Below are 55,817 nucleotides of genomic sequence, written 5' to 3'. Positions count from 1 at the left end.
CGCTCGAAGGGGTATCTGTACGTGCGTCAGTACGAGAACGGGCACACATGAAGATCGGGGACCTCGCAAAACGAACCGGCTTGTCGGCTCACACGTTGCGTTATTATGAGCGCGTCGGGCTGCTGCCGTACGCAGACCGGGATCGTTCCGGCCAGCGTGACTTTGACGCATCGATCCTCACATGGATCGCATTCCTCGGTCGGCTCAAGACCACGGGAATGCCGATCCGGGACATGTTGCGTTATGCGGCGCTTCGTGATGAAGGCGAAGCCACCGGGCCAGCCCGGCGGCAGATGCTGGAAATCCACCGGGAACAGGTTCGCACGCAGATTGCCGAACTCCGGGAATGCCTGCTCGTCCTTGATACCAAGATCGCCGGCTATGCCGGCGACGAACAGAGGACGAAGGAAGATGACGCACGCCCAAACACAAGCCGAAAGCCGCTTCGATCGCGGCCAGCGGGCCCTGTCACGCATTGACGGCAGAGCCGGTGAAAAGGTCGTCGCCTCACTCGCCGACATCGCTCCGGATTTCGCACGATACGTGATCGAGTTTCCCTTCGGCGACATTTACAGCCGCCCGGACCTCGGCCTGCGCGATCGAGAGATCGCGACGATCGCCGCACTGACGGCGCTCGGAAATGCCGCGCCTCAGCTCAAGGTGCATATCGAGGCGGGTCTGAACGTCGGGCTGTCTCGCGACGAGATCGTGGAGATCATCATGCAGATGGCCGTCTATGCGGGCTTCCCGGCGGCGGTGAACGGGCTGTTCGCAGCCAAGGAGGTGTTCTCCGCGCATGATGGACGGCAGGCGTCGGGAGAAGCGACGAGCGCAGCAAAGGCGATAGCGGACCCGTCATCCTGAGGTGCGAGGCATGGGACGCAAGGCGTCCCATGGGGAGCCTCGAAGGATGAGCGGCCGGGATGCAGCCGGGCCGTCGTCCTTTGAGGTTCGCTCTACGGCGCGATGGCGCCGCAGAGCAAGCACCTCAGGATGACGGTGATCGAGCGTGACGCTCGCGATGACAGCGGGCTTTAAAACCCCGCGACGCTGCCGTGCAGATCGTACTGGTCCGCGCGTTCGATCTTCGCGGTGACGATCTCGCCGACGCGCAGAGGACGACGGCTGGAGAGATAGACGGCGCCGTCGATCTCCGGCGCATCGGCCTTGGAGCGGCCTTTTGCCACCGTCGGGCCGACCTCGTCGATGATGATCTGCTGGCGGGTGCCGACCTTGCGCTTGAGCCGGCGCGCCGAGATCTTCTGCTGGCGGGCCATCAGCGCGTTGTAGCGCTCCTGCTTGACCTCTTCCGGCACGGGATTCTCGATCGCATTCGACGTCGCACCCGCAACCGGCTCGTATTTGAAGCAGCCGAGGCGATCGATCTCGGCTTCATCGAGCCAGTCGAGCAGATAGGCGAAGTCGGAATCGGTCTCGCCGGGGAAGCCCACGATGAAGGTCGAGCGCAAGGCGAGGTCAGGGCATTCCTCGCGCCACCGCTTGATCCGCGCCAGCGTCTTGTCCTGCGCCGCCGGACGCTTCATCGCCTTCAGCACCTCGGGGCTCGCGTGCTGGAAGGGGATGTCGAGATAGGGCAGCACCTTGCCCTCGTTCATCAGCGCGATGACCTCGTCGACATGCGGGTAGGGGTAGACATACTGCAGCCGGACCCAGGCACCGAGTTCGCCGAGCTCGCGGGCGAGGTCGAGGAATTTGGCGCGGACCTGACGATCCTTCCACGGGCTCTCGGCATATTTGAGGTCGACACCATAGGCCGAGGTGTCCTGCGAGATCACCAGGAGCTCCTTGACGCCGGCACCGACAAGGCGCTCGGCCTCGCGCAGCACGTCATTGGCCGGACGCGAGACGAGGTCGCCGCGCAGCTTGGGGATGATGCAGAAGGTGCAGCGGTTGTTGCAGCCCTCGGAGATCTTCAAGTACGCGTAGTGGCGCGGCGTCAGCTTGATGCCTTGCGGCGGCACCAGATCGAGATGCGGATTGTGGGCCGGCGGCAGCGCACGGTGCACGGCGTCGAGCACGCTCTCATATTGCTGCGGGCCGGTGATGGAGAGCACGCCGGGATAGGCCTGCTCGATCTGCTCGGGTTCCGCGCCCATGCAGCCGGTCACGATCACCTTGCCGTTCTCGGCCATGGCGTCGCCGATCGCCGAGAGCGATTCCTGCTTGGCGCTGTCGAGGAAGCCGCAGGTGTTGACGATGACGATGTCGGCGCCGTCATGCTTGCGGGCGAGCTCGTAGCCCTCGGCGCGCAGGCGCGTGATGATGCGCTCGGAATCCACCAATGCCTTGGGGCACCCGAGTGACGTGAATGAAATACGCGGCGCTCTTTCCATGTACTCGCCTGGAACCTGCAGCTGGATTGTTTGAAATTGCGTTCCAAGTAATTGATCCGATAGAAAAATTCAACCGCTACGGCTGGTCCAGCGATGGTAAAATGAGGCATGGCCGGCAGCCGCCGCTTCAGGCTCTGCGCCAGGATAGCCGCGGCTGCTGTGGTCGCTGATAGGACGATCGGGGTTAGTTGGCGGCGCCCTCGACGGCAAATGTGTGGTACGTCGCGTATTTCTCGCCGATGGCTCGAACTTGGACATAGGCCGGATCGCTGCGCCAGGCTCGTAGCGCCTCCATGTTCGGATACATGTAGATCACCACGCGCCCGGGTGGATTTCCGTCAACCGCAACGACCTGCGCACCGGTCGCCGCGGCGCCTGCAGCCGCCACCAATTTCCCGCCATGCGCCTTGATGATCTCCCTCGCCTTGGGGAGATATTCCTTGGCATAGCCATCGGGATCGGAGACGTCGATTTGGCCGATCAGGTAGGCGGGCGGAGGAGTTTCGCCGTGGAGCGCTCGGCTGCCAAAGGCGCCTAAGGCGGTACACGTCAACATGACGAGACCGATCCTGCATCGAGAATTCATGTGGGCCTCCTCCCATGCTCTGCCACTGCTGCGAGCGGTAGCCGCGCGAGACTCTCCGCGGGAGTTCAAGATGTGTCCAATACATATATTCTCTCAGGACTTATGCTCCGGTGGTATAAGCGAGCATGAACCTTCGACAAGCCCTCACATTTCTGACTGTGGCCGAGCTCGGCGCCGTCTCGAAGGCTGCCCTGCGGCTGCGCGTCGCCCAGCCGGCCTTGTCCAGGCAAATCATGGGTCTTGAGCAGGAGCTGGGCCTGCGTCTGTTCGACCGGGTCGGGCGCCGTCTTGTGTTGACCGGCGAGGGCGAGCAGTTGATTGCGGGCTGCCGGCTGCTGCTCAACAGCGTCAGCTCGCTGAAAGAGCAGGCTCAACTGCTCCGTCAGGGAGACACAGGGGTTCTCAAGATCGCCGGCTCGTCTCAGCACATCGAGAGCGTGCTATCGCAATTTCTTCACCTGTACGCGAAGCGATATCCCAGGGTCGAGATAAGGATCAGGGAAGGTACGGGCAGCGAAATACTGACGATGCTCGAGCGCGGCGAAATTCATCTCGGCCAGAACCTGCTGCACGCAGTCAAGCTGAACGAACAGCATTTCGGCAGTCTTCCGCTTGGATCTGTGCAGTTGCTGGCTGCGTGCAATCCTTCGATGCACCTCGGTCCCGATCGTACCATCGAGATAGCCGATCTCGACCGGTTTCCGTTGCTGCTGCTGGACACCGGGTTCGGGTTTCGCCGCGCTTTCGATGCAGCAAGCCGTGTGGCTGGACTGAAACCGACGATCATGTTCGAAAGTCGCAATCCGCATACTTTGCTGGCACTCGCCGAGGCTGGCCACGGCGTCGCGATCATCCCTTCCCAACTTCAGTGCTGGCGTTACCAATTGAGGATCGTCGGTCTCACGCATCGGCGCCGCATCTTGCAGGAACCTCTGACCATCTCGTGGGATAAGCGGCGCCCCTTGCCGCGTTTCGCGACTGATTATTGTGCAATGCTCGCCGAGCATATGCGCAAGACGTTTCCGATCACGCGCCCGACTGAGCCGGCGACGGCAAAGAGGAGCGTTCGGTCCGGCGTAAGGCGCGACACACGCCAGCCTCTCAGGGGTGCCGGGGCGACACGAAGCTGATCTTGGGTGCAGCTATCTGATCCATATCTGATCTGCCTGACGGACGGGCCTCGGCTAGTCCCAATTGCCCATAATTACAACCCTTTGCATCGCCCCCTGGCATGCTATGGATGAATCACCGGTGGTGAGTGAGCTATGAGCGCCGAACAGTCGCCCAAAATCGTGATTGTCGACGAAAGCCCGATCCGGGCCGCGATCCTCGAGGAGGGGTTGCGGGAGGCCGGATTCACGCAGGTCGTCCATATCCGCGAGATGCAGAGCCTGCTCGCCCGCATTTATGCGGTGGATCCCGACATCATCCTGATCGATCTGGAAAACCCCAGCCGCGACGTGCTTGAGGCGATGTTCCAGGTCAGCCGCGCCGTGAAGCGGCCGATCGCGATGTTCGTGGACCAGAGCGATTCAGCCTCGATCCAGGCGTCCGTGGAGGCGGGAGTATCCGCCTACATCGTCGACGGGTTGAAGAAGGAGCGCATCAAGCCGATCCTCGACCTCTGCGTGTCCCGCTTCAACGCCTTCGCAAAACTCCAGGAGGAGCTGGAGCGCACCAAGTCGCAGCTCGAGGACCGCAAGATCATCGAGAAGGCCAAGGGAATTTTGATGAAGGTCAAGGGCCTCACCGAGGACGAGGCCTACGTGCTGCTGCGCTCCACGGCGATGCGCGAGAAGAAGAAAATCGGCGAGATCGCGCAGTCGATCATCACCGCGTCGGAGATGCTGAAATGACCGGTCCCCTCCGCATCGGGTTCATCCCGCTGGTCGACGCCGCCGCCCTGATCGTCGCGGTCGACAAGGGCTTTGCCACCGCCGAAGGGCTCGAGGTCGAGCTGGTGCGCGAGGTCTCCTGGTCCAACGTGCGCGATAAGCTCAATATCGGGCTGTTCGACGCCGCGCATCTGCTGGCGCCGGTGGCGATCGCGTCCTCGCTCGGGCTCGGCCACGTCAAGGTGCCGATCGCGGCGCCCTTCAACCTCGGCATCAACGGTAACGCGATCACGGTCTCGCCGGCGCTCCACGCCGCGCTGATGGAGGAGATCGACGGCGACCGTTTCGATCCGCTTGTCACGGCGAAAGCGCTGGCGAAAGTGGTCGCGAAGCGGCGCAAGGCGGGTGCGGAGCCGCTGACCTTCGGCATGACGTTTCCGTTCTCGACCCACAATTACCAGCTGCGGTTCTGGATGGCGGCCGCGGGCGTCGACCCCGACGAGGATGTAAGGCTTGTGGTGCTGCCGCCGCCCTACATGGTCGATAGCCTCGCCAATGGACATGTCGATGCGTTCTGCGTCGGCGCGCCCTGGAACTCGGTCGCGGTCGATCTCGGCATCGGCCACATTCTGCATTTCGTCTCCGACATTCTCGTGCGCGCGGCAGAGAAGGTGCTGGCGGTTCGCCAGGTCTGGGCCGACAAGCATCCGGATGTGGTGGCAGCGCTGGTGCGCGCGGCCGTGAAGGGCGCCGAGTTCATCGAGAACCCCGCGAACCTGTCTGAGGCGGCGCGGATCCTGGCGCAGCCGGAGCGGATCGGCGTCGATGCCGAAGTCATTCAGCGAACCCTCACCGGGCGCCTGAAGATTTCTCCCGACGGCACCCTCCGCGAGAGCGGCCGCTATCTCCTGGTCGGACGCGAAGGGGCAGGGCGCCCGGACCCTGTCCAGGCGGCCTGGCTCTATGCACAGATGGTGCGCTGGGGGCAGACCGCACTGACGCCGGACGGCGTCAAAACGGCGATGGCCGTGTTCAGGCCCGACCTCTACGACGCAGCCCTCGGTCAGCAATCGCCCGCTGAAGCCCCCGCGGCGTTCGGGGCATTTGCGGGCCCGGCCTTCGATCCCGGCAACATCCGCGGGCATCTGGAGGCCTTCGAGGTCGGACGCTGGAAGGCCTGATTCGGCCCTGCATCGTTTTTGGGCGGAAGAGATCATCGGCTAAATTTTGAGCCGCCTGCCCGAATTTCATGAGAGTTCCGGACCGCGGTTTCCCGGGCTTGTCTGTAACCATCTGAAATCAAAACAATTTTCATTTTATCCAAGCTGGCACGCAACTTGTATGTTGCAGTGCGGCCAGCTTGTCACAGACGCCTGCTGAGCCGAGTCCCGCAGCAACGAAGCTGACCGGACCGTTGGGTGCGCAGCCGGCTTCTTGAGCCAGCCGAGTTCCTCGCGGGTCGCGCAATTTTCCGTCGATGCCACCCGGTGGCCGCAGGAGCTTCGTTACCGACCATGAAAATCGATACGCTCTCAGTCGACTTTTCCGACGAGCAGAAACGCTACCTCGAAGGCTTCACGACCGGTTTGCAGATCAGCCGGGTCGGTCGCGGTCTCGGCGGCAGCGCCGGCAAGGCCAATGCCGAGCCCACGGGTCCGGACGCCGTCCACATCAAGGCGCAGGACAAGGTCATCGCAGCCGGCAAGAAGCTCGCCGACCAGGAGAAGGTCAAACGCGACGAGCATCCCTTCGATGCGTATCCGCGCCTGCGGCAGCAGGCGCTCGACAACGCGCCGCCGAGCCCGGCGGACAATTTCCGCTGGCGCTATTACGGCATCTTCTACGTCGCGCCGACGCAGGACTCCTACATGTGCCGGCTGCGTATCCCGAACGGCATCATGAAACACTGGCAGCTGTCCGGCCTTGCCGATCTCGCCGACGATCTCTCCGGCCCGTACAGCCACGTCACGACGCGCGCCAATCTCCAGCTCCGCGAGATCCCGCCGAAGAACGCGATCAGGTTGATCGAGGGCATCCAGGACCTCGGCCTGTGCTCGCGCGGCTCCGGCGCCGACAACATCCGCAACGTGACGGGGACGCCGACCGCCGGAATCGATCCGCAGGAGCTGATCGATACGCGGCCCTATGCGCGGGAGTGGCACTACCACATCCTCAACGACCGCTCGCTCTACGGCTTGCCGCGCAAGTTCAACGTCGCCTTCGACGGCGCCGGCAGGATCGCGGTGCTGGAGGAAACCAACGACATCGCCTTCACCGCGTTCGAGGTGAAGGACGGTTTTGGCGTCGAGCCCGGTGTCTGGTTCCGCCTCGGCCTCGGCGGCATCACCGGGCACAAGGACTTTGCAAAATACTCCAACATCATCGTCAAGCCGGAGCAGGCCACCGCCGTCGCCGACGCCATCGTGCGCGTGTTCATCGATCACGGTGACCGCACCAACCGCAACAAGGCGCGTTTGAAATACGTGCTCGATGCCATGGGCCACGACGGTTTCCTTAAACTCGTCGAGGAGCGGTTGAAGACGCCGTTTACGCGCGCGCCAGAAGAGGCGTTTGCGCCGCGGCCAGCCGCGGACCGCATGGCGCATATCGGCGTGCACAAGCAGAAGCAGGACGGCTTGAACTGGATCGGCGTCTCGCTGACGCTCGGCAAGATCAGCTGCGATCAGATGCGGGGTCTGGCCAAAGTGGCGCGGGACCTCGGCGACGGCGAGATCCGCCTGACCGTCTGGCAGAACCTGCTGATATCGGGCGTGCGCGACGAGAATGTCGAACTCGCCATCGCGGCGATCAAGCAGATCGGGCTCGCGGTCGAGGCTTCGCATATCCGCGCCGGCCTGATCGCCTGCACCGGCAATGCCGGCTGCCGTTTCGCGGCTTCCAATACCAAGCGCAATGCCGCCGAGATCGGCGACTGGTGCGAGCCGCGCGTCGCCATGGACAAGCCGGTCAACATCCATGTCACCGGCTGCCATCATTCCTGCGCGCAGCATTACATCAGCGACATCGGCCTGATCGGGGCCCGCGTGCCGGTGAACGACGAAGACACGGTGGAGGGCTATCACCTCTTCACCGGCGGCGGGTTCGGTCCCGATGCGGATGTCGGGCAGGAGGTCTATCACGACCTCAAGGCCGAGGACGCGCCGAAGACGGTCGAGGGACTGCTCAAGGCCTATATCGCCCACCGCTCGTCGCCCGACGAGACCTTCCTGTCCTTTGCGCGCCGCCATGATGGCGAAACGCTGCGCAAGCTTGCCGATGCACAGGTGTCCGCATGAACCAGATCACGCCTCCGCCGAAACTCGACATCATTCCCGCCAGCGCCCCGTTCTCCGATGCGCAGCGCTCCTGGCTCAACGGCTTCTTCGCCGGGCTGTTGTCGCCTGACGTGGCCACGCCGTTGTCGGCGGAGCAGGGCGCCGCCGTCATGCAAGCCGGTGACGGCGACGACGGTGAGGCGCCATGGCACGACCAGACCATGCCGATTTCCGACCGGATGAAGCTCGCCGAAGGCCGTCCCGTGCGCCGCAAGATGATGGCTGCGATGGCGCAGCAGGATTGCGGGCAGTGCGGCTACAATTGCCACGACTATTCGGAGGCGATCGCCACCCGTAGCGAAGCACGGCTCAATCTCTGCGTCCCCGGCGGCAAGGAAACCGCGCGGATGCTGAAGTCGCTGTACGAGGAACTGGACAAGGCGCCGGCGGCCAAGGCGGCCGACAAGGTGGATGCGGTGGCGGCGCCGGCCGTCACGGTGACGATCGCCGAGCCCGGCCGCTCGCGCGACAATCCGGTCGCGGCGACGTTCCTGTCGCGGCGCCTGCTCAACAAGGGGAAGTCGGAGAAAGAGACCTACCACGTCGAGTTCGATCTCGCTGAGAGCAAGCTCGACTATGTCGTCGGCGACAGCTTCGGCGTGTTCGCGCGAAACGAGGTCGGCCTCGTCGATCAGATCATCGCGCTGCTCGGCGCCTCCCACACCACCAAGGTCAACGGCAAGACGCTGCGCGAGGTGCTGATCGACGACGTCTCGCTGTCGCCCGCGCCCGACACGCTGTTCGAACTGATCTCCTTCATCACCGGCGGCGCGCAGCGCGAGAAAGCGCGGGCGCTGGCGCAGGGCGAGGATCCCGACGGCGACGCCGCCACGCTCGACGTCATGGCGGCGCTCCAGAAGTTTTCGGGCACGCGGCCTCATCCGGAGGCCTTCGTCGAGGCGCTGGAGCCGCTCCAGCCGCGGCTGTATTCGATCTCCTCCTCGCACAATGCGACGCCCGGAAAGCTGTCGCTGACGGTGGACTCCGTGCGTTACGTCATCGGCAAGCGCAAGCGGATCGGCGTCGCCTCGACCTTCCTCGGCGAACGCATCGCCGAGGGCGAGAAGCTCAAGGTCTATGTGCAGAAAGCGCACGGTTTCGGCCTGCCGCAAGATCCGAAGACGCCTGTCATCATGATCGGCCCGGGCACCGGCATCGCGCCGTTCCGCGCCTTCCTGCTCGATCGCAAGGCGACCGGCGCGCCCGGCAAGAACTGGCTGTTCTTCGGCCATCAGCGCAGCGATTGCGATTTCTTCTATCAGGAAGAGCTCAACGCGATGAAGACCTCGGGGCTGCTGACGCGCATGTCGCTGGCCTGGTCACGCGACGGCGAGAAGAAATTCTACGTGCAGGACCGCATGCGCGAGGTCGGCCGCGAGGTGTGGACCTGGCTCGCCGAAGGCGCGCATCTCTACATCTGCGGCGATGCCAAGCGCATGGCCAAGGACGTCGAGCGCGCACTGGTCGACATCGTCGCGCAGTTCGGGGCACGTTCGACGGATGAGGCCGTCAGTTTTGTCGCCGAGCTCAAGAAGACGGGCCGCTTCCAGGCTGACGTCTACTAAGGCGCGAGCCGATCAGCGCAAATCGTCCCGGCTGCGCAACCGCCGGGCGCGCCCCGCTGGGCCGCTTCTACTGTGCATGGGGTTGTTTTCGACAATTTGGTTTGGAGGGGGTCTGAATGCCTTCGCCCGACTGTCATCCCACCGTCATCCGGGCCGGTTCCAGCTGGCTCGGATCTTAACGAATAAGATTCTCGGAACCCTCAGGTGAAGAGAATTTGCGCCTGCGGCGGGGCGCCTTCAGAGAACCGCCATCGCTATTTTCGCCGCCATCTTGCCTCCCGCCAGGGTTGATCCTTCATACTCCCGCAAATGGGGCGTTGGAGATCGACCATGCGCGAACTATCGGCGGAAGCCAGGCTGCACTTCTACGCGCGCTCGCTCTCGCGTCGGACCGGGGCGAGCATGCATCACGTTGGGCTCTACAGCGCCTTCGCGGTCATCGCGGCCATCGTGTTCGGCACGCTCTCGGTGCACCCGTTCTGATCACGCCCCGCGCTTGAACGGCGCGACTTCGATCCCCGCATCCTTCAACGCCTGACGCAGCGTGCGCGCGATCTCGACGGCGCCGTGCGTGTCACCGTGAATGCACACCGTGTCCGTGCGCATCTTGATCACCTTGCCTGTCACCGAGACCACCGCGCCATCCTGCACCATGCGCACCACGCGATCGGCGATCGCCTTGGCATCGTGCAGCACCGCGCCGGGCTTCTTGCGCGAGACGAGATTGCCATCGTCCTCATAGGCGCGGTCGGCGAACACCTCGTGCACCATCGGCAGATTGGCGTCTTCGCCGGCCTTCACCAGCTTCGAATTGGCGAGCACGACGAAGATCAGGCTCGGGTCGACGGCCTTGATGCCGGCGGCGATCGCCTTGGCCGTCATGTCGTCCTCGCAGGCGACGTTGGAGAGCGCGCCATGCGCCTTCACATGCGTGACCTTGTGGCCGGCCGCGGTCGCGATCGCCTGCAAGGCGCCGATCTGGTAGGCGACGAGGTTCTCGATCTCGGAGGCCTTCAGGCCCGCGATCGGATGCCGGCCGAAACCGTGCAGGTCGCGGTAGCCCGGATGGGCGCCGACCGAGACGCCGCGCGCCTTCGCAAGCTCCACCGTCCGGCGCATGATGTCGGGGTCGCCGGCATGGAAGCCGCAGGCGACGTTGACCGAGCTGGCAAGGTCGATCATCGCGGCGTCGTTGCCCATCTCCCACGCGCCAAAACCTTCGCCGAGGTCGCAATTGAGATCGATCGTCTTCATGGGGTGCTCTCCGCCTCTGGTCGTCTTGTCGCTTACGGCTCCGCCGTGACCTGCCAGGTCCCGGCATCCATTGCGCTCACCGCATAGCCCGCGACATTAGCATCGCTGAGCGCCTCGATGTTCAGCTCGACGGTGTCGGACGAGCGCAGGCGATCGGGCAGGTTGCGGATGAGTTGCGCGAACTTGCGCGCCTCCTCCTGCGCCTCGGCCATGGTGACCTCGAGGAAGCGGAACGCGGTTCCCGCCGAGGTCTGCGCGAGGCGGCCGACATCGGCCGTGATCACGGTTGCGATCTTCGGATAGCCGCCGGACGTGCCGCGATCCATCATCAGCGCGATCGGCGAGCCGTTGCCGGGCACCTGGATGCTGCCGTTGACGGTACCGTCGGAGACGATGTTGTGGCCATGCAGATGCTTGATCGCGGGGCCCTCGAGCCGGTAGCCCATGCGGTCGGAGGTCGCCGAGATCTTCCACTCGCTATCGAGGAACAGCGCCTTGTTGGCATCGTCGAACTCATCGTCCTGCGGTCCGAGCAGCACGCGGATCGGGCCTGTTGCAGGCTTCGGTAGCTCGATGCGCAGCTCAGGCGCGCCGCTTGCGGCGTCGACTGTAAATTCATCGCCGGCCTGGAGCGGGCGCGGATAGGGGCTGCCGAGGCCCGCGCGGGCGTTCACCGCAAGGCTGCCGAACACCGGCTCGCCCTTGATCCCGCCTTCGATCGCCAGATAAGTGAACGCGCCGCCGCGGGCAAAGCCCAGCGTCAGCGTCTCGCCGTCCTTGAGCGTCACCGACGTGTCCATTGCCACCGGCTTACCGGCGACGTCTGCATTGCGCGGCGCGCCTGATATCGCGACGCGCACGGCGCCGTCTTTGGCGGTGAACGTGGCGCCGAAGGGGCCGATCTCGACCACGGCCGCGAACGGCTCGTTGCCGACCAGCGTGTTCGCCGCCGCCAGCGACAGACGGTCCATCGCCCCGCTGACCGTCAGGCCGTAGCGCTGCGCGCCGTGGCGGCCGCCGTCCTGGACGGAGCTTGCGGGTCCAATGCTGGCGATCACGAGCCGGCTCATGCGATCACCTGTTCGGCGATGATCTCGCCGGCCTCGGCGGCGCGATCCTGTTCCTCGAAAGTCTTGTGGTCGATGGCGAAAAACGTCACGCGATCACCGGGTTCGGTGAGAAAGGTGGGATTCCGGTGGAGTTGATAGGTTCTGACAGGCGTGCGGCCGAGCAGATGCCAGCCGCTCGGGGCCGCCAGGCACTGGATCCCGGCCTGGATGCCCCCGATCGAGATCGTGCCGGCGGGCGTGAACAGCCGCGGGCTCTGCCGCCGCGACATGTGCAGCGATTTGTCGAGGCCGCTGAGATAGGACCAGCCCGGGGTGAAACCGATCATGGCAACGCGGTAGTCGCCGGCGACGTGACGGGCGACGATGTCGTCGGGCGTGGTGTTCAGCGCCTTGGCGACATCCTCGAGGTCGATGCCGTGTTCGCCGCCATAGGCGACGGGAATGCGCCAGCGCCGCGCCTTCGTGGCCGGCGGCAGCGGCTGGCTGGCGAGCGCAAGCAGCTTCTCGCCGAGCGCGTCGAAGCCGATCTTGCCGGGATCGTAATGCACCAGCAGCGAGCGATAGGTCGGCACGGTCTCGGTGATGCCGTCGATGGGGCTTGCTGCGAGCGCCTTGTCGAGCGCGAGCACGCGCTCGTTGGCGGCGTCATCGATGGTGCGGCTGAACTCGACCGTGACGGCGCTGTCGCCACTGGGCAGAAGGCGGGGCGGGGGAAGCGTCGCGGCCATGAGCTGTCGAAGGGCTGTCGAAATCGGGCTTCTCAGGAAATGCGGGCTCAGCCTTGAGTTCCGCTTTTCCCTGCTTCGCGTAAATGCGCCCGCAAGTCCAATAAATTAATGCAAGGGGAAACGATAAAGCGTTGTTATCGCGTCGCATAACAGCCCTGCGGCCCTGCGTTCTTGCTGGCTCTTTGGCCCTTGACGCAAGGGCTGCGGCTCGCAAGATGCGCGCGTTCTTTCCCGCCCATCCGGAGCTCGTTCTCGTCCATGTCGCTGTCCCCCGAAGCCCGCAAGACCCTCGCCGGCATCACCACTGCCACCATCACCACGGTCCTGCTGAAGAAGGGCCTGCGCAACGTCTGGATGCGCGGCGCGCGTCCGCTGCGCCCGGGCCTGCCGCGGCTGGTCGGGCCTGCCTTCACGCTGCGCTTCGTGCCGGCGCGCGAGGATCTGGCGACGCCGGAATCCTGGTCGTCGCCGATCTCGACCCGCACCGCGATCGAGGCGATGCCGGACGGCTGCATTGCCGTGGTCGACGCCATGGGCATCACCGATGCCGGCATCTTCGGCGACATCCTCTGCGCCCGCATGATGAAGCGTGGCGTCACTGCGCTCGTCACCGACGGCGTGGTGCGTGACGTCGAGGGCGTGCTCGGGACCAACCTTCCGGTCTGGTGCGACGGCTATGCCGCGCCGCCGTCGGTTGCGGGCCTCACCTTCGTCGGCTGGGGCGAGCCGATCGGCTGCGGCGGCGTTGCGGTGTTCCCGAACGACGTCGTGGTCGCCGACCAGGACGGCTGCGTGCTGATCCCGCAGGCGATGCTCGATCACGTGCTCAATGAGGGCGTCGAGCAGGAGCGGATGGAAGCCTGGATCGTCAACGAGGTGAACAACGGCGCGGTGCTGCCGGGCCTCTATCCCATGAACGCCGAAACCAAGGCGCGCTACGCCGCCAGCAAGAAGTAACAGGAAACGAGGTATCCCATGGAAATCACCGTCGCAGGCACGCGGCCGACCCGCCGCGCGCCCAAGGAAAATTTTACGGGCACCGTGTTGCAGGACCCCGTCATCATGGCTCCGGCGCCGGCGCGGCTGAACTGCTCGCGCGTCACCTTTGAGCCGGGCGCGCGTACCAACTGGCACCACCATCCGCTTGGGCAGACGCTCTACGTGATTTCGGGCGTCGGCCGCGTCCAGACCAAGGGGGGCCCTGTCAAGGAGATCCGTCCCGGTGACACCGTCTGGATTCCGCCGGGTGAACTGCACTGGCACGGCGCATCGCCCAACAACAGCATGTGCCACATCGCCATGCAGGAAGCGCTCGACGGCGTCTATTCGACCTGGCTGGAGCCGGTGACCGACGCGGAGTACAGCGCGGCGCTCGGCTAATCTCCCGTGCCTCGGATGCAATGCAGCGCGTAAGCGCTGCGTTGCTGATCCGGGGCCCAGAAGTTTCCGCGAAGAGACCTTTGCGAAATCCGTTCATGACACGCCCCGTTGGTTGGCCATGGGGGATCGTGGCAGGAGCGCGGAACCCGTGATGTGAGGGCTGTCACGTGCGCAAGAGGCTCTGTGAGGTGGCGCACTCCGCAAGGAGATCGCGGACAAAAGCAAAGGGGCCCGGATCGCGGGCCCCTTGTCTCGGTTCGAACGTCGAAGCCGGACTCAGTTCACACGCGTCCAGGTCTGGCCGCCGCAGAACATGCCGCCGAAGGCGCAGCCCTGCACGCGCAGGCGGTCGGTGCCCTTCATCGCGATCGTGGAATCGTAGGTCGAGCCGGTGTTGGGATCGAGGATGCGGCCGGACCATTTCTGATCCTTGTTCTGGTCCTTGGCGGGTTTCATGTTGATGAGGACCTGTTCGCCGTTCTGGTTCGATTTGCTGTCGACCGAATAGCCGCAGAGATTGCTGCCGCATTGCTCGATGCGGACCTTGCCTTCCTTTTCCTCAGTGAGCCAGATGCCGAGCGGTGAATTGAGATCGCGCGCAGCCGCGGCTGCGGGAGCCGGCGGCGCGACGGCAGCCGCCTGAACGGGTGCGGGGGCCGGCACCGGGGCGGGGGCTGGAGGCGGCGCCGGGGGGGCAGCAGCCACAGTCGGGGCCGGCGGCGGTGCCACGGCAGGCGCTGCCTGCTGCTCGACCGGAGCGGTCGCCGGAGGCGGTGCGGGTGGCGGCAAGACAGCAGTTTCGGCCGGCGCGTTGCTGGCGGTTGCGGACGGCGGCGGAGCGGGCGGGGGCGGAACCGGCGGCGGCGCTGCAGCGGCCGGCGCCTGTTCGGTTGCGGGCGGCGGCGCGACAGGGGCGGGAGCTGGTGCCGGAGCGGCCTGCGGTTGCGGATCAACCTTGGCCTGTTGCGGCGCCTGCTGGCCCGGGTTCGTCTCGTTCTTCTTGGCTTTCTTCGCCTTGCCCTGGCCGGTGTTGTCGTAGACGCCGGGGATCTGCACCGTGCCGCGGTCCGGATCGATGCGGATGGTGCGCCCGCCATATTCGAAAGTGTACTGCGCTTGCGCAGCGGTGCTCGCCAAAAGGAATGCGGCCGTGGCCAACAGCTTCCTCATTTCCGTCTCCTGAACAGCTGGTCCCCGTACCAACGCTTACGCGCCGGTTCGATCGCAAAAAGTGATCTAGATCACTGTCACCGTATGAGTCGTGGTCCGGCGGTGCCGGGTTCAATAAGCCCGGAACCCGTCCTCAATTTGGCCGAGACAAGCGACAGGAGGATGCGGCCGGGAGCGCCGTTCCGATGGGACCGTAACGAGGCTCTAGATTCTCTAGATTCTCTAGATTCTTTCTTCCTTACGCGAACCGCTACCCACTACGCCCGAAAACGCTCTAGTCGAACCAGGCGGCGTAGATCTTCCTGTAGCTGCCGTCCTCCATCGAGATGTGCAGCCACTGGTCGACGAAAGCCTTCAGCGCCATGTCGCGCTGGAGCCAGTAGGCCTTCTCCGAGAAGTCGAACGGTTTTTCGGGATGCACCGCGCAGAGCACGCCGGAATGCTGCTTCTGCTGGTAGCGGGTCTCGGAAGCGTCCGTCATCATCAAATCGGCGTTGCCCTTGGCAATCTCGTCGAAGATCACGGTGTTGTCGGAGAAGACGCTGATCTCGGCATCCTTGATGTTGGCGCGCGCGAACCGCTCGTTGGTGCCGCCCGGATTGACGATGACGCGGGTGCCCTTCTTGTCGATATCGGAGATGGTCTGGTACTTGCCGACGTCGGCGCAGCGCGCGATCGGCGTCTTGCCTTCGCGCATGATCGGCATCGAGAAGAAGCCCTTCTTCTGCCGGTCGAGCGTAACGGAGACGCCGCCCATGGCGATGTCGAACTGGTCGGCCTCGAAGTCCTTCATGAGCTTCGGCCAGGCCGTCGGCACGAATTCGACCTTGACGCCGAGCGCCTTGCCGAGCGCCTCCGCCATGTCGACGTCGAAGCCGCTGAACTGCTGCGTCGCCTTGTCCAGGTAGGTGAAAGGCTTGTAGTCGCCGGTCATGCCGACGCGCAAAGTGCCGCGCTTGACGATCTCGTCGAGGCGCGATGGCGCCGGCTGCTGCGCATATGCCGAAAAGTTCGCCAGCAGGACCGCGGCCAAAGCCGCCACGATTCGAACGATCATCTCTTTTCCACCCAAGCCTGAGCTGTCATTGTGCAGCTCTTGAAACTTGGATTTAGACCAGATGCCCGTCACTGGCGAGGCGGAATTGAAGGGAATTCAGGGTGACGATCTCGATGTATGACGCCTCGGTCGGCGTCTTCGTGCCGTATCTGCGCAACCTGTCGGCATTGCTGGACAAGGGCGTCGCCTATGCCGAAAGCCGGAAGTTCAATCCGGCCGTCCTGCTCGGCATGCGCATGGCGCCGAACATGTACGATCTGGCGCAGCAGATAGGGGAGGCGTGCCGCCATGCCACGGTCGCGCCGGCCTTGCTGGCCGAGCAAGAGCCGGTGGCGCTGCCGGCGCTGGAGCACGACATCGCCGGGCTTCAGGCGCGCATTGCGACGTCAATCGAGTTCATCGAAAGCCTGTCGCGCGCCGAGATCGACAGCGCGGCGGAACGGAATGTCTTCTTCAGGCTGAAAAACGGGACCGAGCTGCCCTTCACCGGGCGGACGCTGCTGCTGACGTTCAGCGTCCCGCAATTCTTCTTTCACGTCACGACGTCCTACGACCTGCTCCGGCATGCCGGCGTCGAGCTCGTGAAGCGAGATTTTCTCGGCCCCCGCGAGCGCTAGGCTTCGCCCTTGCGCTCGTAATCGGCGAGCGAGCTGCGGCCGGCGATCTCGCTGCGCAGCTCCTCGAAGCGCCGATGTGCCTCATCCTCGTGCGCGTCGACGAAGTGCACCGCGGCTTCGCTCGTCATCGGGCCGCTGATCACGGGCGCGGACTGCTCGCCGATGGTCTCGTGGACGTAGAACTGGTCGCCATCGCCGCGATGGACCGTCCATTTCAGGCGGATCGCCACCATCGGCCCCGGACCGACCTTGCTGTAGCCGTCGGCATCGGTGTGCTCCGGCACCAGCGGCTGCTCCTCGACCACGGGATGCTCGTGCTCGTCGACCACCGCATGCTCGTCGGCGACAGGATGCTCGTCGGTGAGAGGGTGCTCGTCGGCGACGACCTGCTCACCGGCGACCACCATTTCGGTCTCGGTCTCGCGGACGGCGAGGACGGGCTCGGGGTGCTCCAAAATGCTGGCGATGGTGGCCAGCGCGTGGTCGGTCGGGTCGATCTCTGACAAGGGTCCATCCTCCAGCTCGACGCGGCCGGCAAGTCTGTCCCACTGCCGCCGCGGCCGGACTTATTACGCGGGTTTGATTAAGGCTGAGTTGGGGCTCGATCTGCACCAAAATGGGACGCATTCTGGCGTTCCGGAGGCGGGCGGATAACCGCCCGCCTGGAGGACGGCTCAGCCGAGCACGTCCTGGTTGATGATGTTCTGCCGGATGGGATCGCCATCCAGCACACTCAGGATGTTGCGAGCGGTCTGCTCGCTCATGCGGCTCACCGCCTCGACGGTGACGCCGGCGACGTGCGGGGCCATGATGACGTTGGGAAGCGCGAACAGCGCGTTGCTGACCGGCGGCGGCTCCAGCTCGAACACGTCGATCCCGGCACCGGCAATCCTGCCGGAGATCAGGGCGTCGTACAGCGCGGCCTCCTTCACGATGCCGCCGCGCGCGGTGTTGATGAGATAGGATTTCGGCTTCATCCGGCCGATCCGCGCCGCATCGAACAGGCCGACGGTCTCCGGCGTCTTCGGGCAGTGGATGGTGACGAAGTCGGCGTTGGGCAGCGCTGAGTCGAGATCGGCGACGGGCTCGCAGCCGGCGGCCTTGATCTCGGCGGCAGGCTTGTAGGGATCGTAGACTTGCACCTTCATTTCCATCGCCAGGCAGCGCTTGGCGGTGCGTGTGCCGATGCGGCCGAAGCCGATGACGAGCACGGTCTTGCCGTAGAGATCGAACGGCAGCATGCTGAGCCGGTCGGCCCATTTGCCGTCCTTGACGCAGGCATGCATCTCCTGCGCGCGCTTGGCCAGCGTCAGCATCATGAACAGCGCCTGCTCGGCGACCGAGGGCGAGTTGGCGCTGCCCGCGACCATCAGCGGCACCTTGCGGCGGGAGAGGGCGGGTACGTCGACGGCGTCATAGCCGACGCCGATCCGCGTCACCACCTTCATGTCGCGGGACGCCTCGAGCTCGGTCTCGCCGAAGGCGGTGGCGCCGAGCGCCACGCCGTGGACCGGGGCATGGCTCTTCAGCAGTGCCTCAAAATCCTTCGCCGAGATCAGGTTTGCAAATTCGACGAGCTCGATATCGTCTCGCTGGGTGAGGAGGGCGCGGGCCCCTTGCGACAAAGTTTGTGTAACGAAAATCTTCTTCTTGTTGGTCGCCATCGCTCCCTGCCTGCTCGCATTTCTTGGACCTGCGTCACAATACGACGCCGGTGTCTTCGTTTAGCAGGTGCATATTGTTGAGGTCCATCGCCAAACGCATGGGTGCCCCGTCCTTGGCGCCGGCGTTGGGATCGACGCGGCCGCAGACCGGCGTGCCGTCGAGGCCGAAATAGACCAGGGTTTCCATCCCCATCGGCTCGGTGACGTCGAGCACGGTGTCGAAGGTCTCGACGCCCGGCCCGAGATGCGCATGCGACTCGGTGAGGTGCTCGGGCCGGAGGCCGAGCAGCAGCTTGTCGGTGCGCGGCAACGCGTTGTAGCGCGCGGCGCGGGCCGGCGGCAGCGCAAAGGCGATGCGGTCGGTCAAACGGATCTGGAGCGCGCCGCCGACATCCTCCAGCCGGCACGGGATGAAATTCATCGCGGGCGAGCCGATGAAACCGGCGACGAAGCGCGTCGCAGGCTTGTGGTAGAGCTCGTTGGGCGTGCCGATCTGCTCGATGCGGCCCTTGTTCATCACGACGACGCGGTCAGCCAGCGTCATCGCCTCGACCTGGTCGTGAGTGACGTAGACCGTGGTGGTGCGCACCTTCTGGTGCACCTTCTTGATCTCGATCCGCATCTGCACGCGCAGCTTGGCGTCGAGATTGGACAGCGGCTCGTCGAACAGGAACACTTTCGGATTGCGCACGATGGCGCGGCCCATCGCGACGCGCTGGCGCTGACCGCCGGAGAGCTGCTTCGGCTTGCGGTCGATCAGGTCGGTGATGTCGAGGAGGCGGGCGGCTTCCGTCACCCGCGCCTTGATCTCAGCCTTGGGATAGTGCTTCAGGCGCAGCCCGAACGACATGTTCTCGGCGACCGTCATGTGCGGGTAGAGCGCGTAGTTCTGGAACACCATTGCGATGTCGCGGTCCTTGGGCGGCACGTCGTTGACGACGTCGCCGCCGATCATGATGTCGCCGTCGGTGATGTCCTCCAATCCCGCGATCATGCGCAACGTCGTCGACTTGCCGCAGCCGGAGGGGCCGACGAGCACGATGAACTCGTGGTCGGAGATATCGAGATCGATGCCGCGCACGGCTTCGACATCGTCGTAACGCTTGATCACCTTGCGCAGGGAAACGTCGGCCATTGAACTTCAACCCCTCGATATCAACCCTTCGTCGCACCGGCGGTCAGGCCGGCGATATAGTAGTCCATCAGGAAGGCGTAGATGATCAGCGGCGGAGCTGCGCCGAGCAGCGCCCCGGTCATGATCTGCCCCCAGTTGAAGACATCGCCCTTGATCAGCGTGGTGGTGATGCCGACCGGCAGCACGAACTGGTCCACCGACGTCGTGAACACGAGGGGATAAAGGAACTGGGCCCATGAGACGGTGAAGGCGAAGATGGTCGCGGCGATCAGTCCCGGAAGCGCGACGGGAATGAAGATCCGCGTCAGGGTCTGGAGCCAGGAAGCGCCGTCGATGATGGCGGCCTCGTCGAGCTCCTTCGGGATCGAGGCGAAGTAGCCGATCATGATCCACGTGCAGAACGGCACGGTCAGGGTCGGGTAGATGAACAGCAGCACGTACCATCGGTTGAGCAGGGGGATCCCCGTCCACTCCTGAACGGTCGCGAACACCTTGAAGAGCGGGATGAACAGCAGGCTGTCCGGGACCAGGTAGGTCAGGAAGACCCCGGTCGCCAGCGTCGCCGAGCCCCAGAACTTCATCCGCGCCAGCGCGAATGCCGCAGGGATGCTGATCAACATGGTCACGATCACCACCACGATCGACACCATGGCCGAATTCCAGAAGAATCGAAGGAATTGGTTGGAGGTCAGCAACTCGACGTAGTTTGAGAGCGTTGGATGGAAAATCCACCAGGGATTGGTGGCCGCAGAGATTTCTGCGCTCGTCTTCAGCGAAGTGATCAGCATGTAGAGCGGCGGCGTCAGCGAGAAGATCGCAAACAGCACCAGGAAGAAATAGGACCAACGCAGCGCCCAGGTGCGGTCGCGGCTCATGCTGCCGTATTTGACCTTGCGCCGGGGGCCGGCCTTATCGATCGCGACTGTGCTCATCAGGCTTCATTCCCGCGTTTGGAGACGTCGCGGAGGATGAAGATGGCCGCGACGGCGAGGATTGGGACCATGAACAGCGAGACGCTGGCGCCGAGCGGAATATCGCTGCTCTCGATGCCGACCCGGAATGCGTAGGTTGCAAAGATCTGGGTCTGGTCGAGCGGGCCACCCGAGGTCAGGATGCGCACGATGTCGAAATTGGCGAAGGTGACGATCAGCGAGAACAGCGTCGTGATCGCGATGATGTTGCGCATCATCGGCAGCGTCACGTACCAGATGCGCTGCCACCAATTGGCGCCGTCGATCGCTGCCGCCTCGTAGAGCTGATCGGGCACCGATTTCAGCGCCGCCAGATACATGATCATGAAGAACGGTGCGCCATACCAGACATTGACGAGAATGACGGAGAAGCGCGCCCAGGCGGCGTCGCCAAGCCAGGGAATGGGACCGATGCCGAAGAAGGAAAGCGTGTAGTTGAATGCGCTGTAGGAGGGGTCGAACAGCCAGAGCCAGGCCAGCGTGCTCATCGCCGGCGGAATGACCCAGGGCACAAGCAGCATGCCGCGCCACTTGCGCTGGCCCTTGGCCGGAATGTTGTGAACGAAATGCGCGACGATGAAGCCGATCAGCGCTTTGAAGACGACGGCCGTAATCGCGAAGATGCAGGATTGCTTCACCACCATCCAGAACGTTTCGCGCTTGAACAGGAAGGTGAAATTGCCGAAGCCGACGAACTTCTGCATCGACTTGTTCAGCGTCGACAGGTGAGCCGAGTAAAGGGCAGGGTAGAGCACGAGCAACGCGATCAGCAGGATCAGCGGCAGCGTCAGGAAAAACGCCACGGTCGATTTTCGCCTCAACGCATTGTGCAGGCTCCCTCCCTTGCGTGCGCTCGTTGCTCGAGCGGCGCGACCGTGCTGAACGACGACATCGGCCATGACCAAACCTTCCCTGCAGAATGTCTGTTCGCGAAGCCGGCCGTTCGGTCGGCTTCATCGGATCATACATCGAACGGCGGATTGTGCTGGCGGCTCACGCCGGAGGCGTGAACCGCGGTTGCACATTCCGGTTCAGGTTCGCATGAAGCCTTCGCACTCGCCCTCGGCCCAGGCGAGCGTGGTGTCCATCTTCTCTCCCTGCGCAAAGCGGAGCGCCATCTTGGTCAGGATCGCCTGTGCGTAGATCTGCTGGGCGATCTTTGGCGGTGCAGGAGAGGCCGCAATCGACAACGTCTGATGATTGTGGGGGTTGGGATAGTGATAGAGCGTTCCTTTCGGCGGCTCTACCTCGGCCCACGTCTTCAACGTCGTCATGTTCGCATAGGCGGGCAGGTCGTAGCCGCCGCTGGCAGAGACGAACTTCTCGATCGACGACGCCTGCGACAAATGGGTGAGCAGGCTCTTGGCAGCTTCCTTGTTCTTGGAGAAGTTCCAGAGGCCCCAGTAGTACGGCAGATAGGGCGCAAAGCGGCCTTTCGGGCCGGCCGGGAAGCCGTGCGTCCAGCATTGCTCGGCGACCTGCGGTGCGTCGCGCTTGGCCACCGCCCAGGCGCTTGGCGGATTCATGATGAGGGCGCCCCGGCCAGAGATCAGCCATTTGTTGTTCGAGGCGTCATCCCAGGATGGTGCGTCAGGTGGCAGGAAAGCGATCAGCTTCTTGTAATATTCGAGCGCCTGACGGACCTGATCGGTCTTCACCGTGGGCTCGCCTTTGGCGTTGACGAGTTCGGCGCCGAACGACTGGAAGATCGCACCCGCCGTATCGACACTGTCGGTGGTTTCGCCGAGGCCGATGCCGAAGGCGAAGCCGCCTTTCTGACAAGCTTCGGCGGCCTTGAGGAATGTCTCCATGGTCCAGCTGTCCGCTTTCGGCGGTGCGCCTGCGGGGTACAGTTCCTGAACATCGATACCCGCGTACTTCTTCATCAGATCAATGCGGGTGCAGGGCCCCTTGATCTGGCTCCCGGGGGTGGCGGGGACGGCAAGCCATTTGCCGGCCGCCTGTCCGAGATATTTCACGGTGCCGTTCACTTCACCGTTCTGCTTGATCGCCGGCTCCACGACGTCATTGACCGGCTCGAGCTGTTCGGCGTAGGCGTGCGGCCACCAAGTGTACATCTGAAGAATATCGTGACCGGACTTCGCCTGCGCTTCGGCTGCAACGGTCAACTCGATCTTCTTGTTGTTGCTGGTGATGTAGTCGATGGAAACCTCGACCTTCTCCTTCGCGGCCCACTCGTTGACAAGGGCCCTGGAGGCGTCGTTGGCGCCAGGGACCCAGTGGTCCCAGAAGCCGATCGAGAGTTTGCCGGCGGCGTAGGCGCCGCGGACGTAGGGCGCCGTGATCAGCGCCGCGGAGGACATTGCAGTGGCAGCTACAAATTGACGTCGCGTCAGTTTCTTGCGTGACATCTCGTTTCCTCGCTTGATGTTTTATTGTTCTGGCGTTTCCTCTGGCATTTCGAGTTTTGTTTTTGATTTTTTGTTCGCGTTTCTTGGTGCTACGCCTCGCCGTGAAATCGCGCGAAGCGCAGCAAATTGGTAGCGCGATCAGATCATGATTGATCCCGTCTGTCGAGGAAGCCGAACGGCTCTCCGTCTAGAACTAACGTTGCGTCCGGGGACGCGGCAGCGCCGTCTCGCGAGGCGCACCGGAGGTAAACCTCGGAGGCGCATTTTGCGATGCACACTTCGGGGCAAGGAGCGCGGGACATCTCGTGCGCAATTGCGCCGCAGTTTCGAATGAGCCTTCATAACCGCTTCGCGCCAAACAGTTTTCGGGCGTGGACCGCAATTGGCTGCGGCTGGACCGCGAAGCGGCGAAAACGATAGAGTTGCAACCGGCGGGTGGCCCCCGCCCGGACAGGACAATCGGATCGACGATGGAGACCAGAATGATCAACCCGGCGCCGCCTGCGCGGCTTCACCTGAGGCGATGGTTCGCGCTGGGCTCCGTGCTCGCGGTGCTGCTCGGCGCCGCCGCGGTGGCGCAGGCGCAAGGCCTGGTCAAGGGCGTTCAGGATGGGGCCGCGGCCGGCAACAAGGCGGCCGGACCGGTGGGTGGCGTGCTGGGCGGTGCGATCGGCGGCGTGGTCGGTGTCTTTACCGGCGTGCTCGGCGTCAGTAACAACAACCAGCCGGCTCCGGCTGCCAAGGACGCGAGCAAGGATTCCAAGCAGCCGGGAGCCGCCAAGGACAAGGATGCCAAGAGCGCCAAGGAGACCGCCAAGGCGGGCAAGGGCGCCAAGGCGAGCAAGGAAGCCAAGAACGCGCCGCAAGACAACAAGGACAACAAGGACAATAAGGACGTCACCGTCCTCACCCAGCCCGGCGCGCCGCAACAGACCGCCGAGCAGATCGTCGCCAACAGCGATTCCTATATCGAGCGGATCAAGACCGAGTTAAACCTGACGCCCGATCAGGAAAAGCACTGGTTCGGCTTCTCGAGCGCCATGCACTATCTGGGGCATAATGGCGCGGAGCGGCTCAACCTGCGGATCGCCCGCGCCAAGCGGGATCCGCCTGACGACATCATCGAGCAGATGCGCAACGAGTCGCAATTCCTGATCGACCGCGCAGCCGACCAGCGCAACGTCGCCGATGCCGCCGAGCCGCTTTATTCGAGCCTCGACGACAAGCAGAAGGAGGTCTTCATCCAGGAGATGGTGCGCCTCAGCCACGAGCGCGGGCTGGATTAATCAAGTTGAATCCGATTGCGGGCGTCTGAATTAACGGCGCCCGCCACGAATTCGTGAATCCTCTCCGCATTTCGGGTATGGTTAGCTTCGTAAGCTGACTGCGGGGTTGATATGGCGGACGGACTCTCCGTTTTCCTGGTCGAAGACGAGGCGTTGATCCGAATGATGATCGCCGACATGGTGGAGGAACTCGGCCACCATGTCGTCGCGGAAGCGGACAATGTCCGGGACGCGAGCGCCTTCGCGATGACCGCGCAATACGATTTCGCCATCCTCGACATCAATCTGAAGGGCCTCTACGTCGATCCCGTCGCCGACCTGATCGAGCGCCGCGGCAAGCCGTTTCTGTTCGCCACCGGCTACGGGCCGGAGTTGCTGCCGTCCTTGCTCCGGCGGCGGCCGATCCTGCGCAAGCCGATTTCCCTCGACCAGCTCAAGGTGATGATCGATTCGCTGTTTCCAGACGCGGTCGCCAAAACTCCTCACTGAGAAGGCGCCGTACCGAGATCGCCAACGAAAATGGCCGCCCGTGCGGAGCGGCCATTTGGCTAAAGAATGTGTCGTGGTCTCAGATCAGACCGGCGCTGAGGTCGATGCCGCGCGCCATCACGCCGAACGAGGCGACCAGGCCCATGCAGCAGAACAGCAAGATGATCTTGAACGAAGAATCGGCAAAACGGGTTTCGACGGCGACCGGGATCGCGGCAAGCGAAATCATGCTCATGTTCATTCCCCCCTTTGTTGACCCTGAATTGCATCAGGTAGGGGAAGCTCTTAGAGCAAAAAGTTTGACGCGAGCTTGCGAGGGATCGTTAACGGAATCGCCATCGCTCGCGTGGTTGCGCGAGCGGCAAGCGGTCCCGCAAGTCTCAGTTGCGGCCGTTCTTCAGCACGGTGGCGATGGTATGGGCCGTCATGGCGGCGCGATCTGAGGCGCGTTGCGCGGCCAGCCGGTCGCGCGCCTTTTCCTCGATCAGGAGCTCGATCAGGGCCAGCCGCTTGTCATCGTCGTCCGCCTCGGTCAGCAGACGGTGATAGCGGTCATAGTCGAAACTCAAGTCCTGCCTACGCATGTCACGCCCCCGCAACTACGCCACACACTCAGGGAATTGTTTCCCATCGGACATAGTCGGGCAAGCACGATCCTGCGTGGAACCGCGCCTTGGCTGCAATCAGCTGTGTATAGTTAACGGACTGGGCGGCGTCGAAGCCGATCGCGGCTCATCAATCCGGATTGTGGTCGGCGAACATCTTCAGCCCGACGAAGCTCGCGTCAGGTTTCGTCACCAGCCTGGTCGGGATATTGCGCAAATAGTCCTGGAAGCGTCCCTTGGCTTCGAAGCGCGCACGGAAAGCGGAGGCCGCGAGGAACTCGGGGAAGCGCGGCACGATCCCGCCGGCGATATAGACGCCGCCGCGGGCGCCGAAGGTCACCGCGAGGTTGCCCGCGACCGAGCCGAGGATGGCGCAAAACATCTCCAGCGTCGCGCGGCTGAGCTCGCAACTGCCCTCCAGGGCGGCCTTGGTGATGGCGGCGGCGTCGCGGTGCGGCACCTGGGCGCCGTCGACCTCCGCCAGCGCCTCGTAGAGGCTTTGCAGACCGGAGCCCGAAAGCGCGCCGCGCTCGATGGAGACATGGCCGAAACGTCGGCGCAAGCACGCGATCACGCGTTCCTCGCGCTCGTTTTCCGCCGGCAAAGTGGCGTGGCCTGCCTCGGTGACGACCGCTAGCCGGGCGCCGTGGCGTTCGACCAGACAGGAGACGCCAAAGCCGGTTCCAGGCCCAACCACCAGCAGCGGTTCTCCGGGGAGGCCGTCCTGGCCCCCGAGCGGGATCAAATCGGCAGGCTTCAGGGCGGGCAGGGACCAGGCCACGACCTCGAAATCATTGAGCACATGCACGCTCTCGAAGCCGAGGGCAGGCTGGAGCTCGTTGCCGTCGATGACCCACGGACTGTTGGTCATGACGCAGCGGTTATTGGTCACGGGACCCGCGACGGCCAGCACGGCTCGTTTGGGCTGCTTGCCGCCGGACCGGCGCGCAAGGACGTCGGCGATGGCTTCCCGGACGGTCGGGAAGTCAGCAACCTTCACATAGTCGATGGGCCCGGCCTGGTCGCCGCTGTCCGCTGCGCTTTCGCTCAGCGCAAAGCGCGCATTGGTGCCGCCGATATCGGCGAGAAGAATTTGTCCTGTCTTGCCGATACTCATGACTTTGTGGCTGCCGCGCCGTGCAGGCTCGCGGGAACCGTTCCCTCCGCTCCATCCGATCCGCAATTTGCGAACGTCTCTAGAATCCGTCCTCGGGTGAGCCTAGTCAACTCGGACAACGCCAAACCGTTGCATCCCAGGTGCGACGGGCGCGATATCGCCGCATGTGTCGGTGGTTGCGAAGCCGCGCGGGAAGATCGACATTGGACGGAGCGTTCGGCGCCCGTCGCGCCGGACGGCTGGAACGGGACCTTGCGATGCAGATTTCCGACCGCGATGTGCTGCTGGTGATCGACGTGCAGAACGACTTTTGCAGCGGCGGAGCGCTCGCCGTTCCCGGCGGCGAGAAGGTTGTCCCGGCGATCAACCAAATTGCCGCAAAATTCACCAATGTGGTGCTGACCCAGGACTGGCATCCAGGCGACCACGTCTCGTTCGCACCGAACCATGCCGGCAAGGAGCCGTTCCAGACCATTGAGCTCGACTACGGCACCCAGGTGCTGTGGCCGTCGCACTGCGTGCAAGGCACGGCGGGCGCCGAATTCCATGGGGAGCTCGAAATTACCAGGGCAAACCTCGTCGTGCGCAAAGGATTTCGTCGCGGGATCGATTCCTATTCGGCGCTGTTCGAGAACGACCACCGGACGCCGACGGGCCTGCTCGGCTATTTGCGCGAGCGCGAGCTGAAGACCGTCTTCGTTGCCGGTCTGGCGCTGGATTTCTGTGTTCGCTTCTCGGCGGAAGATGCTCGCAAGGCGGGGTTCGAGGTCGCCGTCATCGAGGACGCATGCCGCGGCATCGATCTCGACGGCTCTGTGGCCGCGACCCATCGGAGTTTTCGCGAGCGCGGTATTTCGATCGTCAGCCTGGAGGCCTTGCTGTGAGGACCCTGAGATAGTCATGGTGGAGAAGAGCGGCAAACCGCTGGGCGGATCGGATCGTCCTCCGGATGATCCAGTGCTATGGCCGTTTGCGGCGGCGCGGCTCGCGATGGACGCCTGCTTCTGGTGGCTGGAGCGCGGTCCGGCGGAACAGGACGAGACCAATCTGCCATGGACGACACCGAGCAAGGTCTCCTTGGAGCTTGCGACCATGCGCCTGCGCGATTGCACGCGGACGCAATCCGGCCAGCCGGCACTGGTCTGCGCGCCCTACGCGCTGCATCGGGCCCTGATCGCCGACTTCGCACCGGGCCACAGCGTGGTGCAGTCCCTGCAGAATGGCGGCATCGATCGGGTCTACCTCACAGACTGGCGCTCGGCCTCGCCGGACATGCGCTATCTCTCGATCGACAGCTATCTCGGCGATCTCAACGTCGCCGTCGACGAAATCGGCGCGCCGGTCGATCTCGTCGGCCTGTGCCAGGGCGGCTGGCTGTCGCTGCTTTATGCGGCGCGCTTTCCCGCCAAGGTGCGGCGGCTGGTGCTGGTGGGGGCGCCCGTCGATCTCTCGATCGATTCCGCGCTGTCCAGGCTCGCTCGCAATGCGCCTGAGGCGCTCTACGACCAGCTCGTGGCGCGCGGCGGCGGCAATGTCAGCGGCGACGAGATGCTGCGCTTCTGGACGAAGGCGCCGAGCCGCGACGACATTGCGGCGGCGTTGCAGAGGGATCTCTCGGACGAGGAGGGCGCGGCACTGCTCGCGCGTTTCGATCGCTGGAATACCGAGACGCTCAACCTGCCCGGCACCTATTATCTGGAGATCGTCAACCTGATCTTCCGGGAGAATCGGATTGCCGGTGGCAGCTTCACGGCGCTCGGCCGCGAGGTTGATCTGAGGGACCTCAAGGCGCCGGTCTTCCTGCTGGCCGGGCTCGATGACGACGTCGTGCCGGCCAGACAGGCGCTTGCGACCGCCGGTCTGGTCGGCACCCCGCCGGCCTTCATTGCCGCGGCCTCCGAGCCCAGCAATCATCTCGGCCTGTTCATGGGGGCGCGCACCCACGCCCATGCCTGGCCCCGGATCGCCGAGTGGCTGCGCGACGACCGCTCCGGAGTGCTGGCCCGCAGCGCCTGATCTTGTCAGGTGCTTTGGCCCGGCCGGGCCGGCGAACACGCAAATCCGTTATGCATGACGGCGGATGGCCTGCACGGGGCCCGGTCGATGGGCTACATATCATGGGGAACTGGCGGCTGCGGCCGCGACAAGATTAAGGGTACCGCGCTCGATGAGCTTCCACTCGATCTACGCCCACGGATTTGCGCGCGTGGCGGCCTGCGTCACCACCTCCCATGTGGCCGATCCTGCGGCCAATGCGAAGGCGATCCTGGCTGCGGCAGGCGCTTGCCATGAACAGTCGGTGGCGGTCGCCGTGTTTCCGGAGCTGTGCCTGTCCGGCTACGCGATCGAGGATCTCGTCAAGCAGGACCCGCTGCTCGATGCGGTCGAGCGCGGGCTCGCCTCAATCGTCGACGCGTCCTCGGCGCTGATGACCGGCCTGATCGTCGGCGCGCCGCTGCGCTTTGGTCATCGCATCTACAATTGCGCCGTCGTCATTCATCGCGGCAACGTCCTTGGTGTCGTGCCCAAGTCTTATCTGCCGACCTATCGCGAATTCTACGAGGGACGGCATTTCGCCTCCGGCGCCGGCATCGCCGGAGAGACGATCGCGTTTGGCGGGCTGCACGCACCGTTCGGCGTTGACCTCCTGTTCGCGGCCGAGGATGTTCCAGGCCTGATCATCGGCGTCGAGATCTGCGAGGACATGTGGATTCCGGTGACGCCGGCTTCCGAACTCGCGCTTGCCGGCGCCAGCGTGCTGATCAATCTATCCGGCAGCCCGATCACGATCGGGCGGGCGCGCTCGCGCGCGCTGCTGTGCCAATCGACGTCGGCGCGTTGTCTTGCGGCCTACGTCTATTCCGCCGCCGGGGCAGGGGAATCGACCACGGATCTGGCCTGGGACGGCCAAACCTCGATCTATGAGAACGGCGTGCTGCTGGCCGAGGGCGAGCGGTTCCGCCAGGACGGCCAGATCACGCTGGCCGACGTCGATCTCGATCTGCTCAGGCAGGAACGCGCACTTATGGGCACGTTCGACGATAATCGCCGGCAACACGAAGCCTTTTTCCGGAGGATCACATTCGCCCTGAAGCCGCCGGCCACCGACATCGGCTTCCTGCGCAAGATCGAGCGCTTCCCGTTCGTGCCGAGCGACGAAGCCCTGCTCGAGCAGGATTGCTACGAGGCCTACAACATCCAGGTCGCCGGCCTCGTGCAGCGCATGCGCGCGACCGGAACCAAGCGCGTGGTGATCGGCGTCTCGGGCGGGCTCGATTCCACCCACGCCCTGATCGTCGCCGCCAAGGCGGTCGACCTGCTCGGCCTGCCGCGCAGCAACATCCTGGCCTACACGATGCCGGGCTTTGCCACCGGCAGCGAGAGCAAGACCAACGCACTGGCGTTGATGAAGGCGTTGCAAACGGAGTGGCAGGAGCTCGACATCCGTCCCACGGCGACGCAAATGCTGAAGGACATCGGTCATCCCTTCGGCAAGGGCGAGAAGGTCTACGACATCACGTTCGAGAACGTGCAGGCGGGCCTGCGCACGGACTATTTGTTCCGGCTCGCCAACCATCATGGTGGCATCGTCATCGGAACCGGCGATCTCTCGGAGCTCGCGCTCGGCTGGTGCACCTACGGCGTCGGCGACCAGATGGCGCACTATAATGTCAACGCCGGGGTGCCGAAGACGCTGATCCAGCATCTGATCCGCTGGGTGATCGCCTCAAAGCAGTTCAGCGACGACGTCAACCGGACGCTGGCGTCGATCCTGTCGGCCGAAATCTCGCCCGAGCTGGTTCCGGTCAAGCCCGGCGAGAAGCCGCAGAGCACGGAAGCCTCCGTCGGGCCCTACGAGCTGCAGGATTTCAACCTGTTCTATACGCTGCGGTTCGGCATGCGGCCGTCCAAGATCGCGTTCATGGCGCAGCACGCCTGGAATGATGTCGCCAAGGGCGAATGGCCGCCGGCGTTCCCGACCGATAAGCGCAGGGCCTATGATCTGCCGGAGATCCGGCGCTGGCTGGAAGTGTTCCTGCGCCGCTTCTTCGCCTTCAGCCAGTTCAAGCGCTCGGCGATGCCGAACGGGCCGAAGGTTTCGGCCGGCGGCTCGTTGTCGCCGCGCGGCGACTGGCGCGCGCCGTCGGATTCAAGCGCGGCGGCATGGCTCGAGGATCTCGAGCGGAACGTTCCGAAGTAATTGAGCAAGACCGCTGATCGGGTAGGGTAGCTCCAGAACGATTTCGCGCCGCGCGGCTCATAAAGCCGGCGGCGCGAAATTGCGTTCAATCTAAAAAGTTCCGAGGTCCGGAGTGCCTAGGAGTCCGGACCTCGTCACCTTGCCCCAGCCTTTGATCCCCCCGCCCCATGCGGTCCCCCAACCCCATGTAGCGCGATCAGAGGGTGATGCCCCTGGAAGGCCGCCGATCGATGCGCGCGATGTACGCGAAGTACGGTTAGGATTCCATTCCGTGTCACTACGGACACGAACGCGCTTGATGCTGCACGCTGGTGCATTCGTCCGCATCTGCTGCGATCACTGCTGCCTGAATTCGATGCAGGCGGTCGGCGGGGATGTCCACATCAGCGCATCGCCGCGGCACCCGCATTTCACGGGCCTGTCACTTAACTGGTCTAGCGCTGCTCCCGTCATCGCTGACAGTCAAGGAGCAAGCCATGTCGAAGCCGGTGTTGGGCGCCGCACTATCCATCAAATCGATCCACGCCCACCGCGATTGGCTTCTGGAACGGCAGCGCGATCTCGAAATCCAGGATTTTTTCCGCGCGGATTTGCTCGACGGCGATTGGCGGAGTGCGGCCAGCGAGATCAAGCAGATGCTCTCGGGCCACACCGGCCGGCTCGGCATTCACGGCCCGTTCTGGGGCTTCAAGATCGACAGCCATGATCCCTTGATCCGCAAGGCGGTGACGAAGCGCCTGCTTCAGGGTCTCGATGCCGCTGAATTCCTCGGCGCGACGCAGATGGTGATCCATTCGCCGTTCACGACCTGGGACCACAACAATCTCGACCTCTATCCTGATAACCGCGGCAATCTCGTCGAACGCGTCAAGACGACGCTTGCCGAGGTGATCGCGCGCGCCGAGACGATCGGCTGCGAGGTCGTCATCGAGAACATCGAGGACAAGGATCCGCGCGACCGCGTGCGCCTCGCCAAGGCGCTCGAAAGCAGCAAGGTCCGCGTCTCCCTCGACACCGGCCACGCCAACTACGCCCACATCTCCACCGGCGCGCCCCCGGTCGATTACTACGTCGAAACCGCCGGCGACATGCTGACGCATGTGCACCTCCAGGACACCGACGGCTTTGCCGACCGGCACTGGGCGCCGGGCGAAGGCAACATCCCGTGGGTGGCCGTGTTCCGCGCGCTGGGCCGGCTGACGTCCAACCCCCGGCTGATCCTCGAACTCCGCAATCACGACGACGTTCGCGCCGGCGCAGCCCATCTTGCCGCGCTCGGTCTCGCTGAATAACCGGCATCACAAAGGTCAGGGCTTATCGTCATGAGCAAACTCACCCGTCGCACCATCCTGAAGTCCGGCGGCGCTGCCGCGGGCACGCTTCTCCTGCCGCGCTTTGCGATCGGGCAGGCCGACAACCGTCCGTCGGTGACGATTGCCGTGCAGAAGGTGACGAATTCGAACGTGCTCGACGTGCTGCGCGAGCAATCGAACGTCGGCGAGCGCGTGTTCTTCTCGTCGATCTGGGAGGGCCTGATCTCCAAGAACTGGCGCGGCAGCCTGGAGGCCGTGCCGGGCCTCGCCACCGAGTGGCGCCGGATCGACGACCAGACCGTCGAGGTGAAGCTGCGCCAGGGCGTGAAGTTCCACAACGGCGACGAGCTGACGGCCGAGGACGTCGTCTTTACCTTCAGCCGCGAGCGCATGTTCGGCGAGACCGAGGCCAAGAGCCGCTCCACCATCCAGGCCTTCGAGAAGATCCCGACGCCGCGCCCGGGCAAGGAGCTGCCACCTGATGTGCCGGCGGTTGCCCGCCGCATCTGGCCGGACCTCGTGCGCGTCGATGCCGTCGACAAGTACACGGTGCGCTTCTACAACGCGACGCCCGACGTCACGATCGAGGGCCGGCTGTCGCGCTACGGCTCCGATATCATGAACCGCCGCGCCTGGGAGCAGTCCGCGAGCTATCTCGACTGGGCGCGCAAGCCGATCACGACGGGCCCGTACAAGGTCGTCGAGCTCAAGCCCGACGTGTCGCTGACCCTCGAGGCGCATGACGAATATTGGGGCGGCCGGCCGCCGCTCAAGCGCATCCGTTTCCTCGAAGTGCCCGAGGTCGCGAGCCGCATCAACGGGCTGCTGTCGGGCGAATACCAGTTCGCTTGCGACATCCCGCCGGACCAGATAGCCGGCATCGAGAAGAACGCGGCGTTTGAAGTGCAGGGCGGCACCATCCTCAATCACCGCCTGACCGTGTTCGACAAGAACCACGCCGTACTCGCCAATCCCCTGGTGCGGCGCGCCTTCACCCACGCGATCGACCGCCAGGCGATCGTCGACAGCCTATGGGCGGGCCGTACCCGCGTGCCGAAAGGCCTGCAGTGGGAATTCTACGGCGACATGTTCAACGCCGACTGGAGCGTGCCGGCTTACGATCCGAAGCTCGCGCAGGATCTGTTGAAGCAAGCCAACTACAAAGGAGACCCGATTCCCTATCGCCTGCTCAACAACTATTACACCAACCAGGTCGCGACCGCGCAGGTGCTGGTCGAGATGTGGAAGTCGGTCGGCCTCAACGTCCAGATCGAGACCAAGGAGAACTGGTCGCAGATCATGGAACGCGCGCCGACCCGCGCGGTTCGCGACTGGTCGAACTCGGCGGCCTTCAACGATCCCGTCTCGTCGCTGGTCGCCCAGCACGGCCCGAACGGCCAGCAGCAGCAGATCGGCGAGTGGACCAACGCCGAACTGAACAAGCTCTCAGAATTCCTGGAGACCTCGACCGATCGCGCGGCGCGCAAGAAGGCGTTCCACCGCATGCTGGAGATCGCCGAGCGCGAGGATCCCGCCTACACGGTGCTGCACCAGAACGCGACCTTCACCGCGAAGCCGAAGTCGATCAAGTGGAAGGCGTCGCCGGCATTCGCGATGGATTTCCGCGCCGGCAATTTCGAGGCGTAAGTGGCGACGCCGCTGGTCAGCATCCAGGGCCTCAGCGTCGCCTTCAACGGCGTAGCGGTCTTGCGCGGCGTCGATCTCGCTTTGCAGAAGGGCGAGGCCGTCGGCCTCGTCGGCGAATCCGGCTCCGGCAAGTCAGTGACGTGGCTTGCTGCGCTCGGCCTCTTGCCGCGGCATGCGAAAGTCTCGGGCTCCGTGCGGCTCGACGGACGCGAAATCCTCGGCGCTGCCGCGGGTGAGCTTGACCGGGTGCGGGGCGGGCGGGTCGCCATGATTTTTCAGGATCCCGCAAGCGCGCTCAATCCGGTGCTCACCATTCGCAAGCAGCTCTGCGAGGCTTTGGCGCTGCATCGCGATCTCTCGGGCGAGGCGGTGAAGGCCGAAGCGCGGCGACTGCTCGATCTCGTCGGCATTCCCGATGCGGCGCGGCGGCTCGAAGCCTATCCGCACGAATTCTCGGGCGGCCAGGTCCAGCGCATCATGATCGCGATGGCGCTGGCCGGAAATCCCGATCTCCTTGTCGCGGACGAGCCGACCACGGCGCTCGACGCCACCATCCAGGCGCAGATCCTGGAGCTGCTCTCGACCATCCGCCGCGAGATGAGCATGGCGACGGTGCTGATCAGCCATGATCTCGGCGTCGTCGCGGAAAACTGCGACCGCGTCGCCGTGATGTATGCCGGCCGCATCGTCGAGCAGGCGCCCGCTAACCAGCTCTTTGCCGATCCGGTGCATCCCTACGCGCAGGGCCTGATCGGCGCACTGCCGCCGCTCGACGGACCGCGTCGGCGTCTCACGGCTATTCCGGGGACCGTTCCCGATCCCGCGCACATGCCAAGCGGCTGTGCTTTCGCGCCGCGCTGCGCGCTGGCGGCCGAGCCGTGCGGACTTGCCGTGCCGAGCCTGGCGCCGATCGCGAACGATCGCGTGGTTGCCTGCATCCGTGCCGAGGCCTCGCGCCGCGCGCTGCTTGGGATCGCCGCCGAATGAGCGGGCCGCTTGTCGAGATGTCCTCGATCTCGCGCAGCTACAGCATGCGCTCCGGGATGTTCGGCCGCAGCACGGCCGTCCACGCGGTCGATGGCGTGTCTCTGATGATCCCCAAGGGCGAAACACTGGGCCTCGTCGGCGAGTCTGGCTCAGGCAAGTCGACCACGGGTCGTATCGTGCTCGGTCTCGAGCCGCCGGATCGCGGCGAGGTGCGGTTCGACGGCAAGCCGATGGCCGCGCCTGGGACGAAGGCGTGGCGCGCGCAGCGGGCGCGCATGCAGATGATCTTCCAGGATCCGCTGGGGGCGCTGGACCGGCGGTTGCCGGTCGCAGCCCAGATCCGCGAACCCCTGGACATTCACGGTCTCGGCACGTCGGCCGAACGCGAGGAGCGTGTCCGCGAATTGCTGCGCGCCGTCGAGCTGACGCCGGCGCATGGCGCGCGCTATCCGGGCGCGCTCTCCGGCGGCCAGCGTCAGCGTATCGTGCTGGCGCGGGCACTGGCGACAAAGCCCGATTTCCTCGTCTGCGACGAGCCGGTCAGCGCGCTCGACGTCTCGATCCAGGCGCAGGTGGTGAACCTGCTTTGCGATCTCCAGGCGCAGCTCGGGCTGACGCTGCTGTTCATCAGCCACGATCTGCGCGTTGTCAGGCAGATCAGCAATGTCGTCGCCGTGATGTATCTCGGCCGCATCGTCGAGATCGGCAGCGCCGACGATCTCTTCGCGCGCCCCGAGCACCCCTATACGCAGGCGCTGGTCTCGGCGTCACCCGCGCCCGGCCGCCGCAGCGCGGGCCGCATCGTGCTGGCGGGCGATCCGCCGAACCCGGCGGCGCGGCCGCAAGGCTGCGCCTTCCATCCGCGCTGCCCGCGCGCTATCGCGCGCTGCGCGAGCGAGGTGCCGGCGCTGTCGGCTGTCGACGGCAACAGGCAGGTCGCCTGCCATCTCGTGACGGGGCCGCAGGCCGAGACGCGGGACGCGGCCTGATGGGACGCTACCTTGCCATTCGGATCGGACGCGCGGCGCTGACGATAGTGCTCGTCGTCACCTTCGCTTTCGTGGTGCTGCGCCTATCCGGCGACCCTGCGCTGATGATCCTGGGACCGGAGGCACCGCCGGAAGTGCTCGCTGCCTTCCGCAAGGCCTGGGGGCTCGATGATCCCATCTGGTTCCAGTACCTCGACTACTTCGGCGCCATCGCCAAGGGCGAGCTCGGCCGCTCGATGCGCGACGGGCGACCCGCGATCGAGCTCGTGCTGGAGCGGATTCCGGCAACGCTCGCGCTGACGCTGCCGGCCTTTTTCTTCAAGGTCGCCCTCGGCATTCCCGCCGGCATCTACGCAGCGCTGCACCGCGGCTCGGGAATCGATCGCGCCGTGATGATGACGGCGGTCGCCGGTTTCACCGTGCCGAGTTTTGTCCTTGCGCTGCTGCTCGTGCTCGTCTTTGCCGTGCAGCTCGGCTGGTTGCCGTCGGGCGGGCAGGACAGCTGGCGTCACGCCATCCTGCCGATCGTGACACTCAGCCTCGGCGGCGCCGCGGTGCTGGCGCGCTTCACTCGCAGCGCCATGCTGGAGGTGCTGGGCCAGCCCTATATCCGTACCGCCTCGGCCAAGGGCGTGCCGTGGCGCAAGGTGGTGACGTCACATGCGCTGCCGAACGCGGCGATCCCGACCGTCACCATTCTCGGCTTCATGGTGGGCACGCTGATCGCGGGCGCGGTCGTGGTCGAGAGCGTATTTGCCTGGCCCGGAGTAGGGCGCCTGCTCGTCGTTGCCGTCGCCAACCGCGACCTCGCCGTCGTGCAATGCATTCTCTTGCTGGTCGCAATGACGATGGTCACGTCCAATCTGATCGTTGACTTCCTCTACGGCTTCCTCGATCCGCGGTTGCGCGCCAAGGGGGCGCACGCATGACCGACGCAACGCTGAAGGACGCAGGCGTCCGCCGCCGCATCGGCCTTCCCGCGATCCCGGTCTCGGTCGCGCTCGCGATCAGCTGGATCGTCGCCATGCTGGTGATCGCGGCGTTCGCCGAGAAGATCGCGCCCTACGGCTTCACCCAGCTCGACCTGCGCAACCGGCTGGCTGCGCCCGGCAATGTCGCGCACTGGCTCGGCACCGACGAGCTCGGCCGCGACGTGCTGTCGCGGCTCCTCGTCTCGATCCGCATCTCGCTGTTGATCGCCTTCGGCGCGACCGCAATCTCGGCGATCGTCGGCACCACGCTCGGCTTTCTCGCCGCGCACTTTCGCGGAGCCGTCGAGCAGTTCGTGCTGATGCTGACCGACTTCCAGGCCAGCATGCCGTTCCTGATCATGGCGCTCGCGGTGCTGGCCTTCTTCGGCAATTCGCTGCCGCTGCTGATCGGCCTGATGGGCCTGTTCGGCTGGGAGCGCTACGCCCGCATCGCCCGCGGCCTCGCCATCTCCGCCAATGCGCAAGGCTATGCCGCGGCCGTCCGCCAGCTTGGTGCGACGCCGTCGCGGATTTACTTGCGCCACATCCTGCCCAACATCGCCTCGACCCTGATCGTCTCGACCACGCTCGTCTTCCCCGAGGTGATCCTGATGGAATCCGGCCTGTCCTTCCTTGGCCTCGGCGTGCAGCCCCCGATGACCAGCCTCGGCAACATGGTCGGCTATGGCCGCGAGTACCTGACCCGGGCGCCCTGGATCATGCTGGCGCCGGCGACCACCATCGTGATCACCACGCTGGCCGTCTCCGTGATTGGCGACTGGCTGCGCGACCGGCTCGATCCGACCCTGCAATAGGGCGACGGGCCTGACGCGTGCGCCGATTTGCCGTCGGACACCCGCTTCTAGCCTTGGACCTCCGGCATCCTGCCGCGCCCGAGCGCGAATTGACCGACCGGGCCCTCGATATGGAATTCCAACTCCGTCATCTTCGCGAACAGATCGATGTTGGTGCTGCCAATGGCGCAGCCGCCGAGGCCCATATCGGTCGCCGCCAGGTAAAGCGTCTGAATCAGGCTGCCGACATCCTTCAGGATCAGCGAATATGCGATTGAGCTGTATTTCCAGGAAACCCGCCCAAAACGCGCCGCGATCGTGATGAGGATTTGCGGCTGACCCGGCGCGTCCATGGCGAACTGGGCAGCCGCCAAATGCGCCTGGAGTTGTTGGGGGGAGGCGCCGATCAAGACGAGCGCGTGGCTCCCTGCGTCGTAGTGGTAGAGTCCGCGCGCGAGCCCGTCGCAGTTCGCCACGGTAAGGTACAATTCCAGCTCGTATGCGCTGCCCGCCGACGGATAAGGCCTTGTGCTATAGGTGACGTCAGGACCGCCTTCGAAATACGGCTCGCTCTTCCATTCGGACAAGACGCGCGCGCTGGTGTCGAGAAACTGCGCGAGTTCGCCGAGCGTGACCGGATTCTTGTCGTCGAAATCCCGTGTTGAATGGCGTTCGCGCAACAGCTTCGGGAAGCGGGAGTTCGGCTCCGGGGAGGAGAATTTGCGCAGGTCAATCTTGTTGCCGCCCCAGGGCGGACGCACCGCCGGCGACGGCGGAACGGCGCCGGCATAGGTGAAGGCGGCGCCGACGGGATTGGCTTGCCGACCCTCCGTGCTCCGCGTGTGAAACACCAGATCATGGAAATCCCAGAGTACGAGGTTGCCGTCGCCTTCGTTCACGCGCAGGCCTTGTCCGTCTTTCGCATCGAGCTTGAGCAGGATCTGGCTGTCCAGCAACAGTTCGAGCAGATGGAGGGTGGAGGAAGCCATCTTCTGGCTGAGCTTGCCGATCTTCCGAGGCTGCGACAGCGTGGCAAGGGTGGCGGCGATGGCGGGATCGCCAATCCGGAACAACGCGCCGGCGCGTGGCGATTCCAGCACCAACTCGTTGCCGCGCCGGCGCAGAAAGGCAAAGCGCGATAGCACAATGGTGTCACGACCGCCCAGCTTCGCGCGCCTTGGCCAGTATTCGGGGACCTGGGGTTCGATGACCACGAAGTCCTGCGTGTTGCGCGAAGAGGAGAGGCGGTATTCCAGAAGCCCCTGCCGGGCCAAGCGACGCACCAGGGCGTCGACGTCTCTCGCGAGGGCGCTCTTGCCTGCAAAGGACGCGAGCGGAAGGCCGGTGCTCAGATGTTGCGCGCAGTCCATCGCGGCCGCGCTGAATTGTCCGAGGCTGACGGAATAGTCGCCCAGAATGGCGGCGATGTTTCCGTCGGGCTGCATCTGGAGGGAGAAATGGTGGCTCAACCGGGCGGCAATGTCTGGCGCGATCTTCCTGGTCGGCTTTTTCCGGGGAGCGCGCACGAGAGAGCAGCCCTTCAGGTGTGTGGAAGGAATGAAGTCAGATCGCTTTCCGGTCGCGGCCGGTCCAACAATCCGAGCTTCACCGGCACATCGTAAAGGCGACCCGGTGCGAAACGGCGATAGAAATGACGCAGGCCGGGAACGAGCACTCTGACGACCGGAACCTCGACGTCGGGACGTGTCTGGTCGAGGACGAGGAAATCGTAGCCTGCACGGGCGGCGATCTCGACGCAGGCAATGACCTGGTCACGCGTATTGTCGTGAAGCTTGAGGCTCGGCGCTGGAGGGACGATCGGGTGGTCGCTCGGTGTCAGGAACGGGTAGTCTTCCAGGCGCAGCGGCGTGACACCGTCGAGGGTCGGTTTCTCGCCGCTTGCGCCGCCCATCATGCCGACGGACATGAATTGGGTCAGTTCGGTGAGGGATCGCAGCAGCGCTATATGGCGGTCGAAATGCGCGCCGGAACCGAACTCGATATTCTCGTGTCCATTCTGCACCCAGTGCATGATCGCCACGTAAGTCGGAATGCCGAGGTCCGTGGTGATGTCGAGCACCCACAGCTTGCGCCCGGCTTCCGCAAATTGAGCCTGGAGATCCCGAACATAGAAATCGTCGAATTGCCCGAGATCGACCTCGGCGCGCTGCACCCGGTTGTACCACCAGATCGCGTAGGCATCGCGCTCGATCAGTTCGAGGAAGCCCTGAACGATGGCTTCGTCGCGGGTGTTGCCGGCCGCGCAGCCGTTGGAATCCGTATGAAAGCCGCCATAGAAGAAGTACAGGAGGCCGGTCGGCAGATATTTGAAGCGTTTGTCGCGCAACGACGAGACCGGCGACCACTCGGTCCTCGTCGCGGGATCGAACGGCTCGGGCACCGGATGGGGATCATCCGGCTGCTGCAGAAACCTGGTCTTGAACTGTGTTTCGCTGAAGAGCTGGACGTCGTTGGGAAGAAGCGCGTCGCCAGGCGCGAAATCGACGAAGCGGCGCGTCGTCCTGATCTCATCGCCCTGGAAAATGCCCGAATAGCGTTCGATCGATTCCATCAGCGCGCTGGCTTCACCCTGCTCAGCGGTCGAGCCCTTGCCAAAACTGCCGCCACTCAATCCGGACCTGAGCTGGTCGATGCTGTGGGCCGGCGCGGAGAAATTGTGCTGGGCGAAGTAGTTGGTGTTCATTGGCAGATCAACGTCGATCCGCTCGAGCCGGGTCACCACCCCTGTCAGCGGACTCACATGCTTGCGGAACCGCGACACCGTCGACCGCGACGTCACGGTGCGGTATCCACCGCTGGTCATGACGAGCCTCTTGCCCTCGGCGATCTCGACCAGGGCGGGAGATCGGCGCGGGTTGTTCAGCTTCCTGCTGCCGCAGGTCGGACATTGTGGACGTCGCGTCACGTAGTGCTTGGCGATGGCGGCGCCGGTCAGGTCGAAGCTTGCGATGTGATCGCACAAATCGGTGCGAAAATCCGAGGCAATTGCCTTGGCGATCTCGACGGCCGCAAAATGGATTCCAGTGTTGCCGACGCTTTCTCTGACGAGGGGCGAAATGGCGACCGCGCGCGCCGGTCCACGGTCAAGAAACCCCTTGATCTCCCGGTTGCGGATCATGCGATCGAACAGGCAGGTCCAGCAGGCGCTCTCGCCCGGTTTGAACACAGGCCCGACCAGCGGAAACGGGCCGGATGGCTGTACCAGCAACCAGGGCGTCTTGCTGGCCACACGTTCCTGGTTCAGTTCAGCAAGTCGCCCGTCGAGATAGTCGTTCGCCAGCGTGATCGTGAGCTTCGGCGCTCGCTTGGCGATTTGAACACCGAGTTTGCCCAACGCCGCGGTCAGTTCCTTGGCGCCTTTGACGTCAATCGACTCGACCTGAACGGGGCAATTGCGAAGATTTTGTTCCGCGATCTCCAAGGGCATGCCGAGGCTTGCCAGGAAACCGCCGACGGAGCCGTCGAGCGCTTTCGGGGTCCGCGCAACGACGTATCGGCGATCGAGCAGCCGCTTGATTGCTTCCTCGATCTTGTCGGCCGGGAAGCGCTTCGAAAGCTGGCGAATGATCTCCGACCCGGCCTTGCCGTGTTGCCCGATCGCGGTGGCGAGGGCGCAGTAGAGCTCGCCGTGCAGGAAGAACTTGCGGTTCTCGGAATAGAGGCAAACCGCATCGGGAGGCAGTACGTAAGCGGTGAAGTTCGGTGCAAATCGGAGAATGTCTTTGCGAGTCTGCCGCGCAACGCGGGTCTTGCGAGTTGCAGTCATTGAGTCAGCACGCTGATCCTGTTGCCGTCGCGCTAGATCCCCGGCGCAAGATGGATCGTCGCGACCGCGCGCCGGCATTTTCCCAAAGAATTGAAACGAATTCGGCTGTCATCCGCAAGCCGCCGATGCAGGCGTCGTAGCGAAATCAAGCAATTGGCCGGACCCTTTCTCGAGGCCGGCCAATGACCTATCAACCCGTGAATTTGACATTCGGAACGCGCCGGGGTCTAGCACACGCGGCAGCGGCCCCACGATGCGCAGCAACCCGCGCATGTTACGGCGCATCCCACCACACCAACGCCACAGCCGACAGCACAGCCAACTGCACAACCCGCACATCGGCAACCGACGCCACATCGGCAACCACGGCAAGCCCGACAGCCTCCGCAGCCGCGGCAACCGCCGCATCCGCGCCATGCCAGCTGCACGCGGCTACCGGCGTTTTCCTTGTCGAAGAGATGGAAGGTGGCCAGGCTGACGTCAGCCATTTCCTCTTCATCGAGCATGATTGCCTGGCCCGTTCCAAGGTGCGGCAACTGCTGTACGTCGGGTGTCGGGACGGCGGACGCCGATGCGCCTCCCGCCAGCGAGAACGTCAACCCTGCGGCTCCGAACGCCGGCACGGCGACTTTGCTTACTCGCTTCTTTCCTTTAGAGGTCTTCTTCGCCTGCCGCATGGTCGACCCTCCGAGCATTGCAAGAAGTATCCCAGCCGCGGTAAGTCTACGCCGAGGAAATTACGCGAGCAACAATTACGCGCACAAAAGCGCGGCGCTGCACGTTCGGGATGTATTCATCTTCATGAACGGCAATCGGCGCGGCCGGTTGACACAGCGCGTCAACGATCCACGCTCTCGCTCCGCGTGCAACTTGGTGCAGTGCCGCAATCGCACCCGGGTTTGAACGGAGAGATCGGCGTGGCGGATCAACTCGGACGTTTCGCTTGGTACGAACTGCTGACCACGGACGTCGCGGCGGCGGGCGCATTCTATCGCAAGGTCATTGGCTGGGGCGTGACGGATGAATCGACTCCGGAACTGCCTTACACGGTGCTTCGTAGCGGCGGCATCCCGCTGGGCGGCCTTATGGATATTCCGGAAGAGGGGCGGAGATCAGGGGCAACGCCGAGATGGATGGGGTACGTCGCTGTCGACGACCTGGACGGGGCTGCCGCGCAGATCAGGCGTCTCGAAGGCACGATCTTTGTGCCGCCGACCGACACCAATATTGGCCGAATAGCAGTCGCCGCCGATCCGCAGAAAGCGACGTTCGGGCTGATCGAGAAGCCGACATATGGCCGATGGAAACCGGGCCGGCTGGACGAGCCCGGGCGCGTAGGCTGGCATGAGCTATTGGCCGTCGACCGGACCGTGATCTTCGATTTCTACAGAGAACTATTTGGTTGGCAGAAAGCCGACGCTCAAACCGATCCAGCGGACTGGTATCAATTGTTTTCGGCGGGGGGGCAAACGGTCGGCGGCATGCTGACGAAACTTTCGAGCGTGGCTCAGCCGTGTTGGCTGCATTACTTCAATGTCGACGACATCGGCGCTGCGACGAAGCATGTGAATGCTGGTGGAGGCCGGATCCTCCAGGGTCCGATCGAATTGCCTGATGGCTGCTGGATCGCACGATGTGTGGATCCCCAGGGCGCCCTGTTTGCACTGCAGGGTGCCCGGGGTCATTCAGGCATCGAGCCATTCTCGGCCTCGGAAGTCGGGTGGTCCGCTAAGTGGGGCGGCATTGCCTCCCAGGGGAGAATTGTGCTGCCCAAGCCGAAGCGCTAGCTACTGCAGCGTCCGTCTGACGCTGACGCGACCCTGCAATAACCCGCGCCGGGAGCAGGGGAGGCCTGCGCGGGGCCGATCCGGGCCGTTTCGGGGCAAGTTCCCGTTGCGCGCGCCCAGCCCGTGCGCTATCCGGCCGGAAAGGCCTGAGGCGGCTTCCATTTTTCCGCCCGGCTGACCCAACCGAGGACGGAAACCGCCATGCCAGCCTATCGCTCCCGCACCACCACCCACGGCCGCAACATGGCGGGCGCCCGCGGCCTCTGGCGCGCGACGGGCATGAAGGATGCCGATTTCGGCAAGCCGATCATCGCGGTCGTCAACTCCTTCACCCAGTTCGTGCCCGGCCACGTCCACCTCAAGGACCTCGGCCAGCTCGTCGCCCGCGAGATCGAGCAGGCCGGCGGCGTCGCCAAGGAATTCAACACCATCGCAGTCGACGACGGCATCGCCATGGGCCATGACGGCATGCTCTACAGCCTGCCGTCGCGCGAGCTGATTGCCGACAGCGTCGAGTACATGGCCAACGCCCACTGCGCCGACGGCCTTGTCTGCATCTCCAACTGCGACAAGATCACGCCCGGTATGCTGATGGCCGCGCTGCGGCTCAACATCCCCGCCGTGTTCGTCTCGGGCGGCCCGATGGAGGCCGGCAAGGTCAAGTTGCAGGGCAAGACCAAGGCCGTGGACCTCATCGACGCCATGGTGGCCGCAGCCGATTCCAAGGTCAGCGACGAGGACGTCAAGGTGATCGAGCGCTCGGCGTGCCCGACCTGCGGCTCCTGCTCGGGCATGTTCACGGCGAACTCGATGAACTGCCTGACCGAGGCGCTCGGCCTGGCGCTGCCCGGCAACGGCACCGTGGTCGCCACCCATGCCGACCGCAAGCGCCTGTTCGTCGAGGCCGGCCACACCATCGTCGATCTCGTCCGCCGCTATTACGAGCAGGACGATGCCTCCGTGCTGCCGCGCAACGTCGCCAACTTCAAGGCGTTCGAGAACGCGATGACGCTGGACATCGCCATGGGGGGCTCGACCAACACCGTGCTGCATCTGTTGGCGGCGGCCCATGAAGGGCAGGTGGAGTTCACCATGCAGGACATCGACCGGCTGTCGCGCCGCGTGCCCGTGCTCTGCAAGGTCGCGCCGTCGGTCGCCGACGTCCATGTCGAGGACGTGCATCGCGCCGGCGGCATCATGGGCATTCTAGGCGAGCTCGATCGCGCCGGCCTGATCGACACCTCGGTCTCGACCGTGCATGCGCCGACCATGAACGACGCGCTGGAGCGCTGGGACATCAAGCGCTCCAAGAGCGAGTCGGTCCGCACCTTCTTCCGCGCGTCGCCCGGCGGCATCCCGACCCAGGTCGCCTTCAGCCAGGAGCGCCGTTACGACGAGCTCGATAGCGATCGCGAGAAGGGCGTCGTGCGCGATCTCGCGCACGCCTTCAGCAAGGATGGCGGTCTCGCCGTGCTCTACGGCAACCTCGCGCAGGACGGCTGCATCGTGAAGACCGCCGGCGTCGATGCCTCGATCCTGAAATTTTCGGGACCCGCGCGTGTGTTCGAGAGCCAGGACGCCGCTGTGGAAGGCATTCTGGGCGGCAAGGTCGTCGCCGGCGAGATCGTGGTCATCATCTACGAAGGTCCGCGCGGCGGTCCCGGCATGCAGGAGATGCTGTATCCGACGAGCTATCTGAAATCGATGGGCCTCGGCAAAGCCTGCGCGCTTGTCACCGACGGACGTTTCTCCGGCGGCTCGTCCGGCCTGTCGATCGGTCATCTGTCGCCGGAAGCGGCCGAAGGCGGCAACATCGGTCTCGTCCGCACCGGCGACCGCATCGCCATCGACATCCCGAACCGCAGCATCAGCCTGGAGGTCTCCGACGAGGAACTCGCCAGCCGTCGCGCGGCGGAAGAGGCGAAGGGCGATGCCGCCTGGCAGGCGACGGGCCGCAAGCGCAACGTATCGACCGCGCTTCAGGCTTATGCAGCGCTCACCACCAGCGCCGCACGCGGTGCGGTGCGTGAGGTGAAGCGGCGCACGAAGTAAGCGCTGTACCGTCCGCGCCTCGCGCGCATAGTCAACAAGTTCTGAACGGCCGGCGAAAGCCGGCCGTTCGCATTAAGGATGCCTCGACGAAGTTCGGCAACTCGGGATGTTGCAGCGTATACTGCCCGCGACCTTCGCAAATCCATTTTGGGCAACTGGGGCACCACAACAATGTCTCGTACTCTCGCTGTCGCTTTCTCAACAGTCGTCGCTGCGATTTCCATGACGAGCGCGGCCTCCGCCGGCTGCTACAATTGCTACGCGCCGCCGCCGTGCCAGACTTGCTATCAGCAGCAATACGTGCAGCCGCAATACCGCACCGTCGACGAGACCGTGATGGTTTCTCCCGGCGCGACCGTCGCGCACCGCACGCCGGCGCAGTACCGCACGGTGATGGTGCCGCAGACCGTGATGGTGGCACCGCCGGGCGTCCAGTACGAGCGCATCCCGCCGCAATACGCCACGCGTCAGCGCGTCGAGATGGTTTCGCCCGGCTATTCCTATTACGCGCCAGTGCAGATGGGCTGCGCGTCCTGCGGCTACTGAGCCGACGCAGCTGCAAAGAGTTTCGGGCGGCGCTCCCTTTGGGGGCGCCGTTTTCTTTTGCGCGCCGGCAAACGAGGCCCGGAAATGGACGCGAATCCAACCGGGCCTCGCAACCAGCGACGCCCTGGGCGGTGTCGCCAGTGTCCGGGATTGCTGAGGCGCGCCGTGTGTCGGCGGCCGACGCGTTGCGAAGTTAGAGGAACAGGCTGACGCTCGCCTGACAGATCGCGTACGGCAGAGAATTCTGGCTTGGGGTGAGGGCGCGCGGTTGGAGGTGCCTGTACCAACGGACGGTGGCGCGACGCGCCGTCGCCGTTTCTCTCGATGCTGGAGCTCTCGTGCCGGCCGCGTATTAGGACAGCTTCAATGCCATGTGAATTACACCGGGTTCGTGGATTGTTGCGGGCTTGAAGCCAAACTTGTCGAAGACGCGGCGCATTGCTGCGTTCTCCGGTAGCACTTCCGCGGTCAACTCCGTCAAGCCGGCCTCGCGGGCGATAGCGATAAGATGGCGCGTCAGCAGCCCGCCAACGCCGCGTCCCTGCCAGGCATCGATCACGACGAAAGCTGCTTCGGCCCGTCCAGGCTCGAATATGACATAGCGACCACCGCCGATGATCATGCTGCGGCTCGCCTCTTCCGTGCACGCAATCAGTGCCACGTGGTTTCTGAAATTGGGTTCCATGAAGAAAGCGCGTTCCCGTTCGGAAAAATGGCGCTTCGTCACAAAGAAGCGCCGTTGGAGCGATTGAGCGCTGGTCTCCTCGAGCGCGGCAAGCATGTCAGGCTCGTCCCCGGGACGAAGCGCCCGGATATCGACCAATCGTCCGTCGCGTAGTCTCTCCTGGCGGTTGTAATTTGCGGCATCCGGCACTTAAGTTCTCCCGCGGCCCGATTGCGGCGTGCCCCCGCGGGGCGGTTGGTCGATCCCGATTGACGCGAACACCGTTGCCAACCGTTGACCTAAATCAACGTCAGCGACCGCCGACCTTTTTGAATGACCTCGCGCGACGACGAGGTCGAACATGGCGATCAAAGACTTAAAGCTGCCTGATGGCCCGATGTCGGGGCTGGTGGCCTCGGCCGTGGAATACATGGTGGATGCGGGACAGCGCAGCGTACTATTCCTGGACATCATGCGCCAGCGTGGCGACCAGTATCGCGAGCACGTCGCCCAGACCGCGCCGCATGTGCTGCAATATGCCGCTGAATTGATCACGGACGGCCGAAAGCTGGACGAACCGGTCAACTACGCGCTGGTGCGCATCATTCCGCCGAAGGATGTTGCGATCGACATGAGCCGGCGTCCATTCGTCGTGGTCGATCCGCGCGCCGGCCATGGACCCGGCATCGGCGGCTTCAAGGCCGATAGCGAGATCGGCGTCGCCATGAAGGCGGGGCATCCCTGCTACTTCATCGGCTTTCTTCCGGAGCCTATGCCCGGGCAGACCATCGAACGCATTGCGCGCGCGGAAGCCATCTTCATCGAGACCGTCATCAGCCGTCACCCGGACGCCGATGGAAAGCCCTGCGTGATCGGCAATTGTCAGGCCGGCTGGGCCGTCATGATCCTGGCGTCACTGCGGCCGGAATTATTCGGGCCGCTGATCATCGCCGGCGCGCCGCTGGCTTACTGGGCAGGCGTGCATGGCAAATACCCCATGCGCTATTCCGGTGGCCTGCTGGGCGGAAGCTGGCTCACGGCGCTCACGAGCGATCTCGGTGCCGGCAAGTTCGACGGCGCCTGGCTGGTACAGAATTTCGAGAACCAGAACCCGTCGAATACGCTCTGGACCAAGCAGTACAACGTCTACTCCAAGGTCGATACCGAGGCGGAACGCTATCTCGATTTCGAGCGCTGGTGGGGCGGACACGTCAATCTCAATGCGGAGGAAATCCAGTTCATTGTCGACGAACTGTTCATCGGCAACAATCTCGCCGCCGGTCGGATCGAGATGTCCGATGGCCAGAAGGTCGATCTGCGCAACATTCGTTCGCCGATCGTGGTGTTCTGCTCGAAAGGCGATAACGTGACGCCGCCGCAGCAGGCGTTGGACTGGATCCTGGACTGCTACGCCGACGTCGACGAGATCAGAGCCTATGGCCAGACCATCGTCTATACCGTTCACGAGAGCATCGGCCATCTCGGCATCTTCGTATCCGGCGGTGTGGCGAAGAAGGAGCACGCTGAGTTCTCCAGCAACATCGACCTGATCGACGTGCTGCCGCCAGGGCTCTACGAGGCCACGTTCGAGGCCCGTGGCAACGAGACGCTCAACGCGGATCTTGCGACAGGCCAGTGGGTGATGCGCTGCGAGGCCCGCACGCTGGACGATATCCGCGCGATGGGTGGAAATTCGCCCGAGGACGAGCGGCGCTTCGCTGCGGCCAAGCGTGTCTCGGAGCTCAATCTCGCTGCCTATCAGAAATTCTTGCGGCCGTGGGTGAAGGGCATGGTGACGCCCCAACTCGCGGAATGGGTCCGCAACATGCATCCGCTGCGGCTGCAATACGAGGCGTTCAGCAGCCGGAACCCCTGGATGTCCACGGTCAAGTCGGTGGCTGATCGCGTCGAGGACAACCGCAAGCCGGTTTCAAAGGACAATCCATTCCTGGCATTCCAGGAACAGATGTCGAAGCAGATCGTGCACGCGCTGGATAGCTGGCGCGACGCGCAGGAGGCGCTGAGCGAGACCGTCTTCCTCAACCTCTACGGCTCGTCACTGCTCCAGGCCGCGGTCGGCGTCGACCCTAATTCCGTGCCCTCGCGCCACCGGGAGATGTCGCCGGAGCATCGCGCCATGCTCGCGGCACGGATCGCCGAACTGAAATCACATGTCGCTGAGGGCGGGCTCCGCGAAGCGGCCCTCCGTGCGCTGCTCTATGTTGGTTCCGCACGCGGTATGGTGGATGAGCGCAGCATCGAGGCGTTGCGGCAGGTTCGGCGTGACCATGCCGGCGCCCGCATGACGCTGTCGGAATTCAAGACGCTGGTGCGTGAGCAGTTCTTCATACTGCTTCTCGATCGCGAAGGTGCTCTCGCTGCGATCCCGAAATTGTTGCCCGACGACATCAACCAGCGGCGTGCGGCCTTCGCGGCGATGCGCGAGGTGCTGGCGGCGAGTGAAGACATCACCGGCGAGCGGGCCAATCGCCTGAAGCGCGTCGCCGCGCTCTTTGGTCTGGACGGAGAGGGGGAGTTGGCATCGAACGTCGCCCCTTTCGATCCCAAGGCACGGGCGTCGTAACGCGGATTGGCAGGATCGGGAGTGACATCATGTCGGCCGACACGACGCGAACCCAGCCCGGTAGCAAGTACGATCGCTTGATTGCGGCGGCGAAGGGCGCGCCGCCAACGCCGACCATCGTGGTGCATCCCTGCGACGAGACCTCGCTGCGCGGCGCCATCGATAGCGCAAGCGCCGGCATCATCCGGCCAGTGCTCGTCGGGCCCGAGCGGAAGATCAAGGATATTGCCGCCCGGTTCGATCTCGATGTATCCGGTTTCGAGATCGTTGATGCCGCGCACAGCGACGAATCCGCGGCCAAGGGCGTCGAGCTCATCCATGCCGCCAAGGGCGAGCTGTTGATGAAGGGCAGCCTGCACACCGACGAATTGATGCGCGCCGTCACGGCCAAGACCGGGGGTTTGCGCACTGATCGACGTATCAGCCATGTCTTCGTGATGGATGTGCCTGCCTATGCGGAGACCATCTTCGTGACGGATGCGGCGATCAACATATTCCCCGATCTCGACGCCAAACGCGACATCATTCAGAATGCGATCGACCTCTACAATCAGGCAGGGTTCGGCAAGACGCCGCGGGTCGCGATTCTATCTGCCGTCGAGACCGTGACCTCGAAAATCCCCTCGACGATCGAAGCCGCGGCCCTGTGCAAGATGGCCGATCGCGGCCAGATCACCGGCGGCATCCTCGACGGCCCGCTGGCTTTCGACAATGCCATCGATCTCGAAGCCGCGCGGATCAAGGGCATCACATCCGAGGTCGCCGGCCGCGCCCAGATCCTGATGGTTCCGAACCTCGAGTCCGGCAACATGCTGGCCAAGAACCTTGCCTATTTCGCCAAGGCCGATGGCGCCGGCATCGTGCTCGGTGCGCGCGTTCCGGTCGTCCTGACCTCGCGCGCGGATTCGCCACGTGCGCGGATGGCGTCCTGTGCGGTCGCCGCGCTCTACGCTCACGCCCGGCGTCAGAAGGCGCCGACGGTTGCCGCGTGATTGCCATGGATACGATCCTCGTCGTCAATGCCGGCTCGTCCAGTGTGAAGTTTCAGGTCTATGCGATCGACGGCGACGGTGCGCTTCGTCGTCAGATCAAGGGACAGATGGACGGTATCGGCAGCCGACCGCGTCTGCGGGCAAGTGGCCCGAGCGGCGATCCGATGGCCGATCGCGCCTATCCGATCGAGGCTGTGCCTGATGTTCCGACGGCGATGGCCGTTGCCGGCGACTGGCTGCGGGACGAACTTCGCGTCACCCCGATCGCGGTCGGCCACCGGGTCGTGCATGGCGGGCCGGACTATTCGCGGCCGGTTCTGATCGACCACGGCGTCGTGTCCCGTCTCGAACGATTGGTGGCCCTGGCGCCGCTGCATCAGCCGCACAATCTGGCGCCGATCCGTTCGCTGCTGGCGAATTTTCCGACGCTGCCACAGGTCGCTTGCTTCGACACCGCATTTCACCGCACGCATGACGCCGTTGCCGACCATTATGCCATTCCGCATCAACTTCATGCCGAGGGTGTCAGGCGCTATGGCTTTCATGGGTTGTCCTACGAATATATCGCCCGGACGCTGCCGGGCGTAGCGCCCGATATCGCGAAGCGACGCGTGATCGTTGCCCATCTCGGCAGCGGCGCGTCGATGTGCGCGCTCAAGGACGGGCGCAGCGTCGAGAGCACCATGGGCTTCACAGCGCTCGATGGCCTGCCGATGGGAACGCGTCCAGGGCAGATTGATCCCGGGGTGGTGATCTATCTCATCTCCGAGAAAGGGATGTCCGCCTCAAACGTGCAAAACTTCCTTTATCGCGACTGCGGATTGAAGGGGCTCTCCGGTGTCAGCAACGACATGCGCGAGTTGGAGGCGAGCGCCGACCCCAAGGCGAAGCTCGCGGTCGACTATTTCGTCTACCGGATCGGTCTCAGTGCCGGCATGCTCGCGGCCGCCTTGCAGGGCCTCGACGCCTTCGTCTTCACGGCCGGGATCGGCGAGAATTCGGCGAACATTCGCGCGCGCGTGGTCGAGCAGCTCGGATGGCTCGGCGGCACGCTCGATCCGGTCGAGAACGCCCGCAATTCCAGGCTGATCTCGCGTTCCGACAGCCGCATCCCCGTCTACGTCGTGCCGACCGACGAAGAGCTGATGATCGCACAGCATACGCTGTCGCTGTTGATGAACGGACAATCGACCAATCCAAGGCAAGAGAGGGTGTCATGATCCCGGTGTTCCCGGAAACAAAGGTTGCCCTGAAGGGCAAGAAGGGCCTCGTCGTCGGCATCGCGAACGACCAGTCCATCGCCTGGGGGTGTGCGAGGGCATTTCGCGCGCTTGGGGCGGATCTGGCCGTCACCTACCTCAACGATCGCGCCAAGAAACACGTCGAGCCGCTCGCGCAGGCGCTGGAAGCGCCGATCTTCATGCCGTTGGACGTGATGACGGAGGGGCAGACCGAGGCGGTGTTCGAGCGGATTACGAAGGAATGGGGACAGCTCGATTTCCTGTTGCATTCGATCGCCTTCTCGCCGAAGGAGGCGCTCCATGGCCGCGTGGTGGACGTCGGCCGCGATGGCTTCCTTAAGACGATGGACGTCTCTTGCTGGTCATTCCTGCGCATGGCGCATCTCGCCGAGCCGCTGATGAAGAACGGCGGCATAATGTTCACCATGACCTATTATGGCAGCCAGATGGTGGTGGAGAACTACAACATCATGGGCGTGGCGAAAGCGGCGCTTGAAGCGGCCGTCCGCTACGCGGCCGCCGAGCTTGGCCCAAAGGGCATCCGCGTGCACGCGATCTCGCCCGGGCCGCTCGCCACCCGCGCGGCGTCAGGTATCCCGGAATTCGACGAGCTCATGGACAAGGCGCAGTCCAAAGCGCCGGCGCGCAGTCTGGTCAGCATCGACGACGTCGGCAATGCCACCGCGTTCCTGGCGCTTGATGGTGCCAAGCTGATCACCGGGGGTGTTCTCTATATCGATGGCGGGTATCACATCATCGACTGAGCGCCCTCAGCGATAGTGCAGGGCAATCAGCTCGGCGACGCAAGCGGGCTTCTTGCCGCCCTCGATCTCGATCACGAGATGATAGTTGACGCGCAAGCCGTCCGGCGGCACGTCCTCGGTTTCAGCGACGGTGACCCGGCCGCGGAGCTTTGAGCCGGCCGGCACCGGCGCCAGATACCGGATGCGATCCGCGCCATAATTCAGCGTATTGCGCAGCCCTTTCAAGCCCATCACGGATCGAATGAACAGTGGAGCAAGCGAGAGCGACAGCAGGCCGTGAGCGATGGTGGTGCCGCCGGGCGCTTCCTTCCTGGCGCGGTCCTGGTCGACATGGATCCATTGCTCGTCACAGGTTGCTTCGGCGAATTTATTGATGCGATCCTGGGTCACTTCGATCCAGTCGCTCGCGCCGATCTCGGTGCCGACCGCGGATTTGAACTCGTTGAAGTCGCTGAATATCCGCATGGTCGTGACCTCGTCAGATCGGCATTTCCGGGATGTTGTCAGGAATGACCAATTCGGCCTCTGTCACCGCCATAACCTCGCCAACGCCGACACCTGGAGCAGTCTCGAGCAGCGTCGCCTTGCCGTCCGCAAAACCGATAACCGCCATGTCGGTCACGACCAGATGTACCGGGCGCGCCGAGGTCAGAGGCAAGTTGCATTTCTTCACGATCTTCGACTTGCCCTTCGCGGCATGTTGCATGGCGACGATGACCCGCTTGGCGCCGCTGACGAGGTCCATCGCCCCGCCCATGCCCGGCACCATCTTGCCCGGGATCATCCAGTTGGCGAGAAGCCCATGCGCATCGACCTGGAGGCCGCCGAGCACGGTGACGTCGACATGGCCGCCGCGGATCAGTCCGAACGACATCGCGCTGTCGAAGGTCGCCGCACCCGGCAGCGCGCTGATCGGCCGGCCGCCGGCGTCTGTCAGTGTCGGATGCGCCATGCCTTGTTCGGGAATCGGCCCGGTGCCGATCAGTCCGTTCTCCGACTGAAAAAAGACTTTCAAATCGGACGGAACGTAATTCGCAACCAAGGTCGGAATGCCGATGCCGAGATTGACGAGGTTTCCGCTCCTCAACTCCCTGGCGACGCGTCGGGCGATGATGATCTGCGGGTCCATGATCTCACCCGTTGGCAATGAGGTAATCGACGAGCGGTGCCGGGGTCACGACGTGATCGGGCGCGATGACACCGACGGGCACGATGTTCTCTGCGGTGACGATGACCGTGTCGGCAGCCATCGCCATGACCGGGTTGAAGTTGCGGGAGGTCAGTGCGTAAGCGAGATTGCCGAGATAGTCGGCGAGAAACGCGTGAACCAGCGCGTACTGCGCTCGCAATGCCGTCTCCAGCAGGAACGGCTTGCCATCCACCTCGATCTGACGCTTGCCTTCGGCAACCAGCGTTCCGACGCCCGTCGGCGTCAGTACGCCGCCGAGGCCACATCCGCCTGCGCGGATGCGTTCGACGAAGGTGCCTTGCGGCACGAGATCGACGGCGATCTGGTTCGCGAGCATCTGCTGCTGCGCCTTCGGATTGAGGCCGATATGCGTTGCCGTCAACCTTGAGACCAGCGTAGCGTCGAACAGCTTGCCGACGCCTTTGCCCGGAGTGGCTGCGTCATTGCAGATCAGAGACAGGCCGGTCTTGTTCTGCCGCACGAGTTCGTCAAGCAGGCGCTCCGGGGTTCCGACGCCCATAAAGCCGCCGACCATGATGCTCGCACCGGACGGGATCATCGCAACGGCTTCTTCGACGGAAACGGCCTTCATGGGCGGAACTCCGGTCGGCAGGCGCAGGTGAATACTGGACCGATGTTGGGGGCGGGCAGACCCTCGGCTTTGATCTGCGTCAAGGTTGCCGGGTCATTCGCGCAGGCCAACGCCGACGCCTGCAAGGGTCTCGTGCCAGAGCCTGTGCACCTCGGCGTGCCGCCGTTCGAGCGTCGCGCTGACGGCATCCCGGAACGGTAGGAGGTCCGGGCCCTTCAGGAACAGAATCTGCGCCTGCAGCAGCCGGCCGCTTTCGAACTCGATGCGCCGCAGCGCCATCACGAAGGGATCGTTCGCGTTCGCTTCCGTCGGCAGCAGGGCCGCCGGCCGGATCCCGGCATGAACCGCATGCGCGAGCGTCGCCAGGTGAATGGTCTGCGCGCGGGTGTGATCGGCGATGCCTTCGATCGGGGCGGGGAGCCAGGCCATCTCCCAGGATGCCGCCATGGGGCCCAGCGCGAGGTCCGGGACCCAGGCGGTCGCGCGCATGAGAAGCGAGACGATCTCGCTCTCGCGATAGAACTGCGCGTTCAATTCGGTCTGCCAGGCGGCATCGAATCTCGCGGGCAGGGCGACCGCGAATTGCCGTGCCAGCGCACCATGCGCAGAAACCAGGAACGCGGCGACCCGCGTCTGCTGGCGCGGCGGCACGCGCCCGTCGGCTTGCAACGGTCCGAAGAACGCGCTCATGTCGCTGGCCTCTGCACCGGGATCGCGCGCAGATGGTCATAGCCGGCGGGAAACGGCGAAAAGTCTCCGCCGGCATCTTCCGGCGCGATCAAGACCTGCTTGTTGCCCTGCCAGCGGCCAGCCAACACGTCCTCGGCGAAGCGCGCCAGCAGGTCGGCTGTTAGTGCAGACTTTTCGAGCGTGAAGGCGTGATAGGCCCTCGGGATGATGACGAGTGCACTGTCGGGAATCTCCACACGCAACGTCTCGTGCAGCGCCCGCGGCGTGAGAAAGTCGAATTCGCCGTTCAGGATCATGGTCGGGACGGATATCGAGGAAAGCCGCGGCGTCAGCGGCTTGAAGTCGAGGAAAGACTCCATCAGGTTCTGAAGGGCGTACACGTCGTTGACCAGCCAGCCCTGCCGCTTCACGCTGTCGAGCTTGTCCAGCAGCGGCTTCAGCCACTGATCGGACAGGTTCATCGGCAGCAACAGATCCTGGAGATAGCCGGTGCCGCCCAGGATGAGGCCGGTGCGCAAGGCGTTGCCGATCAGAAGAAGTTGCGGCGAAAGCTCGGCAAAGCAGCTCATCGGCACAAGGCCCGACAGCCGCGCGCCATGCTCGATGGCATAGCGCAGCGCGATCAAGCCACCGAAACTGATGCCACTGAGGAAGACCGGACCGTCTCCAAGTTCGTCGATCAGGCGATGCAGCACGGCGATGTGGTCGTCCTGATCGATGAACAGCGCGGGCTTGTCGGAGACGCCCTGGCCGAGCAGGTCGAAGGTAGCCACCCGGAATCGCCGTGCGATCAGCGTGTCGCGATACGCGCCCCAAAGCTCGGAATACTGCGTGAGACCGTTCACCAGCACATAGGCAGGCGCATTCGCCGGTCCGTCGAGCTCATAGCGGACACGATATGAGCCATGACTGAGGAAGGGCATTGCGGGGACCGGCCACCGTGACGATGACCACGATCCTCAACGCAGGCCTGAGGATTCCATTGAGCTAAATCAAACCTCAGGAGGAGGCTCAGCCTAGCGTTCGCGCAAAACATCGCCAGGAGGGAGTTCGTCATGAACGGGAGAAGCGCACTCAAGCGTTGCTTCGTCGGCCTCCTGTTGTTGCTGGTCGGCACCGCGCTCGCGGTCGCCCAGCCGTTCACGCGGCGCTCGTCGCAGATGCAGCATGACGGGCTCAAGAAGACCTATGAGATCGCGAACTTCCGGCTCGGCGGCAAGTACGACCTGGCCAATCCGTCCAAATGGGAGAATGGCGGCGAGGGCGGCGTGACGTTGGAATCGCTCGGGGCAGGCAAGCTGCGTACCGGATACATTGCGATCGGCAACGCGCGGCGCAATGCTGCCGGTGAGATCACCAATGCGGTCGTGATCAATTCCTATTATTCCGGCGATTCCACCGACATGTACGAGCAGTGGGTCAAGGGCGCTGCCCTGT

55 protein-coding genes (1 of these 55 cut by a window edge) are annotated in these 55,817 nt (G+C 64.2%); 31 read left to right on the top strand and 24 right to left on the bottom strand.

From position 1 onward, the window contains the following. Positions 1-47: 47 nt before the first annotated feature. Together AB7008_RS26720 and AB7008_RS26715 are read left to right on the top strand one after the other, a co-directional pair. The gene (locus AB7008_RS26720; RefSeq protein ID WP_028158756.1) at positions 48-479 is read left to right on the top strand and encodes a MerR family transcriptional regulator; all 432 of its coding nucleotides are present in this window, start codon (positions 48-50) and stop codon (positions 477-479) included. Continuing rightward, positions 412-864, top strand: a complete 453-nt coding sequence (locus AB7008_RS26715) for a carboxymuconolactone decarboxylase family protein (protein WP_049826388.1) — start codon at positions 412-414, stop codon at positions 862-864. The genes AB7008_RS26720 and AB7008_RS26715 overlap by 68 nt, the downstream gene beginning before the upstream one ends. Before the next feature lie 170 nt (positions 865-1,034). Here AB7008_RS26715 and rimO read toward each other — a convergent pair whose 3' ends face one another. After that, positions 1,035-2,354 (bottom strand): 30S ribosomal protein S12 methylthiotransferase RimO, encoded by a 1,320-nt coding sequence (gene rimO / locus AB7008_RS26710; protein WP_028158757.1) that lies wholly within the window; start codon positions 2,352-2,354, stop codon positions 1,035-1,037. Between rimO and AB7008_RS26705 the strand changes: the two genes are divergently transcribed. Next, the gene (locus AB7008_RS26705) at positions 2,330-2,524 is read left to right on the top strand and encodes a hypothetical protein (RefSeq protein WP_441261300.1); all 195 of its coding nucleotides are present in this window, start codon (positions 2,330-2,332) and stop codon (positions 2,522-2,524) included. The genes rimO and AB7008_RS26705 overlap by 25 nt on opposite strands. A 14-nt stretch (positions 2,525-2,538) precedes the next feature. Here AB7008_RS26705 and AB7008_RS26700 read toward each other — a convergent pair whose 3' ends face one another. Then, complete coding sequence (locus AB7008_RS26700) at positions 2,539-2,910, bottom strand: DUF1330 domain-containing protein (protein ID WP_248877629.1); 372 nt, start codon at positions 2,908-2,910, stop codon at positions 2,539-2,541. Positions 2,911-3,065: 155 nt separating this feature from the next. On the opposite strand from AB7008_RS26700, the gene AB7008_RS26695 reads away from it, so the two are divergent. From AB7008_RS26695 to AB7008_RS26670, 6 genes are all read left to right on the top strand, one after another. After that, positions 3,066-4,070 carry a LysR family transcriptional regulator gene (locus AB7008_RS26695; protein WP_441259794.1) on the top strand — a complete coding sequence of 335 codons (1,005 nt, stop codon included), beginning with the start codon at positions 3,066-3,068 and terminating at the stop codon, positions 4,068-4,070. Between the two features lie 135 nt (positions 4,071-4,205). Continuing rightward, on the top strand, positions 4,206-4,796 hold the full coding sequence (locus AB7008_RS26690) for an ANTAR domain-containing response regulator (protein ID WP_027559205.1): 591 nt from the start codon (positions 4,206-4,208) through the stop codon (positions 4,794-4,796). Continuing rightward, positions 4,793-5,956, top strand: coding sequence for a CmpA/NrtA family ABC transporter substrate-binding protein (locus AB7008_RS26685; RefSeq protein WP_441259793.1), 1,164 nt, complete (start codon positions 4,793-4,795; stop codon positions 5,954-5,956). The genes AB7008_RS26690 and AB7008_RS26685 overlap by 4 nt, the downstream gene beginning before the upstream one ends. Before the next feature lie 333 nt (positions 5,957-6,289). Then, positions 6,290-8,071 (top strand): NirA family protein, encoded by a 1,782-nt coding sequence (locus AB7008_RS26680; protein ID WP_248877625.1) that lies wholly within the window; start codon positions 6,290-6,292, stop codon positions 8,069-8,071. After that, positions 8,068-9,675, top strand: coding sequence for a sulfite reductase subunit alpha (locus AB7008_RS26675; RefSeq protein ID WP_441259792.1), 1,608 nt, complete (start codon positions 8,068-8,070; stop codon positions 9,673-9,675). Before AB7008_RS26680 ends, AB7008_RS26675 begins: the two co-directional genes overlap by 4 nt. Positions 9,676-10,005: 330 nt before the next feature. Next, complete coding sequence (locus tag AB7008_RS26670; RefSeq protein WP_014495196.1) at positions 10,006-10,158, top strand: hypothetical protein; 153 nt, start codon at positions 10,006-10,008, stop codon at positions 10,156-10,158. Here AB7008_RS26670 and AB7008_RS26665 read toward each other — a convergent pair whose 3' ends face one another. From AB7008_RS26665 to pxpB, 3 genes are read right to left on the bottom strand one after another with little or no spacing between them, the layout of a single operon-like run. After that, a complete protein-coding gene (locus AB7008_RS26665) occupies positions 10,159-10,929 on the bottom strand; it encodes a LamB/YcsF family protein (protein ID WP_304489853.1) in 771 nt (256 codons plus the stop codon). It abuts the gene before it with no gap. A gap of 32 nt (positions 10,930-10,961) precedes the next feature. Further along, a complete protein-coding gene (locus tag AB7008_RS26660) occupies positions 10,962-11,999 on the bottom strand; it encodes a biotin-dependent carboxyltransferase family protein (RefSeq protein WP_441259791.1) in 1,038 nt (345 codons plus the stop codon). Further along, the gene (gene pxpB / locus AB7008_RS26655) at positions 11,996-12,727 is read right to left on the bottom strand and encodes a 5-oxoprolinase subunit PxpB (protein WP_028158764.1); all 732 of its coding nucleotides are present in this window, start codon (positions 12,725-12,727) and stop codon (positions 11,996-11,998) included. Before pxpB ends, AB7008_RS26660 begins: the two co-directional genes overlap by 4 nt. A 258-nt stretch (positions 12,728-12,985) precedes the next feature. Between pxpB and AB7008_RS26650 the strand changes: the two genes are divergently transcribed. Together AB7008_RS26650 and AB7008_RS26645 are read left to right on the top strand one after the other, a co-directional pair. Then, positions 12,986-13,684, top strand: coding sequence for a ribonuclease activity regulator RraA (locus AB7008_RS26650; protein ID WP_028158765.1), 699 nt, complete (start codon positions 12,986-12,988; stop codon positions 13,682-13,684). A gap of 18 nt (positions 13,685-13,702) precedes the next feature. Further along, positions 13,703-14,107: a (R)-mandelonitrile lyase gene (locus AB7008_RS26645; RefSeq protein WP_028158766.1), complete on the top strand. Its 405-nt coding sequence runs from the start codon at positions 13,703-13,705 to the stop codon at positions 14,105-14,107. A 276-nt stretch (positions 14,108-14,383) separates the two neighbouring features. On the opposite strand, the gene AB7008_RS26640 is transcribed toward AB7008_RS26645, so the two are convergent. Both AB7008_RS26640 and AB7008_RS26635 read right to left on the bottom strand, forming a co-directional pair. After that, a complete protein-coding gene (locus AB7008_RS26640; RefSeq protein WP_304489851.1) occupies positions 14,384-15,277 on the bottom strand; it encodes a DUF2147 domain-containing protein in 894 nt (297 codons plus the stop codon). Positions 15,278-15,551: 274 nt separating this feature from the next. Next, entirely contained in the window at positions 15,552-16,334 is a 783-nt protein-coding gene (locus AB7008_RS26635) for a transporter substrate-binding domain-containing protein (protein ID WP_304489850.1), read from the bottom strand. Positions 16,335-16,447: 113 nt separating this feature from the next. On the opposite strand from AB7008_RS26635, the gene AB7008_RS26630 reads away from it, so the two are divergent. Next, on the top strand, positions 16,448-16,951 hold the full coding sequence (locus tag AB7008_RS26630) for a DUF1993 domain-containing protein (protein ID WP_282519578.1): 504 nt from the start codon (positions 16,448-16,450) through the stop codon (positions 16,949-16,951). Here the strand turns inward: AB7008_RS26630 and AB7008_RS26625 are convergent. From AB7008_RS26625 to AB7008_RS26600, 6 genes are all read right to left on the bottom strand, one after another. Further along, entirely contained in the window at positions 16,948-17,457 is a 510-nt protein-coding gene (locus AB7008_RS26625) for a hypothetical protein (protein WP_304489849.1), read from the bottom strand. The two genes, AB7008_RS26630 and AB7008_RS26625, sit on opposite strands and share 4 nt — an antisense overlap. A 168-nt stretch (positions 17,458-17,625) precedes the next feature. Next, positions 17,626-18,615 (bottom strand): hydroxyacid dehydrogenase, encoded by a 990-nt coding sequence (locus tag AB7008_RS26620; RefSeq protein WP_248877613.1) that lies wholly within the window; start codon positions 18,613-18,615, stop codon positions 17,626-17,628. A gap of 34 nt (positions 18,616-18,649) precedes the next feature. After that, positions 18,650-19,750: an ABC transporter ATP-binding protein gene (locus tag AB7008_RS26615; protein WP_248877611.1), complete on the bottom strand. Its 1,101-nt coding sequence runs from the start codon at positions 19,748-19,750 to the stop codon at positions 18,650-18,652. A gap of 20 nt (positions 19,751-19,770) precedes the next feature. Beyond that, positions 19,771-20,682 (bottom strand): carbohydrate ABC transporter permease, encoded by a 912-nt coding sequence (locus AB7008_RS26610; protein ID WP_028158774.1) that lies wholly within the window; start codon positions 20,680-20,682, stop codon positions 19,771-19,773. Beyond that, positions 20,682-21,620 (bottom strand): carbohydrate ABC transporter permease, encoded by a 939-nt coding sequence (locus tag AB7008_RS26605; RefSeq protein ID WP_304489847.1) that lies wholly within the window; start codon positions 21,618-21,620, stop codon positions 20,682-20,684. Before AB7008_RS26605 ends, AB7008_RS26610 begins: the two co-directional genes overlap by 1 nt. 132 nt (positions 21,621-21,752) lie before the next feature. Then, the gene (locus AB7008_RS26600) at positions 21,753-23,093 is read right to left on the bottom strand and encodes an ABC transporter substrate-binding protein (RefSeq protein WP_028147846.1); all 1,341 of its coding nucleotides are present in this window, start codon (positions 23,091-23,093) and stop codon (positions 21,753-21,755) included. A gap of 482 nt (positions 23,094-23,575) precedes the next feature. Between AB7008_RS26600 and AB7008_RS26595 the strand changes: the two genes are divergently transcribed. Together AB7008_RS26595 and AB7008_RS26590 are read left to right on the top strand one after the other, a co-directional pair. Next, on the top strand, positions 23,576-24,379 hold the full coding sequence (locus tag AB7008_RS26595; protein WP_304489846.1) for a Spy/CpxP family protein refolding chaperone: 804 nt from the start codon (positions 23,576-23,578) through the stop codon (positions 24,377-24,379). 111 nt (positions 24,380-24,490) lie between these two features. Next, a complete protein-coding gene (locus tag AB7008_RS26590) occupies positions 24,491-24,868 on the top strand; it encodes a response regulator (RefSeq protein ID WP_014495213.1) in 378 nt (125 codons plus the stop codon). A gap of 79 nt (positions 24,869-24,947) precedes the next feature. Here the strand turns inward: AB7008_RS26590 and AB7008_RS26585 are convergent, their stop codons facing one another. The 3 genes from AB7008_RS26585 to glk form a co-directional block, all read right to left on the bottom strand. Further along, positions 24,948-25,103 (bottom strand): hypothetical protein, encoded by a 156-nt coding sequence (locus AB7008_RS26585; protein ID WP_166096600.1) that lies wholly within the window; start codon positions 25,101-25,103, stop codon positions 24,948-24,950. Between the two features lie 145 nt (positions 25,104-25,248). Beyond that, on the bottom strand, positions 25,249-25,452 hold the full coding sequence (locus tag AB7008_RS26580) for a hypothetical protein (protein ID WP_028158778.1): 204 nt from the start codon (positions 25,450-25,452) through the stop codon (positions 25,249-25,251). Positions 25,453-25,603: 151 nt separating this feature from the next. Continuing rightward, positions 25,604-26,590 carry a glucokinase gene (gene glk, locus AB7008_RS26575; protein WP_028158779.1) on the bottom strand — a complete coding sequence of 329 codons (987 nt, stop codon included), beginning with the start codon at positions 26,588-26,590 and terminating at the stop codon, positions 25,604-25,606. A 257-nt stretch (positions 26,591-26,847) separates the two neighbouring features. Between glk and pncA the strand changes: the two genes are divergently transcribed. The 9 genes from pncA (at position 26,848) to AB7008_RS26530 (ending at position 37,513) form a co-directional block, all read left to right on the top strand. Beyond that, entirely contained in the window at positions 26,848-27,474 is a 627-nt protein-coding gene (pncA, locus tag AB7008_RS26570) for a bifunctional nicotinamidase/pyrazinamidase (protein ID WP_441259790.1), read from the top strand. A gap of 16 nt (positions 27,475-27,490) precedes the next feature. After that, a complete protein-coding gene (locus AB7008_RS26565; protein WP_441259789.1) occupies positions 27,491-28,606 on the top strand; it encodes an alpha/beta fold hydrolase in 1,116 nt (371 codons plus the stop codon). 151 nt (positions 28,607-28,757) lie between these two features. Next, positions 28,758-30,791 (top strand): NAD(+) synthase, encoded by a 2,034-nt coding sequence (locus AB7008_RS26560; protein ID WP_441259788.1) that lies wholly within the window; start codon positions 28,758-28,760, stop codon positions 30,789-30,791. Positions 30,792-31,267: 476 nt separating this feature from the next. Then, the gene (locus AB7008_RS26555) at positions 31,268-32,083 is read left to right on the top strand and encodes a sugar phosphate isomerase/epimerase family protein (protein WP_304489843.1); all 816 of its coding nucleotides are present in this window, start codon (positions 31,268-31,270) and stop codon (positions 32,081-32,083) included. Between the two features lie 30 nt (positions 32,084-32,113). Continuing rightward, a complete protein-coding gene (locus AB7008_RS26550; protein ID WP_028158784.1) occupies positions 32,114-33,751 on the top strand; it encodes an ABC transporter substrate-binding protein in 1,638 nt (545 codons plus the stop codon). After that, a complete protein-coding gene (locus tag AB7008_RS26545; RefSeq protein ID WP_304489842.1) occupies positions 33,752-34,738 on the top strand; it encodes an ABC transporter ATP-binding protein in 987 nt (328 codons plus the stop codon). It begins immediately after the preceding gene. Further along, positions 34,735-35,727 carry an ABC transporter ATP-binding protein gene (locus tag AB7008_RS26540; protein WP_441259787.1) on the top strand — a complete coding sequence of 331 codons (993 nt, stop codon included), beginning with the start codon at positions 34,735-34,737 and terminating at the stop codon, positions 35,725-35,727. Before AB7008_RS26545 ends, AB7008_RS26540 begins: the two co-directional genes overlap by 4 nt. Further along, positions 35,727-36,656 (top strand): ABC transporter permease, encoded by a 930-nt coding sequence (locus tag AB7008_RS26535; RefSeq protein WP_014495224.1) that lies wholly within the window; start codon positions 35,727-35,729, stop codon positions 36,654-36,656. Before AB7008_RS26540 ends, AB7008_RS26535 begins: the two co-directional genes overlap by 1 nt. Then, positions 36,653-37,513, top strand: a complete 861-nt coding sequence (locus tag AB7008_RS26530) for an ABC transporter permease (RefSeq protein ID WP_028158787.1) — start codon at positions 36,653-36,655, stop codon at positions 37,511-37,513. The genes AB7008_RS26535 and AB7008_RS26530 overlap by 4 nt, the downstream gene beginning before the upstream one ends. Before the next feature lie 47 nt (positions 37,514-37,560). On the opposite strand, the gene AB7008_RS26525 is transcribed toward AB7008_RS26530, so the two are convergent. Together AB7008_RS26525 and AB7008_RS26520 are read right to left on the bottom strand one after the other, a co-directional pair. Beyond that, positions 37,561-38,937, bottom strand: coding sequence for a SagB/ThcOx family dehydrogenase (locus AB7008_RS26525; RefSeq protein ID WP_304494198.1), 1,377 nt, complete (start codon positions 38,935-38,937; stop codon positions 37,561-37,563). A 95-nt stretch (positions 38,938-39,032) separates the two neighbouring features. After that, positions 39,033-41,279: a TOMM precursor leader peptide-binding protein gene (locus AB7008_RS26520; RefSeq protein ID WP_304489840.1), complete on the bottom strand. Its 2,247-nt coding sequence runs from the start codon at positions 41,277-41,279 to the stop codon at positions 39,033-39,035. A gap of 182 nt (positions 41,280-41,461) precedes the next feature. On the opposite strand from AB7008_RS26520, the gene AB7008_RS26515 reads away from it, so the two are divergent. From AB7008_RS26515 to AB7008_RS26505, 3 genes are all read left to right on the top strand, one after another. Continuing rightward, positions 41,462-43,066, top strand: a complete 1,605-nt coding sequence (locus AB7008_RS26515) for a VOC family protein (RefSeq protein WP_304489839.1) — start codon at positions 41,462-41,464, stop codon at positions 43,064-43,066. Between the two features lie 201 nt (positions 43,067-43,267). Continuing rightward, positions 43,268-45,118 carry a dihydroxy-acid dehydratase gene (gene ilvD / locus AB7008_RS26510; protein ID WP_028158791.1) on the top strand — a complete coding sequence of 617 codons (1,851 nt, stop codon included), beginning with the start codon at positions 43,268-43,270 and terminating at the stop codon, positions 45,116-45,118. A gap of 222 nt (positions 45,119-45,340) precedes the next feature. Further along, positions 45,341-45,664: a hypothetical protein gene (locus tag AB7008_RS26505; protein WP_028158792.1), complete on the top strand. Its 324-nt coding sequence runs from the start codon at positions 45,341-45,343 to the stop codon at positions 45,662-45,664. A gap of 352 nt (positions 45,665-46,016) precedes the next feature. On the opposite strand, the gene AB7008_RS26500 is transcribed toward AB7008_RS26505, so the two are convergent. Next, complete coding sequence (locus tag AB7008_RS26500; protein WP_304489838.1) at positions 46,017-46,538, bottom strand: GNAT family N-acetyltransferase; 522 nt, start codon at positions 46,536-46,538, stop codon at positions 46,017-46,019. Between the two features lie 151 nt (positions 46,539-46,689). Here AB7008_RS26500 and AB7008_RS26495 point away from each other — a divergent pair, with 151 nt between their 5' ends. The 4 genes from AB7008_RS26495 to fabI are packed head-to-tail and all read left to right on the top strand — an operon-like array spanning position 46,690 to position 51,909. Next, positions 46,690-48,912, top strand: coding sequence for a DUF3141 domain-containing protein (locus AB7008_RS26495; RefSeq protein WP_304489837.1), 2,223 nt, complete (start codon positions 46,690-46,692; stop codon positions 48,910-48,912). Between the two features lie 29 nt (positions 48,913-48,941). Next, positions 48,942-49,904 carry a phosphate acetyltransferase gene (locus AB7008_RS26490; RefSeq protein WP_304489836.1) on the top strand — a complete coding sequence of 321 codons (963 nt, stop codon included), beginning with the start codon at positions 48,942-48,944 and terminating at the stop codon, positions 49,902-49,904. Between the two features lie 5 nt (positions 49,905-49,909). After that, positions 49,910-51,124 (top strand): acetate/propionate family kinase, encoded by a 1,215-nt coding sequence (locus tag AB7008_RS26485; RefSeq protein WP_248877596.1) that lies wholly within the window; start codon positions 49,910-49,912, stop codon positions 51,122-51,124. Then, the gene (fabI, locus tag AB7008_RS26480) at positions 51,121-51,909 is read left to right on the top strand and encodes an enoyl-ACP reductase FabI (protein ID WP_304489835.1); all 789 of its coding nucleotides are present in this window, start codon (positions 51,121-51,123) and stop codon (positions 51,907-51,909) included. Before AB7008_RS26485 ends, fabI begins: the two co-directional genes overlap by 4 nt. 6 nt (positions 51,910-51,915) lie before the next feature. Here fabI and AB7008_RS26475 read toward each other — a convergent pair whose 3' ends face one another. The 5 genes from AB7008_RS26475 to AB7008_RS26455 form a co-directional block, all read right to left on the bottom strand. Continuing rightward, positions 51,916-52,374, bottom strand: a complete 459-nt coding sequence (locus tag AB7008_RS26475; RefSeq protein ID WP_038932905.1) for a MaoC family dehydratase — start codon at positions 52,372-52,374, stop codon at positions 51,916-51,918. A 13-nt stretch (positions 52,375-52,387) separates the two neighbouring features. Further along, positions 52,388-53,038: a 3-oxoacid CoA-transferase subunit B gene (locus tag AB7008_RS26470; RefSeq protein WP_028158798.1), complete on the bottom strand. Its 651-nt coding sequence runs from the start codon at positions 53,036-53,038 to the stop codon at positions 52,388-52,390. 4 nt (positions 53,039-53,042) lie between these two features. Next, the gene (locus AB7008_RS26465; RefSeq protein ID WP_304489834.1) at positions 53,043-53,690 is read right to left on the bottom strand and encodes a CoA transferase subunit A; all 648 of its coding nucleotides are present in this window, start codon (positions 53,688-53,690) and stop codon (positions 53,043-53,045) included. A 93-nt stretch (positions 53,691-53,783) separates the two neighbouring features. Beyond that, positions 53,784-54,380, bottom strand: a complete 597-nt coding sequence (locus tag AB7008_RS26460; RefSeq protein WP_248877592.1) for a hypothetical protein — start codon at positions 54,378-54,380, stop codon at positions 53,784-53,786. Beyond that, positions 54,377-55,303 (bottom strand): alpha/beta fold hydrolase, encoded by a 927-nt coding sequence (locus tag AB7008_RS26455; protein ID WP_304489833.1) that lies wholly within the window; start codon positions 55,301-55,303, stop codon positions 54,377-54,379. Before AB7008_RS26455 ends, AB7008_RS26460 begins: the two co-directional genes overlap by 4 nt. Positions 55,304-55,435: 132 nt before the next feature. Here AB7008_RS26455 and AB7008_RS26450 point away from each other — a divergent pair, with 132 nt between their 5' ends. Beyond that, positions 55,436-55,817, top strand: partial view of an alpha/beta hydrolase gene (locus AB7008_RS26450; RefSeq protein ID WP_304489832.1) — the beginning only. The gene runs 2,126 nt beyond the window's last position; the window shows 382 of its 2,508 coding nt (coding positions 1-382); the start codon lies at positions 55,436-55,438; its stop codon lies off the right edge, out of view.

The organism is Bradyrhizobium sp. 521_C7_N1_3 (assembly GCF_052075975.1).
Classification (GTDB): Bacteria; Pseudomonadota; Alphaproteobacteria; order Rhizobiales; family Xanthobacteraceae; genus Bradyrhizobium; species Bradyrhizobium japonicum.
The sequence above is the reverse complement of the archived record's forward strand: the minus strand, read 5'-3'. Positions and strand labels throughout refer to the sequence as shown.

Coding starts and splice junctions, on each gene's coding strand:
- AB7008_RS26720 (WP_028158756.1), top strand. CDS start 48: ATGAAGATCGGGGACCTCGCAAAACGAACCGGCTTGTCGGCTCACACG.
- AB7008_RS26715 (WP_049826388.1), top strand. CDS start 412: ATGACGCACGCCCAAACACAAGCCGAAAGCCGCTTCGATCGCGGCCAG.
- AB7008_RS26705 (WP_441261300.1), top strand. CDS start 2,330: ATGAAATACGCGGCGCTCTTTCCATGTACTCGCCTGGAACCTGCAGCT.
- rimO (WP_028158757.1), bottom strand. CDS start 2,354: ATGGAAAGAGCGCCGCGTATTTCATTCACGTCACTCGGGTGCCCCAAG.
- AB7008_RS26700 (WP_248877629.1), bottom strand. CDS start 2,910: ATGTTGACGTGTACCGCCTTAGGCGCCTTTGGCAGCCGAGCGCTCCAC.
- AB7008_RS26695 (WP_441259794.1), top strand. CDS start 3,066: ATGAACCTTCGACAAGCCCTCACATTTCTGACTGTGGCCGAGCTCGGC.
- AB7008_RS26690 (WP_027559205.1), top strand. CDS start 4,206: ATGAGCGCCGAACAGTCGCCCAAAATCGTGATTGTCGACGAAAGCCCG.
- AB7008_RS26685 (WP_441259793.1), top strand. CDS start 4,793: ATGACCGGTCCCCTCCGCATCGGGTTCATCCCGCTGGTCGACGCCGCC.
- AB7008_RS26680 (WP_248877625.1), top strand. CDS start 6,290: ATGAAAATCGATACGCTCTCAGTCGACTTTTCCGACGAGCAGAAACGC.
- AB7008_RS26675 (WP_441259792.1), top strand. CDS start 8,068: ATGAACCAGATCACGCCTCCGCCGAAACTCGACATCATTCCCGCCAGC.
- AB7008_RS26670 (WP_014495196.1), top strand. CDS start 10,006: ATGCGCGAACTATCGGCGGAAGCCAGGCTGCACTTCTACGCGCGCTCG.
- AB7008_RS26665 (WP_304489853.1), bottom strand. CDS start 10,929: ATGAAGACGATCGATCTCAATTGCGACCTCGGCGAAGGTTTTGGCGCG.
- AB7008_RS26660 (WP_441259791.1), bottom strand. CDS start 11,999: ATGAGCCGGCTCGTGATCGCCAGCATTGGACCCGCAAGCTCCGTCCAG.
- pxpB (WP_028158764.1), bottom strand. CDS start 12,727: ATGGCCGCGACGCTTCCCCCGCCCCGCCTTCTGCCCAGTGGCGACAGC.
- AB7008_RS26650 (WP_028158765.1), top strand. CDS start 12,986: ATGTCGCTGTCCCCCGAAGCCCGCAAGACCCTCGCCGGCATCACCACT.
- AB7008_RS26645 (WP_028158766.1), top strand. CDS start 13,703: ATGGAAATCACCGTCGCAGGCACGCGGCCGACCCGCCGCGCGCCCAAG.
- AB7008_RS26640 (WP_304489851.1), bottom strand. CDS start 15,277: ATGAGGAAGCTGTTGGCCACGGCCGCATTCCTTTTGGCGAGCACCGCT.
- AB7008_RS26635 (WP_304489850.1), bottom strand. CDS start 16,334: ATGATCGTTCGAATCGTGGCGGCTTTGGCCGCGGTCCTGCTGGCGAAC.
- AB7008_RS26630 (WP_282519578.1), top strand. CDS start 16,448: ATGTATGACGCCTCGGTCGGCGTCTTCGTGCCGTATCTGCGCAACCTG.
- AB7008_RS26620 (WP_248877613.1), bottom strand. CDS start 18,615: ATGGCGACCAACAAGAAGAAGATTTTCGTTACACAAACTTTGTCGCAA.
- AB7008_RS26615 (WP_248877611.1), bottom strand. CDS start 19,750: ATGGCCGACGTTTCCCTGCGCAAGGTGATCAAGCGTTACGACGATGTC.
- AB7008_RS26610 (WP_028158774.1), bottom strand. CDS start 20,682: ATGAGCACAGTCGCGATCGATAAGGCCGGCCCCCGGCGCAAGGTCAAA.
- AB7008_RS26605 (WP_304489847.1), bottom strand. CDS start 21,620: ATGGCCGATGTCGTCGTTCAGCACGGTCGCGCCGCTCGAGCAACGAGC.
- AB7008_RS26600 (WP_028147846.1), bottom strand. CDS start 23,093: ATGTCACGCAAGAAACTGACGCGACGTCAATTTGTAGCTGCCACTGCA.
- AB7008_RS26595 (WP_304489846.1), top strand. CDS start 23,576: ATGATCAACCCGGCGCCGCCTGCGCGGCTTCACCTGAGGCGATGGTTC.
- AB7008_RS26590 (WP_014495213.1), top strand. CDS start 24,491: ATGGCGGACGGACTCTCCGTTTTCCTGGTCGAAGACGAGGCGTTGATC.
- AB7008_RS26585 (WP_166096600.1), bottom strand. CDS start 25,103: ATGAGCATGATTTCGCTTGCCGCGATCCCGGTCGCCGTCGAAACCCGT.
- AB7008_RS26580 (WP_028158778.1), bottom strand. CDS start 25,452: ATGCGTAGGCAGGACTTGAGTTTCGACTATGACCGCTATCACCGTCTG.
- glk (WP_028158779.1), bottom strand. CDS start 26,590: ATGAGTATCGGCAAGACAGGACAAATTCTTCTCGCCGATATCGGCGGC.
- pncA (WP_441259790.1), top strand. CDS start 26,848: ATGCAGATTTCCGACCGCGATGTGCTGCTGGTGATCGACGTGCAGAAC.
- AB7008_RS26565 (WP_441259789.1), top strand. CDS start 27,491: ATGGTGGAGAAGAGCGGCAAACCGCTGGGCGGATCGGATCGTCCTCCG.
- AB7008_RS26560 (WP_441259788.1), top strand. CDS start 28,758: ATGAGCTTCCACTCGATCTACGCCCACGGATTTGCGCGCGTGGCGGCC.
- AB7008_RS26555 (WP_304489843.1), top strand. CDS start 31,268: ATGTCGAAGCCGGTGTTGGGCGCCGCACTATCCATCAAATCGATCCAC.
- AB7008_RS26550 (WP_028158784.1), top strand. CDS start 32,114: ATGAGCAAACTCACCCGTCGCACCATCCTGAAGTCCGGCGGCGCTGCC.
- AB7008_RS26540 (WP_441259787.1), top strand. CDS start 34,735: ATGAGCGGGCCGCTTGTCGAGATGTCCTCGATCTCGCGCAGCTACAGC.
- AB7008_RS26535 (WP_014495224.1), top strand. CDS start 35,727: ATGGGACGCTACCTTGCCATTCGGATCGGACGCGCGGCGCTGACGATA.
- AB7008_RS26530 (WP_028158787.1), top strand. CDS start 36,653: ATGACCGACGCAACGCTGAAGGACGCAGGCGTCCGCCGCCGCATCGGC.
- AB7008_RS26525 (WP_304494198.1), bottom strand. CDS start 38,937: ATGCAGCCCGACGGAAACATCGCCGCCATTCTGGGCGACTATTCCGTC.
- AB7008_RS26520 (WP_304489840.1), bottom strand. CDS start 41,279: ATGACTGCAACTCGCAAGACCCGCGTTGCGCGGCAGACTCGCAAAGAC.
- AB7008_RS26515 (WP_304489839.1), top strand. CDS start 41,462: ATGACCTATCAACCCGTGAATTTGACATTCGGAACGCGCCGGGGTCTA.
- ilvD (WP_028158791.1), top strand. CDS start 43,268: ATGCCAGCCTATCGCTCCCGCACCACCACCCACGGCCGCAACATGGCG.
- AB7008_RS26505 (WP_028158792.1), top strand. CDS start 45,341: ATGACGAGCGCGGCCTCCGCCGGCTGCTACAATTGCTACGCGCCGCCG.
- AB7008_RS26495 (WP_304489837.1), top strand. CDS start 46,690: ATGGCGATCAAAGACTTAAAGCTGCCTGATGGCCCGATGTCGGGGCTG.
- AB7008_RS26490 (WP_304489836.1), top strand. CDS start 48,942: ATGTCGGCCGACACGACGCGAACCCAGCCCGGTAGCAAGTACGATCGC.
- AB7008_RS26485 (WP_248877596.1), top strand. CDS start 49,910: ATGGATACGATCCTCGTCGTCAATGCCGGCTCGTCCAGTGTGAAGTTT.
- fabI (WP_304489835.1), top strand. CDS start 51,121: ATGATCCCGGTGTTCCCGGAAACAAAGGTTGCCCTGAAGGGCAAGAAG.
- AB7008_RS26475 (WP_038932905.1), bottom strand. CDS start 52,374: ATGCGGATATTCAGCGACTTCAACGAGTTCAAATCCGCGGTCGGCACC.
- AB7008_RS26470 (WP_028158798.1), bottom strand. CDS start 53,038: ATGGACCCGCAGATCATCATCGCCCGACGCGTCGCCAGGGAGTTGAGG.
- AB7008_RS26465 (WP_304489834.1), bottom strand. CDS start 53,690: ATGAAGGCCGTTTCCGTCGAAGAAGCCGTTGCGATGATCCCGTCCGGT.
- AB7008_RS26460 (WP_248877592.1), bottom strand. CDS start 54,380: ATGAGCGCGTTCTTCGGACCGTTGCAAGCCGACGGGCGCGTGCCGCCG.
- AB7008_RS26455 (WP_304489833.1), bottom strand. CDS start 55,303: ATGCCCTTCCTCAGTCATGGCTCATATCGTGTCCGCTATGAGCTCGAC.